Annotated in this window: 49 protein-coding genes, 1 tRNA gene and 4 pseudogenes (1 of these 54 running past the window's edge); 37 read left to right on the top strand and 17 right to left on the bottom strand. The window is 69.6% G+C overall.

Annotated features, from left to right (window positions below; all coding sequences use genetic code 11):
- The 8 genes from coaD to lpdA all read left to right on the top strand — a co-directional run.
- On the top strand, positions 1–166 hold the 3' end of the coding sequence (coaD, locus tag AC1HC7_RS09925; RefSeq protein WP_479497610.1) for a pantetheine-phosphate adenylyltransferase. Its footprint begins 329 nt before the window's first position; only the last 166 of its 495 coding nucleotides appear in the window; its start codon lies off the left edge, out of view; the stop codon is at positions 164–166.
- A 168-nt stretch (positions 167–334) separates the two neighbouring features.
- Positions 335–925: a peptidylprolyl isomerase gene (locus AC1HC7_RS09920; RefSeq protein ID WP_479497609.1), complete on the top strand. Its 591-nt coding sequence runs from the start codon at positions 335–337 to the stop codon at positions 923–925.
- A gap of 39 nt (positions 926–964) precedes the next feature.
- The gene (locus AC1HC7_RS09915; RefSeq protein ID WP_479497608.1) at positions 965–1,483 is read left to right on the top strand and encodes a peptidylprolyl isomerase; all 519 of its coding nucleotides are present in this window, start codon (positions 965–967) and stop codon (positions 1,481–1,483) included.
- 227 nt (positions 1,484–1,710) lie between these two features.
- Positions 1,711–2,724, top strand: coding sequence for a DUF3179 domain-containing protein (locus tag AC1HC7_RS09910; RefSeq protein ID WP_479497607.1), 1,014 nt, complete (start codon positions 1,711–1,713; stop codon positions 2,722–2,724).
- A gap of 101 nt (positions 2,725–2,825) precedes the next feature.
- Positions 2,826–3,881, top strand: coding sequence for a tRNA preQ1(34) S-adenosylmethionine ribosyltransferase-isomerase QueA (queA, locus tag AC1HC7_RS09905; RefSeq protein ID WP_479497606.1), 1,056 nt, complete (start codon positions 2,826–2,828; stop codon positions 3,879–3,881).
- Positions 3,882–3,999: 118 nt separating this feature from the next.
- Entirely contained in the window at positions 4,000–5,298 is a 1,299-nt protein-coding gene (locus tag AC1HC7_RS09900) for an MFS transporter (RefSeq protein ID WP_479498979.1), read from the top strand.
- 347 nt (positions 5,299–5,645) lie between these two features.
- The gene (locus tag AC1HC7_RS09895; protein ID WP_479497604.1) at positions 5,646–6,221 is read left to right on the top strand and encodes a DUF924 family protein; all 576 of its coding nucleotides are present in this window, start codon (positions 5,646–5,648) and stop codon (positions 6,219–6,221) included.
- Between the two features lie 191 nt (positions 6,222–6,412).
- Positions 6,413–7,816 (top strand): dihydrolipoyl dehydrogenase, encoded by a 1,404-nt coding sequence (lpdA, locus tag AC1HC7_RS09890; protein ID WP_479497769.1) that lies wholly within the window; start codon positions 6,413–6,415, stop codon positions 7,814–7,816.
- Between the two features lie 40 nt (positions 7,817–7,856).
- Here the strand turns inward: lpdA and AC1HC7_RS09885 are convergent, their stop codons facing one another.
- The 4 genes from AC1HC7_RS09885 to AC1HC7_RS09870 form a co-directional block, all read right to left on the bottom strand.
- Positions 7,857–8,816 carry a hypothetical protein gene (locus AC1HC7_RS09885; RefSeq protein ID WP_479497603.1) on the bottom strand — a complete coding sequence of 320 codons (960 nt, stop codon included), beginning with the start codon at positions 8,814–8,816 and terminating at the stop codon, positions 7,857–7,859.
- Positions 8,817–9,002: 186 nt separating this feature from the next.
- Positions 9,003–9,743: a VIT1/CCC1 transporter family protein gene (locus AC1HC7_RS09880; RefSeq protein WP_479497602.1), complete on the bottom strand. Its 741-nt coding sequence runs from the start codon at positions 9,741–9,743 to the stop codon at positions 9,003–9,005.
- Between the two features lie 49 nt (positions 9,744–9,792).
- Positions 9,793–10,608, bottom strand: a complete 816-nt coding sequence (locus AC1HC7_RS09875) for a crotonase/enoyl-CoA hydratase family protein (protein WP_479497601.1) — start codon at positions 10,606–10,608, stop codon at positions 9,793–9,795.
- A gap of 208 nt (positions 10,609–10,816) precedes the next feature.
- Positions 10,817–12,262: a catalase gene (locus tag AC1HC7_RS09870; RefSeq protein WP_479497600.1), complete on the bottom strand. Its 1,446-nt coding sequence runs from the start codon at positions 12,260–12,262 to the stop codon at positions 10,817–10,819.
- Positions 12,263–12,360: 98 nt separating this feature from the next.
- Here AC1HC7_RS09870 and AC1HC7_RS09865 point away from each other — a divergent pair, with 98 nt between their 5' ends.
- A complete protein-coding gene (locus tag AC1HC7_RS09865; RefSeq protein WP_479497599.1) occupies positions 12,361–13,287 on the top strand; it encodes a LysR substrate-binding domain-containing protein in 927 nt (308 codons plus the stop codon).
- 85 nt (positions 13,288–13,372) lie between these two features.
- On the opposite strand, the gene hpt is transcribed toward AC1HC7_RS09865, so the two are convergent.
- Positions 13,373–13,942, bottom strand: coding sequence for a hypoxanthine phosphoribosyltransferase (hpt, locus tag AC1HC7_RS09860; RefSeq protein ID WP_479497598.1), 570 nt, complete (start codon positions 13,940–13,942; stop codon positions 13,373–13,375).
- 199 nt (positions 13,943–14,141) lie between these two features.
- Between hpt and AC1HC7_RS09855 the strand changes: the two genes are divergently transcribed.
- The gene (locus AC1HC7_RS09855; RefSeq protein WP_479497597.1) at positions 14,142–14,603 is read left to right on the top strand and encodes a type II toxin-antitoxin system RatA family toxin; all 462 of its coding nucleotides are present in this window, start codon (positions 14,142–14,144) and stop codon (positions 14,601–14,603) included.
- A 9-nt stretch (positions 14,604–14,612) separates the two neighbouring features.
- Here the strand turns inward: AC1HC7_RS09855 and AC1HC7_RS09850 are convergent, their stop codons facing one another.
- The 4 genes from AC1HC7_RS09850 to AC1HC7_RS09835 form a co-directional block, all read right to left on the bottom strand.
- Positions 14,613–15,776 (bottom strand): ammonium transporter, encoded by a 1,164-nt coding sequence (locus AC1HC7_RS09850; protein ID WP_479497596.1) that lies wholly within the window; start codon positions 15,774–15,776, stop codon positions 14,613–14,615.
- A 213-nt stretch (positions 15,777–15,989) separates the two neighbouring features.
- On the bottom strand, positions 15,990–16,466 hold the full coding sequence (locus AC1HC7_RS09845) for a CinA family protein (RefSeq protein ID WP_479497768.1): 477 nt from the start codon (positions 16,464–16,466) through the stop codon (positions 15,990–15,992).
- A 5-nt stretch (positions 16,467–16,471) separates the two neighbouring features.
- Positions 16,472–16,960 carry a phosphatidylglycerophosphatase A family protein gene (locus AC1HC7_RS09840; RefSeq protein WP_479498978.1) on the bottom strand — a complete coding sequence of 163 codons (489 nt, stop codon included), beginning with the start codon at positions 16,958–16,960 and terminating at the stop codon, positions 16,472–16,474.
- Positions 16,957–18,117 carry a bifunctional 2-C-methyl-D-erythritol 4-phosphate cytidylyltransferase/2-C-methyl-D-erythritol 2,4-cyclodiphosphate synthase gene (locus tag AC1HC7_RS09835; protein ID WP_479497594.1) on the bottom strand — a complete coding sequence of 387 codons (1,161 nt, stop codon included), beginning with the start codon at positions 18,115–18,117 and terminating at the stop codon, positions 16,957–16,959. The genes AC1HC7_RS09840 and AC1HC7_RS09835 overlap by 4 nt, the downstream gene beginning before the upstream one ends.
- A 119-nt stretch (positions 18,118–18,236) precedes the next feature.
- On the opposite strand from AC1HC7_RS09835, the gene dusB reads away from it, so the two are divergent.
- The 13 genes and pseudogenes from dusB (at position 18,237) to AC1HC7_RS09770 (ending at position 30,717) form a co-directional block, all read left to right on the top strand.
- Positions 18,237–19,253: a tRNA dihydrouridine synthase DusB gene (dusB, locus tag AC1HC7_RS09830; RefSeq protein ID WP_479497593.1), complete on the top strand. Its 1,017-nt coding sequence runs from the start codon at positions 18,237–18,239 to the stop codon at positions 19,251–19,253.
- Positions 19,250–20,368: a two-component system sensor histidine kinase NtrB gene (locus AC1HC7_RS09825; RefSeq protein ID WP_479498977.1), complete on the top strand. Its 1,119-nt coding sequence runs from the start codon at positions 19,250–19,252 to the stop codon at positions 20,366–20,368. The genes dusB and AC1HC7_RS09825 overlap by 4 nt, the downstream gene beginning before the upstream one ends.
- Positions 20,365–21,816 carry a nitrogen regulation protein NR(I) gene (gene ntrC / locus AC1HC7_RS09820; RefSeq protein ID WP_479497591.1) on the top strand — a complete coding sequence of 484 codons (1,452 nt, stop codon included), beginning with the start codon at positions 20,365–20,367 and terminating at the stop codon, positions 21,814–21,816. Before AC1HC7_RS09825 ends, ntrC begins: the two co-directional genes overlap by 4 nt.
- A gap of 165 nt (positions 21,817–21,981) precedes the next feature.
- A complete protein-coding gene (locus AC1HC7_RS09815) occupies positions 21,982–24,357 on the top strand; it encodes a sensor histidine kinase NtrY-like (RefSeq protein ID WP_479497590.1) in 2,376 nt (791 codons plus the stop codon).
- Complete coding sequence (gene ntrX / locus AC1HC7_RS09810) at positions 24,350–25,759, top strand: nitrogen assimilation response regulator NtrX (RefSeq protein ID WP_479497589.1); 1,410 nt, start codon at positions 24,350–24,352, stop codon at positions 25,757–25,759. Before AC1HC7_RS09815 ends, ntrX begins: the two co-directional genes overlap by 8 nt.
- A 53-nt stretch (positions 25,760–25,812) precedes the next feature.
- On the top strand, positions 25,813–26,391 hold the full coding sequence (locus AC1HC7_RS09805; protein ID WP_479497588.1) for a hypothetical protein: 579 nt from the start codon (positions 25,813–25,815) through the stop codon (positions 26,389–26,391).
- Between the two features lie 268 nt (positions 26,392–26,659).
- The gene (locus tag AC1HC7_RS09800) at positions 26,660–27,562 is read left to right on the top strand and encodes a branched-chain amino acid ABC transporter permease (protein ID WP_479498976.1); all 903 of its coding nucleotides are present in this window, start codon (positions 26,660–26,662) and stop codon (positions 27,560–27,562) included.
- A pseudogene (locus AC1HC7_RS09795) lies at positions 27,555–27,716 on the top strand (ATP-binding cassette domain-containing protein); the annotation flags it as partial. The gene AC1HC7_RS09800 and the pseudogene AC1HC7_RS09795, both read left to right, overlap by 8 nt.
- 91 nt (positions 27,717–27,807) lie before the next feature.
- Positions 27,808–28,083, top strand: coding sequence for an isocitrate lyase/phosphoenolpyruvate mutase family protein (locus AC1HC7_RS09790; RefSeq protein ID WP_479497586.1), 276 nt, complete (start codon positions 27,808–27,810; stop codon positions 28,081–28,083).
- Between the two features lie 14 nt (positions 28,084–28,097).
- Positions 28,098–28,325, top strand: a pseudogene (locus AC1HC7_RS09785) (isocitrate lyase/phosphoenolpyruvate mutase family protein); the annotation flags it as partial.
- A 198-nt stretch (positions 28,326–28,523) separates the two neighbouring features.
- Positions 28,524–29,170: pseudogene (locus tag AC1HC7_RS09780) on the top strand (hydantoinase B/oxoprolinase family protein); the annotation flags it as partial.
- A 101-nt stretch (positions 29,171–29,271) separates the two neighbouring features.
- A pseudogene (locus AC1HC7_RS09775) lies at positions 29,272–29,842 on the top strand (hydantoinase/oxoprolinase family protein); the annotation flags it as partial.
- 251 nt (positions 29,843–30,093) lie between these two features.
- Positions 30,094–30,717, top strand: a complete 624-nt coding sequence (locus AC1HC7_RS09770; protein ID WP_479497584.1) for a class I SAM-dependent methyltransferase — start codon at positions 30,094–30,096, stop codon at positions 30,715–30,717.
- A gap of 420 nt (positions 30,718–31,137) precedes the next feature.
- Here the strand turns inward: AC1HC7_RS09770 and AC1HC7_RS09765 are convergent.
- The 3 genes from AC1HC7_RS09765 to AC1HC7_RS09755 all read right to left on the bottom strand — a co-directional run bounded on the left by AC1HC7_RS09765 (position 31,138) and on the right by AC1HC7_RS09755 (position 34,498).
- Positions 31,138–31,213, bottom strand: a tRNA-Ile gene (locus tag AC1HC7_RS09765).
- A gap of 51 nt (positions 31,214–31,264) precedes the next feature.
- The gene (locus tag AC1HC7_RS09760; protein ID WP_479497583.1) at positions 31,265–33,034 is read right to left on the bottom strand and encodes a sigma 54-interacting transcriptional regulator; all 1,770 of its coding nucleotides are present in this window, start codon (positions 33,032–33,034) and stop codon (positions 31,265–31,267) included.
- A gap of 57 nt (positions 33,035–33,091) precedes the next feature.
- Positions 33,092–34,498 (bottom strand): helix-turn-helix domain-containing protein, encoded by a 1,407-nt coding sequence (locus AC1HC7_RS09755; protein ID WP_479498975.1) that lies wholly within the window; start codon positions 34,496–34,498, stop codon positions 33,092–33,094.
- A 158-nt stretch (positions 34,499–34,656) separates the two neighbouring features.
- Here AC1HC7_RS09755 and AC1HC7_RS09750 point away from each other — a divergent pair, with 158 nt between their 5' ends.
- From AC1HC7_RS09750 to AC1HC7_RS09735, 4 genes are all read left to right on the top strand, one after another.
- On the top strand, positions 34,657–36,189 hold the full coding sequence (locus AC1HC7_RS09750; RefSeq protein WP_479497581.1) for an acyl-CoA carboxylase subunit beta: 1,533 nt from the start codon (positions 34,657–34,659) through the stop codon (positions 36,187–36,189).
- 10 nt (positions 36,190–36,199) lie between these two features.
- Complete coding sequence (locus AC1HC7_RS09745; protein WP_479497580.1) at positions 36,200–36,538, top strand: hypothetical protein; 339 nt, start codon at positions 36,200–36,202, stop codon at positions 36,536–36,538.
- 78 nt (positions 36,539–36,616) lie between these two features.
- Positions 36,617–36,901 carry a hypothetical protein gene (locus AC1HC7_RS09740; protein ID WP_479497579.1) on the top strand — a complete coding sequence of 95 codons (285 nt, stop codon included), beginning with the start codon at positions 36,617–36,619 and terminating at the stop codon, positions 36,899–36,901.
- 93 nt (positions 36,902–36,994) lie between these two features.
- Positions 36,995–38,980 carry an acetyl-CoA carboxylase biotin carboxylase subunit gene (locus tag AC1HC7_RS09735; RefSeq protein ID WP_479497578.1) on the top strand — a complete coding sequence of 662 codons (1,986 nt, stop codon included), beginning with the start codon at positions 36,995–36,997 and terminating at the stop codon, positions 38,978–38,980.
- Between the two features lie 121 nt (positions 38,981–39,101).
- On the opposite strand, the gene AC1HC7_RS09730 is transcribed toward AC1HC7_RS09735, so the two are convergent.
- Entirely contained in the window at positions 39,102–39,551 is a 450-nt protein-coding gene (locus AC1HC7_RS09730) for a DUF4174 domain-containing protein (protein ID WP_479498974.1), read from the bottom strand.
- Between the two features lie 122 nt (positions 39,552–39,673).
- On the opposite strand from AC1HC7_RS09730, the gene AC1HC7_RS09725 reads away from it, so the two are divergent.
- From AC1HC7_RS09725 to AC1HC7_RS09705, 5 genes are all read left to right on the top strand, one after another.
- Positions 39,674–40,636: a hypothetical protein gene (locus tag AC1HC7_RS09725; protein ID WP_479497576.1), complete on the top strand. Its 963-nt coding sequence runs from the start codon at positions 39,674–39,676 to the stop codon at positions 40,634–40,636.
- A complete protein-coding gene (gene scpA, locus AC1HC7_RS09720) occupies positions 40,633–42,792 on the top strand; it encodes a methylmalonyl-CoA mutase (RefSeq protein ID WP_479497575.1) in 2,160 nt (719 codons plus the stop codon). Before AC1HC7_RS09725 ends, scpA begins: the two co-directional genes overlap by 4 nt.
- Complete coding sequence (locus AC1HC7_RS09715; protein WP_479498973.1) at positions 42,793–43,323, top strand: MAPEG family protein; 531 nt, start codon at positions 42,793–42,795, stop codon at positions 43,321–43,323.
- Positions 43,324–43,353: 30 nt separating this feature from the next.
- On the top strand, positions 43,354–45,645 hold the full coding sequence (locus tag AC1HC7_RS09710; RefSeq protein ID WP_479497573.1) for an NADP-dependent malic enzyme: 2,292 nt from the start codon (positions 43,354–43,356) through the stop codon (positions 45,643–45,645).
- Positions 45,646–45,739: 94 nt separating this feature from the next.
- Positions 45,740–47,632 (top strand): propionyl-CoA synthetase, encoded by a 1,893-nt coding sequence (locus AC1HC7_RS09705; protein WP_479497572.1) that lies wholly within the window; start codon positions 45,740–45,742, stop codon positions 47,630–47,632.
- A 48-nt stretch (positions 47,633–47,680) separates the two neighbouring features.
- On the opposite strand, the gene AC1HC7_RS09700 is transcribed toward AC1HC7_RS09705, so the two are convergent.
- The 4 genes from AC1HC7_RS09700 to AC1HC7_RS09685 are packed head-to-tail and all read right to left on the bottom strand — an operon-like array spanning position 47,681 to position 50,869.
- Positions 47,681–48,457, bottom strand: a complete 777-nt coding sequence (locus AC1HC7_RS09700; protein WP_479498972.1) for an SDR family NAD(P)-dependent oxidoreductase — start codon at positions 48,455–48,457, stop codon at positions 47,681–47,683.
- The gene (locus tag AC1HC7_RS09695) at positions 48,454–49,503 is read right to left on the bottom strand and encodes a phosphotransferase (RefSeq protein ID WP_479497570.1); all 1,050 of its coding nucleotides are present in this window, start codon (positions 49,501–49,503) and stop codon (positions 48,454–48,456) included. Before AC1HC7_RS09695 ends, AC1HC7_RS09700 begins: the two co-directional genes overlap by 4 nt.
- Positions 49,500–50,048 carry a MaoC family dehydratase gene (locus AC1HC7_RS09690; protein ID WP_479497569.1) on the bottom strand — a complete coding sequence of 183 codons (549 nt, stop codon included), beginning with the start codon at positions 50,046–50,048 and terminating at the stop codon, positions 49,500–49,502. Before AC1HC7_RS09690 ends, AC1HC7_RS09695 begins: the two co-directional genes overlap by 4 nt.
- Positions 50,048–50,869, bottom strand: coding sequence for an SDR family oxidoreductase (locus AC1HC7_RS09685; RefSeq protein WP_479497568.1), 822 nt, complete (start codon positions 50,867–50,869; stop codon positions 50,048–50,050). Before AC1HC7_RS09685 ends, AC1HC7_RS09690 begins: the two co-directional genes overlap by 1 nt.
- 110 nt (positions 50,870–50,979) lie before the next feature.
- Here AC1HC7_RS09685 and AC1HC7_RS09680 point away from each other — a divergent pair, with 110 nt between their 5' ends.
- The 5 genes from AC1HC7_RS09680 to AC1HC7_RS09660 all read left to right on the top strand — a co-directional run.
- Entirely contained in the window at positions 50,980–51,669 is a 690-nt protein-coding gene (locus AC1HC7_RS09680; protein ID WP_479497567.1) for a TetR/AcrR family transcriptional regulator, read from the top strand.
- Positions 51,666–52,904 carry an acyl-CoA dehydrogenase family protein gene (locus AC1HC7_RS09675; RefSeq protein WP_479497566.1) on the top strand — a complete coding sequence of 413 codons (1,239 nt, stop codon included), beginning with the start codon at positions 51,666–51,668 and terminating at the stop codon, positions 52,902–52,904. Before AC1HC7_RS09680 ends, AC1HC7_RS09675 begins: the two co-directional genes overlap by 4 nt.
- Before the next feature lie 121 nt (positions 52,905–53,025).
- The gene (locus AC1HC7_RS09670) at positions 53,026–54,057 is read left to right on the top strand and encodes an alcohol dehydrogenase catalytic domain-containing protein (RefSeq protein ID WP_479497565.1); all 1,032 of its coding nucleotides are present in this window, start codon (positions 53,026–53,028) and stop codon (positions 54,055–54,057) included.
- A 249-nt stretch (positions 54,058–54,306) separates the two neighbouring features.
- Positions 54,307–54,780, top strand: a complete 474-nt coding sequence (locus AC1HC7_RS09665; protein WP_479497564.1) for a CHAP domain-containing protein — start codon at positions 54,307–54,309, stop codon at positions 54,778–54,780.
- Between the two features lie 364 nt (positions 54,781–55,144).
- A partial coding sequence (locus AC1HC7_RS09660; RefSeq protein WP_479498971.1) for an NAD(P)H-dependent flavin oxidoreductase occupies positions 55,145–56,471 on the top strand: 1,327 nt, incomplete at its 3' end.

Genomic DNA, 56,471 nt, shown 5'->3' with positions numbered 1-56,471 from the left:
CCGCGCCCTGAACGAACATGTGGAAACCGTGTTCCTGATGGCCGACGCCCATCACCAGGCGATTTCATCCAAGCTGGTCAAGGAAATCGCGCGCCTTGCCGGCGACGTGTCGAAATTCGTCACCCCCGACGTGCAGCGCGCGCTGCTCGAACGCATCGCCGAATGAGCGGATGAATGGGGGGCTGGGCGGCGCGCCGGAAACACGCCCCGGTTTGACCGCGCGGCTCTGGCGCGCTACTCCGGCCCCCGAAACGCCGCCGCCCGCAGCCCCGCGCCGCGAAATCCTTCGCGCGCGGGGCGGGGGCTCTCGCCAACAGCATCCAGGATCCGTCGCATGACTCACCGCATATTCCATGGTCTTCGATTCGCGCTGCTGGCGCTGACCGCCGCGGCGCTGGCCGCGCCGATCGCCGCGCGCGCCCAGGCCAACGACCCCGAAAACACCCTGATCATCGAACTCGAGACCGGCAATGTGGTGATCGAGCTGCTGCCCTCGATCGCGCCGCAGCATGTCGCCCGGATCAAGAAGCTGGCCCGCGCCGGCGATTACGACGGGGTGATCTTTCACCGGGTGATCGGCGGCTTCATGGCCCAGACCGGCGACGTGAAATACGGCAACGCCCGCAAGGGCCAGAACCTGCGCCGCGCCGGAACCGGCGACAGCGAATTGCCCGACCTGAAGGCCGAATTCACCAATCTGGCGTCGTTCGAGCGCGGCGCCGTGGGCATGGCGCGCGGTCCCGGGCGCAATTCCGCCAACAGCCAGTTCTTCATCATGCTGGCCCCGGCGCCGCATCTGAACGGCCAATACACCATCTGGGGCCGGGTGGTCGAAGGCATGGCGAATGTCGACGCCATCCCCAGGGGCGAGCCCCCGGCGAACCCGGCCCGGATGATCCGCGTCTATGTGGAGGGCGACGAGTAGCCGCCCCGCCTCACGATGCGCCGACCCGACGCAAGAAACATGAAACGACGAACGGAGGCCTCCGCTGTGGAGATCAAGGACCCCGAAAACACCCTCATCATCAAGCTCAAGGACGGCGACGTGGTGATCCAGATGCTGCCCGACGCGGCGCCCGCGCATGTGGAGCAGATCAAGGCGCTGGCCCGCGAGGGTTTCTATGACGGCATCGTCTTTCACCGGGTGATCGACGGCTTCATGGCCCAGACCGGCTGCCCCACCGGCACCGGCACCGGCAGTTCGGACCGCCCCAACGTGGCGGCGGAGTTCTCCAAGATCCCGTTCGAACGCGGAACGGTGGGCATGGCCCGCTCGCAGAACCCGGATTCGGGCAATTCGCAATTCTTCATCATGCTTGAGCCGGGGCATTTCCTGAACGGCCAGTACACGGTCTGGGGACAGGTGCTTTCGGGCATGGAGCATGTGGATTCCATCGCCAGGGGCGAGCCGCCGGCGAACCCCGACAAGATGATCTCGGTGAAGGTCGCGGCGGATTCCGACGCGTCCGGCGACGCGCCCTGAGACCCGCCGGGCGGCGCCGCTGCGCCGCCCGATCTGAGACCCTGCAACGCCCGGCGCCGCAATGCGCCGGGCGTTTCGCATGCGCGGGCCGGGGGCTCGCGGCGCTGTCAAAACCCCGTGAAGCCCAGGTTTTGCAACGGTTTGGATGGCTGGACGCCGCCGGCGCCGCGGCGCGATACTGTCCCTGACGCCGCGCGCGATACGCATCGCCGGCGCGCGAATGGAGGATGGTTTCGATGACAGGCCAGCGGATGACCACGGTTGCGGCGCTGATTTGCGCGGCGCTGCTTGCGGCGGCGGCGATGGCGACGGCGCCTGCGGCGCGGGCGCAGGACGTGCCGCGCGGCTGGATCCGGGAATGGCCGGACACGGATTTTTCGCGCATGTCCGTGGGGGTGGACGAAATCCTGTCGGGCGGGCCGCCCAAGGACGGAATCCCGGCGATCGACGGCCCCGAGATGCGCCCGGTCGCCAAGGAGACCGGGCTTGGCGGGCGCGAACCGGTGATGGTGCTGGAACTGCCCGGCCAGACCCCGCGCGCCTATCCGATCCGCTATCTGATCTGGCACGAGATCGTCAATGACCGCGTCGACGGGCGGGCGGTGACCGTCACCTTCTGTCCGCTGTGCAATTCGGCGGTGGCGTTCGCGGGGAAGCTGGACGGGCGGGAACTGGATTTCGGGGTCACCGGCAAGCTGCGCAATTCCGACATGATCATGTATGACCGCCAGACCGAAAGCTGGTGGCAGCAGTTTCAGGGCGAGGCCATTGTCGGCGCGATGCTGGGCGCGAAGCTGGAGGCCCTGCCAAGCTGGACCGAAAGCTGGGACGCCTTCCGCGCGCGGGTTCCCGACGGGCTGGTGATGGCCGAACCGACCCGCTACGCGCGGGCCTACGGCATGAACCCCTATGGCGGCTATGACAGCGGGGCGCCGTTCCTGTATCGGGGCGACCCGCCGCCGGGCATCGATCCGGTGGCCCGCGTGGTGCGCATCGGCGACCGGGCCTGGCCGCTGGCGCGGCTGGCGGCGGCGGGGGAGATCGAAGAGGAGGGGGTGCGGCTGGTGTGGCGCGCCGGGCAGGCCTCGGCGCTGGATGCGCGCCGCATCAACGAAGGGCGCGACGTGGGCGGCGTGCGCGCCTATGACGCCGCGACGGGCGATCCGCTGATCGCCGACGTGATCTTCGCCTTCGTGTTTCAGGCCTTCGAGCCGGACGGGCGCTGGATGAACGGCGATTAGGGGCGCAAGACGGGGCTTTACAGGGCCCGGCGGCGCGGATACCGAGCGGCCTCTGATCCGCGCGGGATTCGCCGCGCGCCGCTGCTGTGCAGGCCCCGCCCATGCGCCTTGACGATTTCGACTTCGATCTGCCCGAGGCGTTGATCGCGCTGCGCCCCGCCGCGCCGCGCAGCGCCGCGCGTCTGCTGCTGGCCGCGGGCGGCGCGATCGCCGACCGGCGGGTGGGCGATCTGGCGGCGATTCTGCGCCCTGACGACATTCTTGTATTGAACGACACCCGGGTGATTCCGGCGCGGCTGTTCGGGACCCGGATTCGCGATTCCGGCGATGGCGGCGGCGCGGCGCGCATCGAGGCGACCCTGCTCACGCGTGAGCGCTCTGCGCGCTGGCGCGCGCTGGCGCGCCCGGGCAAACGGCTAAAGGTCGGGGATCGGATCGTTTTTTCGAACGAACTTGGCGCCGAGCTGTCGGAGAAGGGCGCCGGCGGCGAGGTGTCGTTGACTTTTGATTGCGCCGGGGCGGCGCTTGACGCGGCCATCGCGCGCGCCGGGGTGATGCCGCTGCCGCCCTATATCGCGGCGCGGCGTCCGGCGGATGCGCGCGATGCCGAGGATTACCAGACGGTGTTCGCGGCGCGCCCCGGCGCGGTGGCGGCGCCCACGGCCTCGCTGCATTTCGACGAGGCGCTGCTGGGCGCGCTGGGCGCGCGCGGGGTGCGGTTTGCGACGCTGACCCTGCATGTGGGCGCGGGCACCTTCCTGCCGGTGAAGGTCGAAAACATCGCCGATCACCGGATGCATCCCGAATGGGGCGAGATCGGCGCCGACGCGGTCGCCGCCATCGAGGCGGCGCGCGCGGCCGGCGGGCGGGTGATCCCGGTGGGCACCACGGCGCTGCGCCTGCTGGAAAGCGCGGCGCGCGCGACCGGGACCCTCGCGCCCTGGCGCGGCGAAACCGACATTTTCATCACCCCGGGGTTCGATTTCCGGGTCGCGGACGGGCTGATGACCAATTTTCATCTGCCGCGATCGACCCTGATGATGCTGGTGAGCGCGGTGATGGGGGTCGATCGCATCCGCGCGATCTACGCCCACGCCATCGCCCGAAAATACCGGTTCTATTCCTACGGCGATTCATCGCTGCTGCTGCCGGGCTGACCCCCCGCCGGCCTCTCGATCCGAAATTCCAAACCCGACCCCCGCATGTCGCCCGTGACGCAGCGTCGCAGGCGCGATCCTTTACCTTCGTCACCTGACGCAATCGGGATTTCCGGCCATGATCCTCATCATTCGCAACGCCTGGGCGCTGCTGTTCGGCATGTTCCTGCTGATGGTGGGCAACGGCATGCAAGGCACGCTGCTGGGTCTGCGCGGCGCCATAGAGGGCTTTGACGCCAGCGAGATGGCCTATGTGATGTCGGCGTATTTCGTCGGCTTTCTCGGCGGCTCGCGCCTGACGCCGCGCATGATCCGCCGGGTCGGGCATGTGCGGGTGTTCGCGGCCATGGCCTCGGTGATCTCGGCGATGTTCATCCTTTACGCCGCCGCGCCCAACGTGATCGCCTGGGGGGTGATGCGGCTGGTGGTGGGGTTCTGCTTTTCCGCCGTCTACGTGGTGGCGGAAAGCTGGCTCAACGACAGCGCCACCAACGAGACGCGGGGGCAGCTGCTGTCGGTGTATCTGATCGTGCAGATGCTGGGCATCGTGATTGCGCAACTGTCGCTGAACTTCGCCGATCCCGGGGGCTACCTGCTGTTCGTGGCGATTTCGGTGCTGGTGTCGCTGTCCTTCATGCCGATCCTGCTGTCGGTCAGTCCGGCGCCGGTGTTCGAGACCGCCAAGCCCATGACCTTCCGGCGGCTTTACGAGACCTCGCCGCTGGGATTCGTCGGCATCTTTTTCCTTGGCGCGGTGTTCGCGGCGCTGTTCGGCATGGCGGCGGTCTACGGCACGGAGCGGGGGCTGTCGCTGGGCGAGATCTCGATCTTCGTGGCCTCGATCTATGTGGGCGGGCTGCTGCTGCAATACCCCATCGGCTGGCTGTCGGACCGCGTGGATCGCCGGCTGCTGATCCTCGCGGTGACCGGGCTTGGCGCGGCGGCGTCGCTGGCGGCGATCTTCGGCGAAAGCAGCCGCACGCTGCTGATCGCCGCCGCCTTTCTGATCGGCGGGCTGGCCAATCCGCTGTATTCGCTGCTGATCGCCCACAGCAACGATTTTCTGGAGGCCGAGGACATGGCCGCGGCGTCGAGCGGGCTGATCTTCATCAACGGGCTCGGGGCCATCGGCGGGCCGCTGATCGTCGGCTATGCGATGACCGCCATCGGCCCCTGGGCGTTCTTCGCCTTTGTCGGGCTGATGATGGGCGCGATCAGCCTTTACGCCGCGTATCGCATGACCGTGCGCCCGGCGGTGGCGGTGGAGGACACCGCCACCTACGCCGCGGTGTTGGCGCAATCCTCGCCGGTGGCGGTGGAGGTGGCGCAGGAATACGCCATCGAGCAGATCGAGGCCGGGGAAGAGGACGAGGACGGGGGCTCGGATCATGGCGAAAACGCGGCGAAGCCCGGGTGATCCCCGGGCGATCTCCGGGCGATCCCCGGGCGACCCATGTCCAATGCGCGACTGCGTCGCCTAAATATCAGCCAAGTCGTTTTTGTGGGTTGACATGGAGCCGACTTCGTATTGCCCTGAAATCAGAGGTTGCGGAGAAGGACTCTCGCCAATTGCAGCCTTGATCGCCCGGTAAAAACGCCGAATCCGGCGCGGGATATTGCGCGCCTCAGGCATGCGCGCGCGGTGAACGGGCAGGCGCCGGCGACAAGACCGGCGCCGCCGCATGAGGCAGACGAGCGGAAAACGCCTTGAGCGCGCGCCGGGGGGGCGGCGGTCCTGGCCGGCACAATGGGGGAGAGCGCGCCATGCAGGCCGCACCGCAGAGGATACTGGATTTCTGGCTCGACGAGATCGGGCCCGAAGGGTGGTACAAGTCGGACGACGCGATCGACGAGACCATCCGCAAGCGATTCCTGAACGATTGGCGCGCCGCGCGGCTCGGGGCCTATGACGGCTGGCTGTCGGACCCGGAGGGCGCGCTGGCGCTGCTGCTGCTGCTGGATCAGTTCCCGCGCAACATGTTTCGCGGCGAGGGCGACTGTTTCGCCACCGACGAGCGGGCGCTGCGGATGGCCAAGCTGGCGATCGCGCGCGGCCATGACAAACGCATCGCCGAACCGGCGCGGCAGTTCTTCTACCTGCCGCTGATGCATTCGGAGAACATCGCCGATCAGGACCGCAGCGTGCGGCTGTTTTCCTGCCGCATGCCGCAGAGCCGGGCCAACAGCCTGCCCCACGCCTGCGCCCATCGCGCGGTGATCCGCCAGTTCGGGCGGTTTCCCTATCGCAACGAGGCGCTGGGGCGCGACAGCACCGAGGCCGAGCGCGCCTATCTCGACGCCGGCGGCTACGCGCACACCATGAAATCCATCGCCGCCTGACCGGGGTCTGACCGGGGTCTGACCGGGGCCTGATCGGGGTCTGATTGGGGCCCGACCGCCGCTTGACCCGGGCTTGATCGCCGCTTGATCGCCGTTTGATAGGGGCGCGGCTTTCGCGCTTGGGCGTTGCCTTTTGCCGCCGTCCGGGGTTGGGTTGACCCCCGAACAGGCAGCGAAGCGGATCAGTGACCATGGGCGACCCGGCGAAAGACCAATTCGACCTCATCGTGATCGGCGCCGGTCCCGGCGGCTATGTGGCCGCGATCCGGGCGGCGCAGCTGGGGCTGCGCGTCGCGGTGGTCGAACGCGAGCATCTGGGCGGCATCTGCCTCAACTGGGGCTGCATTCCCACCAAGGCGCTGCTGCGCTCGGCCGAGGTGTTTCACCTGATGGGCCGGGCGGGGGAATTCGGGCTCGGCGCCGGGGCGATCTCGTTTGACATCAAGGCGGTGATCGCGCGGTCGCGCAAGGTGGCGGGGCAGCTGTCGGGCGGCGTCGCCTATCTGCTGAAGAAGCACCGCGTCGAGGTGGTCATGGGGGTCGCGACCCTGTCCGCGCCCGGGGAAGTGGCGGTGCGCGGCGACGCAGGCGCGCGGCGGCTGCGCGCGCCCGGCGTGATCCTCGCCACCGGCGCGCGGGCGCGGGAACTGCCGGGGCTGGAGGGCGACGGCGATCTGGTCTGGACCTATCGCGACGCGCTGAACCCGCCGCGGATGCCCCGAAAGCTGCTGGTCATCGGATCGGGCGCCATCGGCATCGAATTCGCCAGTTTCTACAACACGCTGGGGGCGGAAACCACGGTGGTGGAGGTGCTGGAGCGCATCCTGCCGGCCGAGGATGCGGAGATCGCGGCGCTGGCGAAGAAACAGTTTGAAAAGCAGGGCATGACCATTCTGGAAAACGCCAGGGTGGCGCGGCTCGATCGCGGCGCGGGGCGGGTGACGGCGCATGTGGAGCAGGGCGGCAAGACCGTGGCCCGGGAATTCGACGCGGTGATTTCGGCGGTCGGCATCGTCGGCAATGTCGAAGACCTGGGGCTGGAGGCGCTGGGCGTGAAGGTCGATCGCAGCCATGTGGCGGTGGATGAATTCTGCCGCACCGGGGTCGAGGGGCTTTACGCCATCGGCGATCTGGCGGCGCCGCCATGGCTCGCGCACAAGGCCAGCCATGAAGGGGTGATGGTGGCGGAGATGATCGCCGGGCGCCCGGCGCATCCGGTGCGCCCCGAAAGCATCGCCGGCTGCACCTATTGCCACCCGCAGATCGCCTCGGTGGGCATGACCGAGGCAGAGGCGAAGGCGACGGGGCGAAAGATCCGCGTCGGGCGGTTCCCGTTCATCGGCAACGGCAAGGCGATCGCGCTGGGCGAGCCCGAGGGGCTGGTCAAGACCGTGTTCGACGCCGGGACCGGCGAATTGCTGGGCGCGCACATGATCGGCGCCGAGGTCACCGAGCTGATCCAGGGATTCGTCATCGGCCGCCAGCTGGAGACCACCGAGGCGGAGCTGATGCAGGCGGTGTTCCCGCATCCGACGCTGAGCGAGATGATGCATGAATCGGTGCTCGACGCCTATGGCCGGGTGATCCACGCCTAGGGCGGTTTTCGTGGATGGGGCGTCGGGCGCTCGCCGCGACCTAGAAACTGGCGGCGAGGCCGATGGAAAACCCCTCAAGCCGTTCGCCCTTGGCGTAGCGGATCATGATCCGCCCCCGGGTCATCAGCGGCACGGAGGTGGCGGTGAAGTCGATTTCCAGCCCGAGGCCCGCCTGCACCAGCCATTGCGTGCCCAGCGCCGCGCCCTGATCGCCGGGCAGCAGCGAGGCCGAGACCTCGCCCACCGCGCGCAGCGGCCGCCCCAGCACGCTCAGCCCGGTGGGCACGCGCAGCCGGTTCCAGATCCCCAGCGTCGAGGCGTCGGCGGTGGCGCGCGACCCGGCGGAGGTCTTTTCGAAGCTGGACAGGCGAATGAAGGTGTAGCGCAGTTCGGAATCTATCTCGTAGGCCTCGCGGACCAGCGCGTAATCCAGCATCAGCGAGGCGCCGTAGCCATAGGCGTTGAGCCGGTCCGCGTCGAGGAAACCCAGATCCAGATCGAACTTGTTCTCGATGAACCGCCCCAGCAGCGACAGGTCGCTTTCCACATGCCCCAGCGAGATGTTGAGCATGGGCCGCAGCACCAGGTCGTCGGTGAGGCTGAAATCCCAGCCGACGCCGCCGGTGGCCGAAAAGCTGGTCCATTTCGAGGGCAGCAGGGATCGCTGGTCGCCTTCGCTGAACACGAAGGTGGGATCGTAGCGCGAGGCGCCGAGGAAGCCTTCCAGATACAGCGGAAAATCGTCGCTGAAGGTGAAGGCGCCGCCGAACTGCGTGGCCTGGAAATCATAGCCGCTGTCGCCGCCGCCGTCGAAGGTCAGGGTGCTGGCGGTCTCGCTGGGCACCACCGAGACGCCGAGCACCGCCAGCGCGTTGTCGGCCTGGTTGCGCACGGTCTTGTTGAGCAGATCCTCGAGCGCGCCGGCCCGCGCGCCGGGGGCGGCGGGGGCGGCGCTCAGCAGCGCGGCGAGGCATAAGGCGTATCGCGGCGAGGTGGGCAAGGGCGGGGCTCCGTCATCCAGCGTGCCGCCGTTGGTTACGGCATTGGCGTGGCGCGCGAAAGAATAAAACCGCGCCGGGCCGGGCGCGCGGCCCGGCTGCGGGGCGGGCGTGGCCCGGCGGCGACAGGTTCCCGGGCGATCCGCGGCGATCCGCGGCGATGGCCGAGCGGGTCGGGCTTGGCGGGCTCAGCGAAAAGCGAAACCGACGGCGAAGGCGACCAGCGCGCAGATGCCGCCCACCAGCACGGTTTCGCCGACGCAGCGCGACAGGGTCTCGTTGGTCACCCGCCAGCGCAGGGTCCCCAGCGCCACCAGCGCCAGCAGGGTGGCGAACAGCGACATGTAGAAAGTGCGCTGGGTCGGATCGAACAGGAAATACGGCACCAGCGGCGTGGCCCCGAAGGCGATGAAGGCAAGGAACGTCGCCAGCCCCTTCATCGCCGGGCTGTCGCCGTCGGGATCGGCGAGCCCGACCTCGTATTGCATCATGAAATCGGCCATGAATTCCGGGTTGCGCTGCAGGATGTCGGTGAATTCGACGGCGTCGGCCCTGGTCAGGCCCTTTTCGTCGAGGATCTCCAGGGTCTCCATGCGTTCGAATTCCGGGTTCTCTTCGATCTCGCGGCGTTCGCGGGCGCGGGTGGCGCGGTAGACATCCTGTTCGGAGCGGCTGGACAGGAACGCCCCGAGCCCCATGGCGGTGGCGTCGGCGAACAGGTTGGCGAGCCCGAACAGCAGCACCGCGACGCCCCCGACCAGCCCGGCGCCCTCGGCCCCGGCGCCGGCGAAGCCGGCGACGATGGCGAAGGTGGTGACGATGCCGTCATTGCCGCCATAGACGATTTCCTTGAGGAACTCCTCGATCTTGCCAATGCGGTGTTCGCGGTGCAGATGGGCCTCGAAGGCGGGGCTGTAGCGGGCCGTCATGGCGTGCTCCTGAATGTGGTTGGCGCGATCCTCATGGCGAAAGGCGCGCTCAGATGTCGGTGAAATCGCCGCCGCGGCCCTTGCCGGCGCGAAATCGGGCGGCGCCGTCGCGGCCCTCGGCGTCGAGCGCCGCGATCGAGCGCCATTCGCGGGCGTGGGCGGCGGTCATGGGCAGGGCCCATTGGTCAAGCGCCAGCGCCCGGTCGGCGCGCAGGCAGACCTGCGGAAAGCGGGCGATGTCATGGGCGAGCGCGCGCGCGGCGTCGAGCCCGCCGCCATGGGGCGCGATCCGGTCGGCGAGCCCCATGGCCAGCGCCTCGTCGGCATCCACCCGCCGCCCGGTGAGGATCAGGTCCAGCGCCCGCCCCTGGCCGACGATGCGCGGCAGGCGGATGGCGCCGCCGTCGATCAGCGGCGCCCCCCAGCGGCGGCAAAAGACCCCCATGAAGGCGGTGGCCTCCATCACCCGCAGGTCGCACCACAGCGCCAGTTCCATGCCGCCGGCGACCGCCGGGCCGGCGATGGCCGCGATCACCGGTTTCGACAGGCGCAGGCGGGTCGGGCCCATGGGCGCGGGGCGGGGGGCGGCGTCGAGGTCGGCGGCGTCGCCTATCGCCATGCGTCGCCGCCAGGCGGCGTCATAGCCGCCCCCCGCGGCGCGGGCGAGGTCGGCCCCGGCGCAGAACGCGCCGCCGGTCCCGGTGAGGATCGCCGCCGCGACGTCGGGGTCGGAGTCGAAATCGCGAAAGGCGTCGTAGAGCGCGGCGGCGGTTTCCGGGTCCACGGCGTTGCGTTTTTGCGGGCGGTCGATGGCGATGACGCGCAGGGGGCCGTCGGTTTCGATGCGCAGCGCGGGGGTGGGCATGGGCGGTCTCCTCGGGCATGGGCGGCGAGGATCGCAGAGCCGGCGCGGCGAGACAACCGTGGCGGGCGTCCATGCGCCAATGGCGGATCGGGATCCGCCCTGCGCTGAGCGGCGGGGGCGGCGCGCGGTTTTCGGAGATGGCGCCGGTCGCGGGGCTGCGGGCGCGGGGCGACGTTGGCGGCCGCCCCGCGCCGGATTGGCGCGCCGGTCAGCCGGCGGCGATGGCGTCGCGCACGCCCTTGCCGTAATCCGGGTGCACCTGGTCGAGCAGCTTGCACCAGCGTTCCTGGATTTCCGCCGGGGCCCCGTTCATGGCCGCCGCGTAATTGGCGTAGAGCCGGGATTTCTGGCCGTCGTCGAACAGGTTGAACAGCGCCCGCGGCTGGGAGAAATCGTCATTGCCGTCCCGGTGGCTGTAGCGGTCGGCGTCGCCGGAGATGCGCAGCGGCGGTTCCTTGACGCTCGGATCTTCCTGCGGGCCGCCCATGGTGTTGGGTTCGTAAAAGGCGTCCGGGTTGCCGAAATCGGGGGTCTGGAAGCGCATCGCCCCGTCCTTGTGGTAGTGGTTGATCGGGCATTTCGGGGCGTTGACGGGCAGCGCCTCGTAATGGGTGCCAAGCCGGTAGCGATGGGCGTCGGCATAGGAGAACACCCGCGCCTGCAGCATCTTGTCGGGCGAAAAGCCGATCCCCGGCACGATGTTGGAGGGCGAATAGGCGGCGTTCTCGACCTCGGCGAAATAATTGTCGGGGTTGCGGTTCAGCTCCATCTCGCCAACCTCGATCAGCGGGTGGTCGCCATGGGGCCAGACTTTCGTCAGGTCGAAGGGGTTGAACGGCATGTTTTCCGCATCCGCCTCGTCGATGATCTGCACATACATGGTCCATTTGGGGAAGTCGCCGGATTCGATCTTGCCGAACAGCGCCTCCTGATAGCTTTCGCGGGTCTGGCCGATCAGCGCCTCGGCCTCGGCGTTGGTGTAATGGGCGTGGCCCTGCTGGGTCTTGAAGTGGAATTTCACCCAGTAGCGCTCGCCCGCGTCGTTCCAGAAGGAATAGGTGTGCGAGCCGTAGCCGTTCATGCGCGTCGGGTCGGTGGGGATGCCGCGATCCGACATCAGGATGGTCACCTGATGCAGCGATTCCGGGGACAGCGACCAGAAATCGAACATCGCCGCCGCCGAGCGCAGGTTGGTGCGGGGGTGGCGTTTCTGGGTGTGGATGAAATCCGGGAACTTGTAGGCGTCGCGGATGAAGAACACCGGGGTGTTGTTGCCCACCAGATCCCAGTTGCCCTCCTCGGTGTAGAATTTCAGCGCAAAGCCGCGCACGTCGCGTTCGGCGTCCGCGGCGCCGGCCTCGCCCGCCACGGTGGAGAAGCGGCAGATCATGTCGGTTTTCTTGCCGACTTCGGAGAAGATCTTCGCGCGGGTGTATTTGCTGATGTCATGGGTGACGGTGAGCGTGCCGCGCGCCCCCCAGCCCTTGGCGTGCACCACCCGTTCGGGGATGCGCTCGCGGTTCTGGTGGGCGAGCTTTTCCAGCAGCTGGTAATCCTGCATCAGCACCGGACCGCGCGGGCCGGCGGTGATGGAATTCTGGTTGTCGGGGACCGGCGCGCCGGCGGTGGTGGTGAGGCGGGGGGTGTCGGACATTCGGGGGCTCCCTTGGCGTTCTTGAATGATTCTAAACTTGGTGGATTTCAGTGATAATGTAAAATTGCTTTTTTGTTTTTTGGTGATAGGTTTTGATTATGGATGTCACACTCAAGCAGCTGCGCTATTTCCTCGCGCTGGCCGAGCACCGGCATTTCGGGCGGGCGGCGGCGGCGTGCCATGTGTCCCAGCCGGCGCTGAGCGTGCAGGTGCGCGACCTGGAGGTCACGCTGGGGGTGACGCTGGCCGAGCGCCGCGCCCGCGAGGTGACGTTGACCCCCACGGGGCAGGAGATCGCCCGCCGCGCCCGCCGGGTGCTGGACGAGGTGCGCGAGATCGGGCAGTCGGCGCGCTGGTCGCGGGGGCTGGGCGGGCGGCTGTCGCTGGGGGTGATCCCGACGGTGGCGCCCTATCTGCTGCCCGCGGCGCTGCCGCTGCTGAAGGCGAAGAATCTGGGGCTGGATCTGGGGGTGCGCGAGGCGATGACCGGGCGGCTGCTGGACGACGTGCGCGACGGGCGGCTCGACGCGGCGGTGGTGGCGCTGCCCACCGGCGATCCGGCGCTGGCGGAGACGCCGCTGTTCGAGGACCGGTTCCTGCTCGCCGCGTCGAAGGACCGGGCGCGGGACCTGAAGCGCGAACATGGGCGCGGCGCGGCGCGGCTGCGCCCCGAAGGCATCCGCGCCGAGCAGCTGCTGCTGCTGGACGAGGGCCATTGCCTGGCCGATCAGGCGCTGGAGGTCTGCGCGCTGGACCGCTCCGGCACGGTGGATCTGGGGGCGTCGAGCCTGGCCACGCTGGCGCGGCTGGCGGCGCATGGATTCGGGCTGACGCTGCTGCCGGAAATCGCCGCGCTGCCCGAACAGGCGGCGGCGCCGGGGCTGGCGGTGATGCGGTTTTCCGACCCCGAGCCGCGGCGGGTGATCGGGCTGGCGCGGCGGCGGATCTCGGTCGATGACGGCTGGTTTTCGGAACTGGCGGCGGTGCTGCGCGAGGCCGGCGAAGCCTTGCCCCGCCCGGCCTGATCTTTCGCGCTGGGGGATGATCTTGCGCGTCGCGTCTGACGTTTCAGGTTGGGTCTGTGGCGCAAGTCCGTAAAAAAGCGAAGAATCAGCTTTTGGATGCGTCTGAATCCGCGTCTTCATCCAGAAACCGCACCTTGCCGATATGGCTGAGATTGCGGTTGCGCTGGGCGTAGTCGATGCCGTAGCCGACGACGAATTCGTCGGGGATCTCGAAGCCGATGAAACGCACGTCCACCTTGGCCTCGCGCCGCGCCGGCTTGTCGAGCAGGGCGCAGACCTCGAGCCGCCGGGGGTGGCGCGCGCGCAGCAGGTGCAGCACGTGATGCAGGGTGAAGCCGGTGTCCACGATGTCCTCGACCACCAGCACGTCGCGGCCCTCGATCTCGCCGCGCAGATCCTTGAGGATGCGCACCTCGCGGCTGGATTCGGTGGCGTTGCCGTAGGAGGAGGCCTCGATGAAATCGATCTCCACCGGCAGGCTCAGTTCGCGCGTCAGGTCGGCGATGAACACGAAGCTGCCGCGCAGCAAGCCGATGACGATCAGCTTGTCGGTGCCCTCGAAATAGTCATGGATCTCGGCGGCGAGCCCTTCGACCCGCGCCGCGATCTCCTTCGCCGAGATCATCTGGTCGATTGCATACGGCCTGTTGGTCATTCGTCGAATCCTTCGTTCACCCACCGTGCGCCGCATGAAAGGTCATGACCTTCGGCGTCCGTTGTCTTGTTGCCTCATGCGCGCCCGCGATGAAAGGGGGGCTTGATGAAAACCGGCGCCTGGCTTAACGCTGCGCGGCGGCGGGCGATGGGGCGCGCCGGGCGTGAAGGCGCCGCAGCGGGACGCGAAGAACAGCACGATGCCGACACACGCGGAAAAGCGCCGGATGCCCTATTCGGCCAGCGAGATGTACGCGCTGATCGCGGATGTGAAGTCCTATCCCGAATTCCTGCCCTGGTGTCAGGCGGCGCGAATCCGCTCGCGCAAGCCGGGCGCCGACGGCGCCGAAGTGATCGAGGCGGATCTGGTGATCTCGTTCAAGCTGTTCCGCGAGACCTTCGCCAGCCGCGTGACCCTGCATCCCGACGACATGGTGATCGACGTCGCCTATCTGGACGGACCGTTCAGATACCTCGCCAATCACTGGCGATTCATCGAGATCGAGCCGGGCAGCTGCGAGGTGGATTTCTTCGTCGATTTCGAATTCCGCTCGGCGATCCTGCAGGCGGTGATCGGGGTGGTGTTCGGCGAGGCCATGCAGCGCATCGTGCGCGCCTTCGAGGACCGCGCGGCGGCGCTTTACGGCCCCCGCGCGCTGTAGGGGGCGGAATCAGGAAATGATGTCGTAGGCGCGTTCGCCATGGGTGGCGTAGTCGAGCCCGTCGACCTCGTCCTCGTGGCTGACGCGCATGGGGGTGACCAGCGCCGCGATCTTCACCAGCGCCACGGTGACGACCAGCGTGAAGACCCCCACCGCCGCCAGCGCGGTGAACTGCGCGACGAAGGATCCATGGCCGAACGCCGCGATCATGATCGTGCCGAAGATGCCGCCGACGCCATGCACCGCGAACACGTCCAGCGTGTCGTCGATCTTCAGCTTCTGGCGGATGCCGACGACGCAGAGCTGGCACAGCACCCCGGCGACGCCGCCGATGACCATCGCCTCGATCGGCCCCACGAAGCCCGAGGCCGGGGTGATCGAGGCCAGCCCGGCGATGGTCCCGGTCACCAGCCCGATCAGCGAGGATTTGCCGTAGCGGATCTTTTCGTAGAGCGCCCAGGTCAGCGAGGCGCTCGCCGCCGAGATATGGGTCGTCACCAGCGCCATGGCCGCGCCGCCGTCGGCGGCCAGCTGCGAGCCGGCGTTGAAGCCGAACCAGCCGACCCAGAGCATCGAGGCGCCGATCATCACCATCCCCGGCGCGTGCGGCGGCTTGGAATGGTCCCGGCGCGGCCCCAGCATCACCGCCAGCACCAGCGCCGCCAGCCCGGCGGTTTCATGCACCACTATGCCGCCGGCGAAATCCCTGGCCCCGAGGACCGCAAGCCAGCCGCCGCCCCAGATCCAATGCGCCACCGGCGCGTAGCAGACCAGCATCCACAGCCCCGAGAACAGCATGGCGAAGCCGAAGCCGATGCGTTCCACATAGCTGCCGATGATCAGCGCCGGGGTGATGATGGCGAAGGTCATCTGGAAGGCGAAGAACAGGATTTCGGGGATCGTGCCGGTCAGCGCGTCAGGGCCGACGCCGAGCAGGAAGACCTTGTCGAACCCGCCCCACCAGCCGGTCGCGCCGGGGCCGAAGGCGATGCTGTAGCCCGCGACCAGCCAGAGCAGCGACATCAGGCAGGCGATGGCCATGCATTGCATCAGCACCGACAGGAAATTGCGCGAACGCACCAGCCCGCCATAGAACAGCGCCAGCCCGGGCAGGGTCATGAACAGCACGAGCGTCGTGGCAACGAGAATCCATGCGGTGTCTGCGCCATTCATTTTCCGGAAAATCCCCTGATGCGGGCCCCGGTCGCGCCGGGGCGGGTGAACATGGGGGAGGTCTAGAAAATCGGCTTTTGCGCGGCAAATCCCTTGGCGCTGAAATGGGAAAAAAAACGGCGCCAATCGACGCGGCGCCCCCAATTTCGGCAATTGCCCCGGGTTGTGCCTGTTTTCACGGCAGACGTTGACGCGGGCCGCCTGCCGGCCCGGTCAGTCGCCCGCCGCGCTGCGCAGCATGTCGAGCGCGTGGGCGACGCTGGCGCGGCGCACGGCGCGCCGGCCCGCGGCCCCGAATTCGATGGTCTCGACCCGGGTTTCGCGCCCGGCGCGGGCCAGCGCGAAACACACCCGGCCCTCGGGCTTGCTGTCCGATCCGCCGGGCCCGGCGACGCCGGTGATCGCCACCGCCAGATGCGCCTGGGATCGCGCCAGCGCCCCCTCGGCCATGGCCACGGCCACCGGTTCGGAGACCGCGCCATGGGCGGCGATCAGGGTTTTCGCCACGCCCAGCATCTCGGTCTTGGCGGCGTTGGAATAGGTGACGAAGCCGCGCTCCACCACCGCCGAGGCGCCGGGGATTTCGGTCAGCGCGCCCAGCGCCAGCCCGCCGGTGCAGCTTTCGGCGGCGGCGATCATCAGCCCGGCGGCGGCGAGCGCGTCAATGGCGTCCGCGGCGAGGCTTTGCAGTTCGTTCACGACAGGGCTCCATGAAAGATCGCGGCGGCCAGGGTCACGATCGCCGCGGCGATTGCCCCGGCGACCAGGTCGTCGAGCATCACGCCGGCGGCGCCCGGCGCGCGCTCGGCCCAGCTGACCGGCGGCGGTTTGAGGATGTCGAACAGGCGGAACGTCAGGAAGGCGCCGACCCAGCCGGGCCAGGGGAACACCTGCGGCGCGACGCCCTGCATCCACAGCCCCAGCGACAGCGGCGCCAAGGCGATCAGCTGGCCGGCCACCTCGTCGATGATCACCTCCGACGGATCCTGCGAGGCGCTGGTTTCAAGATAGCGCGCGGCGGCGATCCAGCCGAGGACGATGACGGCCAGCGTCGCCAGCGCAAAGAGCGGGAAGCCGCCGAGGTAATGCAGCGCGTAGCCCAGCGGCAGCGCCGCCAGCGAGCCCAGCGTGCCGGGCGCCGGGCGCAGATGGCCCAGTCCGAACAGGGTGGCGAGGGATTTCATGGCGATTCCAATATGATGGCGGCGGCGGCCTGCGCGGCGATTCCTTCGCCGCGCCCGGCAAAGCCGAGGCGCTCGGTGGTGGTGGCCTTCACCGACACGCGGCCGATGTCGATTTGCAGGATGCGGGCCAGTTCGGCGCGCATGGCCGGGACATGGGGGCCGATTTTCGGCTGTTCGCAGATCAGCGTGCAGTCGACATTGGCGATGCGCCCGCCGCGCGCCGCCACCCGTTCGGCGGCCTTGGCGAGAAACAGTTCCGACGCGGCGCCTTTCCATTGCGGGTCCGAGGGCGGGAACCACTGGCCGATATCGCCCTCGGCCAGCGCCCCGAAGATCGCGTCGGTGATCGCGTGCATGCCCACATCGGCGTCGGAATGCCCCGCAAGCCCGCGATCGAAGGGCAGGGCGACGCCGCAGAGCGTCAGGTGATCCCCGGGTCCGAAGGCGTGCACGTCAAACCCAGTGCCGGTGCGTATGTCCATCTGGTCATTGGTCCTTCTTGCGGCGGCGGCGGCGCGCGAGAAATCCTCGGGCGTGGTGAGTTTCACGTTGGCCTCCTCGCCCGGGGTGAGGGTCACCGCGATCCCCGCCGCCTGCGCCACCGCCACGTCGTCGGTGAGCGCGCGCCCCGCTGCGGCGCGATGCGCCGCCAGGATCGGGGCGAGGCGAAACCCCTGCGGGGTCTGGGCGCGGGCGAGCGCGGCGCGTTCGAGGGTGGCCCCGGCAAACCCGTTTTCTGCGCGGCGGATGGTGTCGGCCACGGGCAGGACGGGGCAGGCGCCCTGGGCCCGGTCCAGCGCGGCGATCACCCCGTCGATGACCGCCCCGGACACGAAGGCGCGCGCGGCGTCATGGATCAGCACCAGATCGTCGGGCGCGGCGTCGAGCGATTCCAGCCCCAGCCGCACGCTGTCCTGACGCGTGGCCCCGCCGATCACCGGCGCCGCCAGCGACAGCCCGGCGGTCGCCGCGGCGTAGGCGGCGCGGTCGTCGCCGTGGATCACCACCCGCACCCGGTCGACGCGGGGCGCGCGCAGGAACGCGTCCAGCGTGGCGCGCAGCACCGTGCGCCCGCCCAGATCGCGGTATTGCTTGGGACCGCCCGGCCCGGCGCGCGCGCCGCGCCCCGCCGCCACGATCAGCGCATGAATGGTCAAGCCGCCCGCCTCTGCATCCGCGTTCCCTTCGACGATTGCCTGGGGATCAGGTAGCCTCGGGCCTTGCGCATCTCAAGCGTCTTGGCTACTTCGGGGCGAAATGCACAAGGATTAAGCAGATGTCGCTGCGCATTGGCGCTCATGTCCTGAATTCGCCGGTGCTGCTGGCGCCCATGGCCGGAATCACCGACCTGCCGTTTCGCCGCGTCGCGGCGCGGTTCGGCGTCGGGCTGGCGGTGTCCGAGATGGTGGCGAGCCGGGAAATGGCGACGGGGCGGGCCTCGACGCTGCTGCGCGCCGAACTGTCCGGGGACGAATTGTCCGGGGGAACGGGGCTGACATCGGTGCAGATCGCCGGGCGCGAGGCGCGCGACATGGCCGAATGCGCCCGCCGCTGCGTGGGGCGCGGCGCGCGGATCATCGACATCAACATGGGCTGCCCGGCCAAGAAGGTGACGCAGGGGGCTTCGGGGGCGGCGCTGATGCGCGACCCGGATCACGCGCTGGGGCTGATCGAGGCGGTGGTCGCGGCGGCGGACGCGCCGGTGACGCTGAAGATGCGGCTGGGCTGGGACCGCGCGACCATGACCGCGCCGCAGATCGCGCGCCGGGCCGAGGCCGCCGGGGTGGCGATGATCGTGGTGCATGGCCGCACCCGCCAGCAGTTCTATCGCGGCGCGGCGGATTGGGACGCGGTGCGCGCGGTGCGCGCGGCGGTGACCGTTCCGCTGGTGGTGAACGGCGACGTGGTGGATGCGGCGAGCGCCCGCGACGCCCTGCGCCGGTCGGGCGCCGACGGGGTGATGATCGGGCGCGGGGCGCGGGGCAGGCCCTGGCTGCCGGCGCAGATCGCCGCGGCGCTGGCCGGGCGGCCGGGCCCGGCGACGCCGACGGGCGCGGCCCGCGCGGCGCTGCTGATCGGGCAATGCGAGGACATGCTGGACCTGTATGGCCGCGACCTGGGCCTGCGCTGCGCGCGCAAGCATCTGAGCTGGCATCTGGAGCATGTGCCCGGCGCCGCGGGCCTGCGCGCGCGGCTGATGCGCATGGACGACCCGGCGCGGGTGGCGGCGACGCTGGCGGCGGAGCTGCCCGACATCGACGCCGCGGCGCAGGCGCTGGAGGCGGCGGCGTGAGCGCGCCGGTCGTCCAGCCCGCCGCCGCGCCGGCGGCGCTGAATTACGAGACCGTGTGGAACACCCTGCCCGCCGCGGCGCTGGCGCTGGGCGCGGGGGATCGCATTCTCGACGCCAACAGCGCCGCCGAGACGTTTTTCGGGCTCAGCGCCCGGGCGCTGCGCAGCCGCGCGCTGGCGGATCTGTTCGGCGCGTCGAGCCGGATCATCGACCTGGTGGGCCAGCTGCGCCGCGGCGCGGTGTCGCTGGGCGAGCACGGGCTGGAATTGACCCTGCCGGACCGGGCGCCGCGCATGGTGGACCTGCAGGCGGCGGCGATGGCGGATCGCTCCGGCGACATCCTGCTGCTGATCCGCCCGCAGTCGATCGCCGAAAAGATGGACCGCAGCCTGTCGCATCGCGCCGCGGCGCGCAGCGTCACCGGCATGTCGGCGATGCTGGCGCATGAGATCAAGAATCCCCTGGCGGGGATATCCGGCGCGGCGCAGCTGCTGAGCATGAATCTGGGGGCCGAGGACCGCGAGCTGACCGACCTGATCCGCGAGGAGGCCCAGCGCATCGTCACCCTGCTGGAGCGCGTCGACCAGTTCGGCGACACCCGCCCGGTTTCGCGCGCGCCGGTGAACATCCATGACGTGCTTGACCGGGCGCGGCGCGCCGCCGAGGCCGGGTTTGCCGGCCATGTGCGCATCAGCGCCGAATACGATCCCTCGCTGCCGCCCACCGCCGGCGACGCGGATCGGCTGATGCAGGTGTTTCTCAACCTGCTGAAGAACGCCGCCGAGGCGCTGCCGGCGCGCGGCGGGCGCATCGCGCTCAGCACCTCGTTCCGTCCGGGGATGCGCCTTGCCTCGCCTTCGGGGGCGCGCGAAAGCCTGCCCTTGCAGATCGTGATCAGCGACAACGGCCCCGGCGTGCCCGACGCCCTTCGGCGCGACATCTTCGAACCCTTCGTCACCTCCAAGGCGGCGGGGGGCGGGCTGGGGCTGGCGCTGGTGTCCAAGATCGTCGCCAGCCATGGCGGCGTGGTCGAATGCGTCGCGGGGGGCGAGGGGGCGCGGTTTCGCCTGCTGCTGCCGGTCTGGTCCGAAAAGACCGAAGGCGCGGCGTCATGAGCGGCGAAACCGTGCTGGTCGCCGATGACGACCGGTCCATCCGCACGGTGCTGGGGCAGGCGCTGACCCGGGCCGGGTTCCGGGTGCGCTCCACCGGGTCGGCCAGCACGCTGTGGCGCTGGATCGAGGCGGGGGAGGGCGACGCGGTGGTGTCCGACGTGATGATGCCCGACGGCGACGCGCTTGACCTGCTGCCGGCGATCCGCCGCAAGCGCCCGGCGCTGCCGGTGATCGTGATGAGCGCCCAGAACACGGTGATGACCGCGATCCGCGCCGCCGAGGCCGGGGCCTATGAATACCTGCCCAAGCCCTTCGACCTGCGCGAGGTCATCGACACGGTGCGCAAGTCGCTGGAGGGCGCGCGCAAATCCCCGGCCCAGCCCGAGGAGCCGTCGCGCGACGAGGGGCTGCCGATCATCGGGCGGTCGCCGGCGATGCAGGAGGTGTATCGCATCCTCGCGCGGCTGATGAACACCGATCTGACGGTGATGATCGACGGCGAAAGCGGCACCGGCAAGGAACTGGTGGCCCGCGCCCTGCATGATTTCGGCTGGCGCAAGGCCGGGCCGTTCGTGGCGGTGAACATGGCGGCGATCCCGCGCGACCTGATCGAAAGCGAATTGTTCGGGCATGAAAAGGGCGCCTTCACCGGGGCCGGCGAAAGCGTCGCGGGCCGCTTCGAGATGGCCGCCGGCGGCACGCTGTTTCTCGACGAGATCGGCGACATGCCCCCCGACGCCCAGACCCGCCTGCTGCGGGTGCTGCAGGAGGGCGAATTCACCCGCATCGGCGGGCGCCAGCCGATCAAGGCCGACGTGCGGGTGGTGGCCGCGACCCATCAGGACCTGCGCGGGCTGATCAACGAGGGCGGGTTTCGCGAGGATCTGTTCTACCGGCTCAACGTGGTGCCGATCCGCCTGCCGCCGCTGCGCGAGCGGCTGGAGGACCTGCCGGATCTGGCGCGCGCCTTCCTGCGTCGGGCGGTGGCCGAGGGATTGCCGCGCAAGAGCGTGTCGCCCGAGGCGCTCGAGGCGCTGAAGAAACAGCGCTGGCCGGGCAATGTGCGCGAACTTGAAAACCTGATGAAGCGGCTCTGCGCGCTGTGCGCCGACGACGTGATCGGGGCGGAGATGGTGGCGCGCGAGATCGCGGTGCGCCCCAGTTCCGCCGCGCCGGGTCCGGGGGCGGACATGGGCGGGTCGCTCGGGGCCGCGGTGGAGCATCATCTGAAGACGTATTTTCAACGCCATGGCGACGCGCTGCCGCCCGCCGGCCTGTATGACCGGATCCTCAAGGAGATCGAGCTGCCGCTGATCGCGCTGACGCTTTCGGCGACCCGGGGCAACCAGTTGCGGGCGGCGGATCTGCTGGGAATCAACCGCAACACCCTGCGCAAGAAAATCCGCGAGCTTGACATTCAGGTCACGCGCGGCAAGAAACTGATGTAGAGACGCAACAGTTTTGTCGCAACGGTTTTGTCTCGGGCCGGTCGCCGGATCCGGCTGCGGCCCGAGTGAAACGCCCAGAAGAAGCGCGGCCATGAATCGCCAGCCCCGGCCTGTCACACGCACCGCCCGCCCGGCCGATCGGGGCGCGGCCCCGGCGCGTCGGGCATGAGGGGCGACGCGCTGTTGGCGCTGCCCGGCGCGCTGATGCGCGGCCGCTGGTCGCGGCGCACGCGATCCGGCCTGACCATCGCGCTGGTGGCGCTGGGGCCGGTGCTGGCGATCCTCACCGCGATCACGCTCAGCCGCAACGAGACCGACCTTGCGGCGCCGCAATACCTGCGCGGGGTGTTTCTGGCCGATCTGGTCTACATCATCACCGTCGCCGGGCTGGTGGTCTGGCGCATGGCGGCGCTGGTCTCGGCGCGGCGGGCGGAATCGGCGGGGTCGCGGCTGCATCTGCGGCTGACCGGGGTGTTCACCGCGGTGGCGCTGGCGCCGACGATCCTGGTGGCGGTGTTCGCCACGCTGACGGTCAGCTACGGCATCGAGGGCTGGTTTTCCACCCAGGTGGGCAGCGTGGTGCGCAATTCGCTGGCCACGGCGCAGGCCTATGAAAACGAACACCGCCGCAAGATCAAGCGCGACATCCAGGCCATGGCGCGCGACCTCAACCGGGCCGGCGCGCGCGGGGTCAACGATTCGGCGCTGGGCGAATTGCTGCGCGCCCAGGCGCGGGTGCGCACGATCCCCAAGGCCTATGTGTTCGACGGCGCCATGGAACTGCGCGCGCGCGGCGAATTCAGCTACCTGTTCGGCTTCGACCCGCCCAGCGAGGACCAGATCGCGCGGGCGCGCAACGGCGAAACGGTGATCATCGTCGACAAGCTCAACAACGAGATCCGCGCGCTGGTCTATCTGGCGAATTTCTTCGACTACTATCTTTACGTGTCGCGGCAGGTGGACGGCAACGTGCTGTCGCTGCTGGACGAAACCCGCGAGACCGTGCAGCTTTACGAGACCCTGGAGGCGAGCCGCGACGGGGTGCTGCTGAAATTCGCGGTGCTGTATCTGGGCTTCGCCATGCTGGTGATCCTGGCCTCGATCTGGCTGGGGCTGTGGTTCGCGGAACGCCTGGCGCGCCCCATCGGGCGGCTGGCGGGGGCGGCGCAGCGGGTCGGCGGCGGCGACCTGACGGTGCGGGTGGTCGAGGAACGCGGCGACGACGAACTGGCGGTGCTGGGCCGCATGTTCAACCACATGATCGAGCGGGTGGAGGCGCAGCGCGACGCGCTGGTCGCGGTCAACGCCGAGACCGAGCGCCGCCGCCGGTTCATCGAGACCGTGCTGGCGGCGGTCAGCGCCGGGGTGATCCGGCTGAGCCCGCGCGGGCGGGTGGAATTGATGAACGAGGCGGCGGCGACGATGCTGGGGGCGACCGGGGACGCGGCGGGGCGCGACCTGGGCGACGTGGCGCCGCTGTTCGCGCCGCTGCTGGCGCAGGCGCGGGACCGGCGCGGCGGCAAGGCCCACGCCCGGGTGCACGGGGTGATCGAGGGGCGCGACCGGGATTTCCTGGCCCGGGTGTCGCGGACCGGGCAGAAGGACGAGGCCGCGGGCTACGTGCTGACCTTCGATGATCTGACCGAGCTGGTCTCGGCCCAGCGCATGGCCGCCTGGGGCGACATCGCGCGGCGCATCGCCCATGAGATCAAGAACCCGCTGACCCCGATCCAGCTGTCCGCCGAACGCCTGAAGCGCAAGTTCGGGGCCCGGTTCGAGGGCGCCGACCGCAAGCGGTTCGACCAGTATTCCGACATGATCGTGCGCCAGGCCGGAACCATCCGCCGCATGGTCGACGAATTCAGCCAGTTCGCGCGGATGCCGGCGCCGGAGCTTGGCGATCACGATCTGGGGCGCATTCTGGAGGAGGCGACGCTGCTGCAGAACGCCGGCGACGGGCCGGTGCGGTTCTCGGCCAGGGTGGTCGGCCCGGCGCGCCCGACGCGCTGCGACGCCGACCTGATGACCCAGGCGATCACCAACCTGCTGAAGAACGCCGGCGAGGCGGTGGAGGCGCGGCTGGAGGCGCAGTCGGGGCCGCAGCCAGGACCGCCGGGCGAGGTGCGCGCGGAATTGATCCATGAGGACGAATGGGACGTGATCCGGGTGACCGACAACGGCGTCGGTCTGCCCGAGGTCAACCGCGCCCGGCTGACCGAACCCTACGTGACCACGCGGGCGAAGGGCACCGGGCTCGGCCTCGCTATCGTCAAGAAGATCACCGAAGAACATGGCGGCGAGTTCGAGATCGACGACTCGCCGGACGGGCAGGGGGCGATGGCGGTGATCCGCCTGCCGATCTCGGGCCCGGCGAAGGACGTCCGGGCGCAGGGCGGACGGGCGGACCGGGCGGCGGAGCATCCCGGCGCGCCGCGGGGCGATCGGGCCTCGGGGGAGACGCCCGGCAGCGAAACCGGCCGCGAGACGCCCGGCAACGAAACGGGCCGCGAGACGCCCGGCAAGAGGACAGAGCATGGCTGACATTCTAGTGGTGGACGACGAGGCGGACATCCGCGACCTGGTCACCGACATTCTGGAGGACGAGGGCCACGGCACCCGCGAGGCCAGCGACGCCGACGGCGCGCTGGCGGCGGTGGACGCCTCGCCGCCGGACCTGATCATCCTCGACATCTGGCTGCAGGGCAGCCGCATGGACGGGATCGAGGTGCTCAAGACCGTGAAGCGCAATTCGCCCGACATCCCGGTGGTGATCATCTCGGGCCACGGCAATATCGAGATCGCGGTCGCGGCGGTGAAGCAGGGGGCGTATGATTTCATCGAAAAGCCCTTCACCATCGACCAGTTGATGATGGTGGTGACGCGGGCGCTGGAGGCCTCGCGGCTGCGCCGCGAGAACGCCGGGCTGCGCCGGCAGGACGCGCAGGCGGCCGAGATCATCGGCGTGTCGGCGGCCGTCGTCGCGCTGCGCGGCAAGCTCGACCGGGTGGCGCGCACCGGCAGCCGGGTGCTGCTGTCGGGCCCGCCGGGATCGGGCAAGGAGGTCGCCGCGCGCTACATCCACGCCAATTCCGACCGCGCCGACAAGGATTTCGTCATCGCCAACGCCGCCACCATCGAACCCGACATGATGGAGGAGATGCTGTTCGGCAAGATCCGCGACGACGGCAGCGTCGAGCCGGGGCTGTTCGAGAAGGCCCATGGCGGCACCCTGTTCATCGACGAGGTGGCGGACATGCCCATCGGCACCCAGTCCAAGATCCTGCGGGTGCTGGTGGATCAGAGCTTTGCGCGCAAGGGCGATTCCAACACCGTGCGCGTCGACGTGCGGGTGATCTCGGCGACCAATCGCGACCTGAAGCCGCTGATCGCCGCAGGAAAATTCCGCGAGGACCTGTTTCACCGGCTCGGCGTGGTGCCGCTGGAGACCCCGCCGCTGGCTGCGCGGCGCGAGGACATCCCGCTGCTCGCCGATCATTTCCTGGCCCGCCTGTCCCAGACCGAGGGCCTGCCGCTGCGGGTGCTCGGGGCCGATGCGGCGGCCTTGCTGCAGACCCAGAACTGGCCCGGCAACGTGCGCCAGCTGCGCAACATGATGGAGCAGGTGCTGATTCTCGGCGGCGCGGAGCACGAGGTGGAGCCCGACGAGCTGCCGCTTGGCGGCGGCGGCGGCGACGGCGATGGCGGCGGGCTGAACGCGGTGATGGCGACGCTGCCCCTGCGCGAGGCGCGCGAATTGTTCGAGCGCGACTACCTGATCGCCCAGATCAACCGTTTCGGCGGCAATATTTCGCGCACCGCGACCTTTGTCGGCATGGAGCGCTCCGCCCTGCACCGCAAGCTGAAATCGCTGGGCGTGGTCACCACCACGCGCGGCGGCGCGCGGGTGGCGGTGGTCAGCGAGGGCGAGCCGGCCGCGGACTGACCGGCGGGACCCGGCTTGGCGCGCCGGGCGGGCCGCTCGACGCGCAGTCGGGCGTGCCGCCTTGCCTGCAGATCGTCACCATCCTGAAAAGCCGCATCGCCGGCGGCGCGCTGCGCCCGGGCGACATTCCGGCCTTCGAGCAGGGGCTTTGCGCGGCGTTCGATGCGTCGCCCATCACCGCGCGGCGGGCGCGCCAGCTTCGCCGAGGCGCCGGAATTCGCCAGCATGCCGGCCCCGCCGGAGATCGCCGCGGCGCTGGATCCGGCCCCGGCGCCCCGGGCGCGGCCAATCCGACCGGGCCGCGCGCGGAGCGCCTGCGCCGGCTCAACGACCAGATCATGTCCCATCTGGCGATCAACGCCCCGCATGCGGTCGATGTGGCCGTGTCCGGCAAGATCGCCAGCTTCGCGGCGGACAATCTGGACGCCATCAGCAAGGCGGCGGGCTCGCCGGCGAAGACCGCGATGATCGTGCACGAGGCATCGCTGTTGGGATCGCGCGCAGCCTGCGCCAGCGGCGGGTCGAGGCGAAGGGGCTGTCCTACGCCTGCGAGGTGTTATTCGCCTGCAACGCGGCGGCGCCGCTGGCCGACGCCATGGAGCGCGCCGGGACCGCCGACAAACCGGCGGTGAACGCGGCGCCGGCGGCCTCGACCCGGGACCGGCACGCCATGCCCTGCGGGGGGCGACGAAGACGGTCAGCGGCCCGAAGGCCGGCGCGCAGCCGGAGAACGCTCAGCTGCGCAACGGCAGGTTCGAGGTGATCCTGCCGACCGAATTCGCCTCGGACAGGCCGATCTTCCCGACCCCGCTCCGATGGGCGGTCACTGGCGCCGAACGGCCTGACCGCGGGCGCGCTCCACGCGCAGGCGGCGCCGGGGCTGACGCTGATCCGCGGGGGGTGCTGCACATCATCAATTTCGCCCATGGCGCGCTGCTGATGCCGGGGCTGTATCTGGTCCGGCGGCTCAACGCCGCATGGGGGCCGCATGGGGGCCGCATGGAGGGGCGCATGAATGGCCGCACGGGGGGCCGCACGGGGCGTGGCCCCCTACGCGGCGCTGCTGATCGCGCCCCCGGCGATGTTCGCGCTGGGCTGCGCGGGACCATCGGGCGCGCCAGCCACGGGCGCGACGAGAACATCCTGCTGGTGACGCGGGTCATCTCCCGGGATTGCCGGCTCAACCTGGCGATCACCGCGCTGTATTCGGCGCAGCCGGGGCAGGCGTGGACCATTCTTGGCGGGTTCGGCGGGCAGTTTTCATTCGGGCACGCGGCGTTTTTCGAAACCGGCGCCTATGGCGTGGCGGTGCTGCAGGTGCGGTTCGGGATCAACCCGTGGCTGGGCTTCGTCCTTGCCGGAGGCTTCGCCGCCGCGGTCGCGGCCTTCGTCGGCCTCTCGCCCTTCCGCTACGGGCTGAAGGGGTCGTCTTTCGCGCTGGTGACGCTGGCCTTCGCCGAGGTGCTGCGCATCCTGTCCAATTCCGTCGACTTCACCGGGGCCGGGGTCGGCATCCTGATCCCGCTCGACCAGCGCGCGGCGAATTTCCGGTTCGCCGGCAAGGCCGGGTTGTTCTGGGTGACCTGGGCGGTGACGGTCGCGGCGTTCCTTGCCGTGGCGTGGCTGAGGAATTCGCGCCTCGGGGCGCGGCTCATGGCGGTGCGCGACAACGAGGACGCGGCCCGCGCGCTGGGCGTCGACGCGTTCCGGGTCAAGATGGGCGCGCTGCTGGTGGCGATGGTGCTGTTCATGCCGCGCGGGCTTGCGGGACTGTCCAGCCTCCGGAGGCGGCGCGATGCTTGAGATCATCGGCATCTGCAAATCCTTCGGCGGCGTGCGGGCGGCGGATGACGTCACCTTCACCGTGCCGCAGGGAAAATTCGCCTCGCTGATCGGGCCCGACGGCGCCGGCAAGACCACGCTGTTCGCGCTGAACACCGGCTTCCTGCGCCCCGACGCCGGGCGGGCGCGGTTCTGCGGCGAGGATATTTCGGGGCTGCTCCCCGAGGCGATCACGCGGCGATCACGCGGCGATCACGCGGCGCGGCATGGTGCGCACCTTCCAGATCGTCAAGCCCTTCGCCGACACGGTCGCGACGCTGCGCGAGCGCATCGACCTGCCGATCATCGTCGATGCCGACAACGGCTTTGGCAACGCGCTCAACGTCCAGCGCAGGATGCGGGGTTTCGAACGCGCCGGGGCCGGGGCGATCCAGATCGAGGACCAGACCCTGCCCAAGCGCTGCGGGCATCTCGACGGCAAGACGCTGATCCCGGCCGCCGGGATGCGCGGCAAGATCCGCGCCGCCTGCGATGCGCGCTAAACGCCGAAACGCTGGTGATCGCGCGCACCGACGCCCTCGCGGTGGAGGGTTTTGACGCGGCGCTCGATCGCGCCGAGGGCTACGCCGAGGCCGGCGCCGACATGCTGTTCGCGGAGGCGCCGCAATCGCTGGATCAGATGCGGCGCATCATGGCGCGGCAGGGGCCGCGCGCGCCGCTGATGGCCAACATGGTCGAGGGCGGCCGCACGCCGATGCTCGACGCCGCGGCGCTGGGCGCGCCTGGCTTCCGGCTGGTGATCTTTCCCGGCGGCGTGGTGCGCGCCATCGCCGCGACCGCCGCGGATTGCTGCTGCATTCTCGTCGACACCGGCAGCGAAGAGGGCTTTCGCGCCCGCATGTTCGATTTTCAGGGGCTGAACGCGGCGCTCGGGATCGACGCGCTGCTGGAACACGCGGAAAAATTTGGACGGAGACGCGCAATGAGCATCGACCCGGTGACCCTGGCGATCCTCAAGGGGCGCTTCGAACAGATCGCCGACGAGATGGACGCGACGCTGTTCCGGTCCGCCTTCAACCCGATCATCGCCGAGGCCCATGACGCCTCGCACGGCGTCTACGCCGCCGAGACCGGCGAAACGCCGGCGCGGGGAAAGTCCGGGCTGCCGATCTTCGTCGGGGTGATGGCGTTTGCGGTGAAGGCGGCGATCGACAAGGCGGCGACGCGCGACGGGGCGCATGACGGCGGTGTCTGGATCTTCAACGCCCCCTATGGCGGCGGCACGCATCTGTCGGAATTCCGCCTCGTCAAGCCGGTGTTGCGCGACGGGCGCTGTTCTGCTTTCTCGCCTCGGTGGGGCATTGGCTCGACATGGGCGGCGCGGCGCCGGGCCATTCCAACCCGGCGGCCCCCGAATGCTCTGCCCCCGAATGCTCTGCCCCCGAATGCTTTGCCCCCGAATGCTTTCAGGAAGGCATGCTGATTCCGCCGGTCAAGCTGCATGATCGCGGGGCGTTCCGCCAGGACGTGGTGGATATCCCGTCGGCCAATTCGCGCCGGCCGCTATCGCTCTGCGGCGATCTCAACGGCCAGATCAACGCGCTGTCGCTGGCCGGGCATCGCGCCGACGGGCGGCGACATGAAAGACAACGCATTGCTCATCGGCGTCGATGTGGGCGGCGCCTCCACCGATGTTTTCGCGCTGCGCGCGCGCGGGAACGGTGAGCGCCGCCAATGAACGGGTGGCGGTCGCGGCGGTGCGCAGCGTCTGGCCCAACGCCCATGTCACCGCCGCCATCGAGATCCTGCCCGAGATCCGCGAATTCGAACGCCTGTCCACCGCGGCCCTGAACGTCGATCTGCAGCCGGTGGCGTCGTCCTGTCCGGACCGGCTGGAGCGGGGGCTGGCGGCGGGCGGCTTTGGCGGCGCTGGCGCCTCGGAGCGCGATCGATTTCGGCATGGTGGTGCGCATCCCGATGATCGAGATCACCACCATCGGCGCCGGGGGCGGCTCCATCGCCTGGGTGGATCGCAGCGGCTTGCCGCAGGTGGGGCCGGAAAGCGCCGGCGCCGAGCCCGGCCCGGTCTGCCGCGGGCTGGAGCGGCTGGGGCGGCTGGACGCGGCGGCGTCCCGCGCCGCGATCCGCGCCCATGTGGGCGGGCCGCCGGGGCTTGGCGACGCCGAGGCGGCCGAGGCGATCCTGAAGCTGGCCACCGCGAAGATGGCCGGGGCGATCCGGCTGGTGTCGATCGAGAAGGGGCACGACCCGTCGCAATTCGCCGCCATGCCGTTGGGCGGCGACATGCGCGCGCTCGGCCCGGCGATGACCTGCGCTCAGGCGCGGGCCGCGATCGCCCCTGGCTGAGCCGCGCCGGCCGCCATCGGCGGGGCGGCATTTGCAATCCGCGCCGATCGGGCCCAAATGTCACCGCATGGGGCGGCGCGCGCTGGCGGCCGCGCCCATGGGTCGCGCGTTGCATTCGCCTGTCGGCGACAACCTGTGATAGCATGGCCATGGCGCGGGCAGACGAAGAAGCGGGAGATAGCGGGTTGCGATCAGGGGCGCGTCACAAGCTGGCCGACAGGCTGGAAATGAATCTCGAATTCTACAAGGGGTGGTTGGGCCGCTCCAGGACCATCGGCGCCATCGCGCCCACCAGCCGCACCATGGCGCGGATCATGGCGCGCGAGGTCCAACCCGACAGCGACCTGCCGGCGCTGGAATTCGGCCCCGGCGCGGGGGCGATCACGCGGGCGATCCTCGAAACCGGGCTGGCGCCTGAAAAGCTGGTGTCGGTGGAGTATTGCGCGCATTTTCTGCCCGGGCTGCGGCGGCGCCATCCCGGGGTGAATTTCGTCCATGGCGACGCGTTCGACATCGCCGCCATCGCGCGGGATCTGGGCATCGGGCAATTCAGCGTGATCCTCTCGGCGCTGCCGCTGCTGACATTTCCGCTGATCCAGCGGGTGCGCTTCGTGGACCGGGCGCTCGACCTGCTGGCGCCGGGGCGGCCGCTGGTGCAGTTTTCCTACGGGCTGCGCCCGCCGGCGCCCACCCGCGCCAGCCGCTACGAGGTCAGCCACATGGACACGGTGCTGCGCAACCTGCCCCCGGCGCGGATCTGGACCTATCGCCGCGCGCCGGCCTGCGAGATGGCCGCCAACCGGGCCTGAACGCCGGGCGGGTCAGCCCGCCGCGGCCCCGGGCGATCCGCCGCGCCGGGAACGGGGATTCGGGGCCGAGCGCGGCTGATGACGGCGCGGCGGCGGGATCAATCGCCTTGTCGCGCTGGCCAGGAGCGGGTTTTTCGAACCCCGCGCGCCTTCTTGACGCCGCGCGCGGGTGGTTTGGAGCCGGATCGGTTCGCGCTCGATCGCGGCTGCCGGAGCATGGCGCAGGCGGGCATGGGGTCCTCGCCGCGGCGATCGGAAAAATGCATTGGCGGCGATTGATGGGCGCCGTCCCGCCATCGCCCCGTCCCGGGTCGCGGATTCTGCGCCGAACCGGGGCCTCGCGCCATCGGGGCGGGCGCGAACGCCGACCGGGAAATTCCGACCGGCGAATCCCCAGATCCTTGAGCCAAAGCAAAAAAATGGTAGGCCCGGCAGGATTCGAACCTGCAACCAAACCGTTATGAGCGGTCTGCTCTGACCGTTGAGCTACGGGCCCGCCGCGCTGTCTTAGCGTTGCGGGCTTTGGCGGGTCAATGCGCATTGGCGCTCAGCGCCAGCTGTCGCGTTTGCGATAGAGGGTCGAGGGGCTGACCCGCAGCAGCCGCGCCGCCGAGGGCAGGCTGCCGCCGCAGGCGTCTATGGCGGCCTCGATGATCAGGCGTTCCGCCTGCAGCAGGGTCAGGCCCACCAGCTTGTCGGCGGCGGCGCGACGCGCGCGCAATTCGTTCTGCGCCGAGAGCTGGCGCTGCGCCTCGTCATCGGCCTCGTTTTCGCCAGCGCGGATCGCGGCGGGCGGCGCGCCCAGCAATCCGGGATCGAGGGCGTTGGAGGCGTCGCGGGCGTCGCGGGCGCGCGCGACCTGCGACGCGCCGCGCGGCAAGCCGGCATCGGGCGTCGCGGGCCGGGGCTGCGCGTCATGCGGCGTCGGGTCAGGATCATGCGCGCCCGAAGCCGGTGCGCTGCGCGGCGCGTCGGGGCGCGCCGACGCGCCATCGCGCGCGGCGGTCCGCGCGCCGGTCCCGTAGACGCCGCCATGGCCCATGTCGCCAGCGCCCAGGGGGCGGGCGGGCGGCGGTTCGGGGGGCGGCAGCAGCGCCATGTCGGGCAGCAGGTCGACCCCCGCCAGCCCGCCTTGCCCGAACACCGCCACATGGCGCACCGCGTTGATCAGTTCGCGCACGTTTCCCGGCCAGCGCGCGCAGGAAATGCGGGCCAGCGCCTCGGGGGCGAAGCCTGTGAAGCTCTTGCCTTCCTCCTCGCCGAAGCGGCGCAGGAACAATTCGGCCAGCAGCGCCGCGTCATTGCCGCGCGCGCGCAGCGGCGGGGCTTCGAGGGGCAGCACGTAGAGCCGGTAGAACAGATCGCGGCGCAGGCGGCCCTCGGCCATTTCCTCCTGCGGGTCGCGATTGCTGGCGCAGACGATGCGCACATCGACGGGGCGCGCGCGCGCCGCGCCCACCGGGGTGACCGCGCCGGATTCGAGAAACCGCAGCATTTTCACCTGCAGTTCCGGGGCCATTTCGCACAGTTCGTCAAGAAACAGCGTGCCGCCCTGCGCCGCGCGCACCGCGCCGACGGCGTCCGCATGGGCCCCGGTGAAGGCGCCCTTCACATGGCCGAACATCACCGATTCCAGCAGCTCGCCGGGGATCGCCCCGCAATTGATGGCGTTGAACGGACCGTCGCGCCGGGCGCTGGCGGCGTGGATCGCCTCGGCGCAGAGTTCCTTGCCGACGCCGCTTTCGCCGGTGATGAACACCGGGGCGTTGGACTGGGCCAGCTGGGTGACGCGGCGCCTGAGATTGCGCATCGCCGTGCTGGCGCCGATCAGCCGCGCGGTGGCGGGATGGGCGCCGGGTTCGGCGCCCGGGGCGTCGGGGCCGCTGCGCGCGCGCAGCGCCGCGGCGGCGGCGGCGAGCAGGCGGGTCTCGTCGATCGGGCGCACCAGAAAGTCGAATGCCCCGCGCCGGGTGGCCTCGACCGCGAGATCGATGGCGTCGGGCGCGGCCATTGCGATCCACGGCGTGCCGCCGGGGTTGTCGCGCGAGGCCAGCAGCGCCCCGAGCCCGCCTTCGCCCGGCAGCCCCAGGTCGAGCAGCAGCAGGTCGCCGCCGGTCGCGCCGCCGCCCAGCAGCGTCGCGGCCTCGGCCGGACCCTGCACCACGCGCGGCGCGTAGCCGGCGCGGGTCAGGAAGCCGGCGCACTGGCTGGCGTCGCGGCGCGAGGCGTCGGCCACGAGCACCACCGGCGCCCGTTCCGCGGGGGCGGTTCGCGGCGTCGCGCTTTTCGGCGATGCGTCCTCGGGCGTCTGTCTCACGCGGCGTCTCCAGGCCAATTCAGGCTCGGAGGCTAGGCCGACAGAACAAAAAAATGCTTAACCGCCGCCCAGACGATACGGCAGCACGTCGCGGGTGTCGTGGTCCACCACCAGATCCGCCTTCACCGGGGGCACCGCGCGCTGGTGGCAGTCGGCGCGTTCGCAGATGCGGCAGCTGATGCCGATGGGCGCATAGGCCGCCGGGTTGCCGTGGTCCAGGTCGTCGGCGTAGACCAGCTGATCGGCATAGCGGGTTTCGCAGCCCAGCCCGATGGCGTAGCGCCGCGTCGGGCGGCGAAATCCGCCGCCGGGCTTGGTCACGTCGCGCGCAAGGCAGATGTAGCGCACCCCGTCCGGGGTCTCGGCCAGCTGGCGCAGGATGGCGCCCGGGGTCTCGAAGGCCTGATGCACGTTCCACAGCGGGCAGGCGCCGCCGAAGCGGGCGAATTGCAGCCGCGTGGCCGAGTGGCGCTTGGTGATGGTCCCGGCGCGATCGACGCGCACGAAGAAGAACGGCACGCCCTTGGCGCCCGGGCGCTGCAGGGTCGAGAGCCGATGCGCCACCTGTTCCAGCGAGGCCCCGAAGCGGTCGGCGAGCATCTCGATGTCGTGGCGGGTTTCGCGCGCCGCGGCGAGGAAATCCGCGTAGGGCAGCAGCGCCGCCCCGGCGAAATAATTGGCCAGCCCGATCTTGCAGATCTCGCGCGCCTGCGCGGTCTGGAATCCGGCGAGGTCAAGCGAGGCCTCGATCAGGTCGCCATGGGCGATCAGCGCCGCCTGATGCGCCAGTTGAAACGCCTGCGAGGGCGGCGCGGCGCGCGCCGACAGGGTCAGCGTATCGCCGTCGAACCGGCGCAGCGGCGCGTCATCGGCAAAGGCGAGGCGCACGCCGTGCCTGTTCGCGAGCCAGGCCGCGCCGCTGGCGAGCTTCTCGCGCCCGGACATGCCGGCGCGGCGCGAAAAATTCTCGGCCGCGCGGTCCACCGCGTCGATGTAGTTGTTGCAATAGTGGAAGAAATCGCGGACCTCCTCCCAGGGCTGGGGGGCGAGGCCGGATTCGGCGCGCCCCAGCGCGTCGTCGAGACTGGCGAGGCGCTCGTTGGACTGGCGATAGGCGCGGTGCAGGGCGAGGAAGGCGCGGGCCAGCGCCGGGGCGTTGGTGGCGGTGAGCCTGAGATCCGCCAGCGGCGGGGCGGCGCCGGCAAACACCGGATCGGCCAGCGCCTCGCGCATGTCCACGACCATGCGCTCGGACTCCCCCACCGAAAGCCGCGACAGATCGAAGTCGAAATGTTCGGCCAGCGCCAGCACCACGGCGGCGGATACCGGGCGGTGGTTGTTTTCCATCTGGTTGAGGTAGCTCAGCGATATCCCCAGCCGCGCGGCGAAGCCGGCCTGGGTCAGGCCGTTGGCGCGGCGGGTCTCGCGCAGTTCGACCCCGGCGTAGAGTTTCTGGTTGCGCATGGGCGGTCCCGGGGCTCTTCGCAGTTTCGCAATTCGCATGGCGGAATATGCATAAGCTACGCAGCTCCGCGGATCAAGCGTTTCGCCGCGTCGGGCGGCGCTGTATGGTGCGGCGCAAACCAGACATCCGCGCCAGGAAAACCAGCCGGGAGGCCGCCATGAAAGACATTCTCGCCGAGCTAGAGACCCGCCGCGACACCGCGCGGCTTGGCGGCGGCCAGCGGCGCATCGACGCCCAGCACGCCAAGGGCAAGCTGACCGCGCGCGAACGCATCGAACTGCTGCTCGATGAGGAGTCCTTCGAGGAATACGACATGTTCGTCGCCCATCGCTGCACCGATTTCGGCATGGAGGCGACGAAGATCCCCGGCGACGGCGTGGTCACCGGCTGGGGCACGGTGAACGGGCGCCAGGTCTATGTGTTCAGCCAGGATTTCACCGTGTTCGGCGGATCCCTGTCGGAAACCCATGCGCAGAAGATCTGCAAGATCATGGACATGGCCATGAAGAACGGCGCGCCGGTGATCGGGTTGAACGATTCCGGCGGCGCGCGGATTCAGGAAGGCGTGGCCTCGCTCGGCGGCTATGCGGACGTGTTCCAGCGCAACATCATGGCCTCGGGCGTGGTGCCCCAGATTTCGGTGATCATGGGACCCTGCGCGGGCGGCGCGGTGTATTCCCCGGCGATGACCGATTTCATCTTCATGGTGCGCGATTCCTCCTACATGTTCGTCACCGGGCCGGATGTGGTGAAAACCGTGACCAACGAGGTGGTGACGGCCGAGGAACTGGGCGGCGCGCGCACCCACACCACGAAATCCTCGGTCGCCGACGGCAGTTTCGAAGATGACGTGGAGGCGCTGAGCGAGATTCGCCGGCTGATCGATTTCCTGCCCGCCTCGAACCGGGAAAAACCGCCGGTGCGGCCGTTTTTCGATGATCCGGCGCGCCTCGAGCCCTCGCTCGACAGCCTGATCCCGGACAATCCCAACACCCCCTATGACATGAAGGAATTGATCCGCAAGACCGCCGACGAGGCCGATTTCTACGAGATCCAGGCGGATTTCGCCCGGAACATCCTCACCGGGTTCATCCGGCTGGAGGGCCAGACCGTGGGCGTGGTCGCCAACCAGCCGATGGTGCTGGCCGGGTGCCTCGACATCGATTCATCGCGCAAGGCGGCGCGGTTCGTGCGGTTCTGCGACTGCTTTTCGATCCCGATCCTGACCTTCGTCGACGTGCCCGGTTTCCTGCCCGGCGTCACGCAGGAATACGGCGGGGTGATCAAGCATGGCGCCAAGCTGCTGTTCGCCTATGGCGAGGCCACGGCGCCGAAAGTCACGGTGATCACCCGAAAAGCCTATGGCGGCGCCTATGACGTGATGGCCTCGAAGCATCTTCGCGGCGACATCAACTACGCCTGGCCCACGGCGGAGATCGCGGTGATGGGCGCCAGGGGCGCGACCGAAATCCTGTATCGTTCGGAACTGGGCGATCCGGACAGGATCGCCGCGCGCGCGGCGGATTACGAGGACCGGTTCGCCAACCCGTTCGTGGCCGCGGAAAAGGGCTTCATCGACGAGGTGATCATGCCGCATTCGACGCGGCGGCGGGTGGCGCGGGCGTTTGCTGCCTTGAGGAACAAGAAACTCGAAAACCCGTGGAAGAAACACGACAACATTCCGCTTTGAGGGGCGCGTCATGCTAAAACACCGAGGCTTTCCCAGCCGCGCGCCCGGCACCGATTTCCAGTTCACCATCCGCCGCGCGCAGGACAGGCCGACGCCGCTGAAGGCGCGGGAACGCTATGCCGATCGCCGCCCGGCGGATCGCAAGGCCGACGCGTTGTTTCTGGCGGCGCTGATCGCGCAGTTCGGCGAGGACCCTTTCGAGCGCGGCAATCTTGACGCCGGGCGGCTCAACTGGCTGCTGGGGCGCGAGGTGGCGGCGGTGGAGCCGTTCGATCCGGCCTCCTATGAACAATTGCTGCGGCTGGACATGGACGAGGTGCGCCGGAATTTCCCGAAGGTGGCGTCATGACGCGGCGCGGGCGGTTGGAACGCGGCGCGGGGGGCGCTATTTACCGGTCATGCCGCGATGGGGCGGCGGAGGCCGAAGATGGCGCGCGATCGAAAACCCGCCGGCGGACAGGGCAGGGACAAGGATCCCTACCGGCTGTTGCGCTATGTGCTGCGCCACGCGCTGACCGGGGTTATGGCGGGCTGGACGGTGCTGCTGGCGCTGCTGTGGCTCGACATCGGCGGGCTTGGGACGCGGGTGGAAGCCTCGCCCGACGGCTGGATCGTGGTGCTGATGCTGGCCGGAGCCTTTGGCGTCACCTTCTCCATGGTCGGCATCCTGTGGGGCGTGATGGTGATCCTGCCCGACGACCCGGACGCCTGACGCGCGCTGCCTCGCCGAGGCCCAGTTCCAAGAATCCGAAAACCGGCGCGCGGGCCCGTCCCGCCGTTCTTTCCGCATGTCCGGGAGCCTGAGATGTTCAAGAAAATCCTGATCGCCAATCGCGGCGAGATCGCCTGCCGGATCATCAAGACCGCCAGGAAGATGGGCGTCGCCACGGTCGCGGTGCATTCGGACGCGGATCGCGACGCGCTGCATGTGCGCATGGCCGACGAGGCGGTGCATATCGGCCCGCCGCCGGCCGCCGAATCCTACATCGTCATCGACAGGATCATGGACGCGATCCGCCAGACCGGCGCCGAGGCGGTGCATCCGGGCTACGGGTTCCTGTCCGAGCGCGCCGATTTCGCCCGGGCGCTCGAATCGGCGGGGATCGCCTTCATCGGCCCGCCGGCCAGCGCCATCGACGCCATGGGCGACAAGATCGCCTCGAAGAAGCTCGCCGCCGCGGCGGGGGTGTCGACGGTGCCCGGCCATATGGGGCTGATCGAGGATGCCGGGGAGGCGGTGAAGATCGCCCGGAAGATCGGCTATCCGGTGATGATCAAGGCCAGCGCCGGGGGCGGCGGCAAGGGCATGCGCATCGCCTGGAACGACGACGAGGCGCGCGAAGGGTTTCAGTTGTCGCGCAGCGAGGCGAAGTCGTCCTTTGGCGACGATCGCATCTTCATCGAAAAATTCATCACCCAGCCGCGGCATATCGAGATCCAGGTGCTTGGCGACACGCACGGGACGTGCCTGTGGCTCAATGAACGCGAATGCACCATCCAGCGGCGCAACCAGAAAGTCATCGAGGAGGCCCCGAGCCCGTTTCTCGACGCCGCGACCCGCAAGGCCATGGGCGAGCAGTCGGTGGCGCTGGCCAGGGCGGTCGACTACTGTTCGGCCGGGACGGTGGAGTTCATCGTCGACGGCGATCGCAATTTCTATTTCCTCGAAATGAACACGCGGCTGCAGGTCGAACACCCGGTGACCGAACTGATCACCGGCATCGATCTGGTGGAGCAGATGATCCGGGTGGCGGCGGGCGAGACGCTGGCGCTGACGCAAGGCGACATCGGCATCAACGGCTGGGCCGTCGAAAGCCGGCTCTACGCCGAGGACCCCTATCGCAATTTCCTGCCCTCGATCGGACGGCTGAGCCGCTATCGGCCGCCCGCGGAGATCGCGGAGGCGGAGCGCGCCGTGCGCAACGACACCGGGGTGTTCGAGGGCGGCGAGATTTCCATGTTCTACGACCCGATGATCGCCAAGCTGTGTTCCTGGGGGCCGGATCGCGACGCGGCGCTGGAGGTGATGCGCGAGGCGCTGGACGGGTTCGAGGTCGAGGGCATCGGCCATAACCTGCCCTTCTGCGCGGCGGTGATGGATCATCCCAAGTTCATCGCCGGGGACGTCACCACCGCCTTCATCGCCGAAGAGTTCCCCGACGGGTTCGCGGGCGTGGAGCTGTCGCGCGAGGTGTTGACGAGGCTTGCCGCCGTGGCGGCGCAGATGAAGATGCGGATCGAGGAGCGCGCGGCGCGGATTTCCGGCGCCATGCGCAACCATCGCCGCCGGGTGGATCCCCATTGGGTGGTGCTGCTGGGGCGCGATCGGTTCGACGTGGAGATCGGGGACGGCGAGACCCGAATCGGCGACGCGGCGTTCAGGGTCGAGACCGACTGGACCCCCGGCCAGACCCTGTGCCGCGCGACGGTCAACGGCAAGCCGATGACGCTGAAGGTGGATGCGGTCGCCGGCGGCGGGCGGCTGCGCTATCGCGGCGCCGATCTGAAGGTGCGGGTGATGCCGCCGCGCGCCGCCGAGCTGGCGGCGCTGATGCCGGAAAAATCACCCCCCGACACCTCCAGGCTGCTGCTGTGTCCGATGCCGGGGCTGATCGTGTCGCTGGCGGTCGCGGAAGGGCAGGAGGTGGCCGAGGGGCAGGCGCTGTGCACCGTCGAGGCCATGAAGATGGAGAACGTGCTGCGCGCCGAGCGCCAGGGCGTGATTTCGAAGATCAACGCCGCGGCGGGCGACAGCCTTGCGGTCGACGACGTGATCATGGAGTTCGCGTGAGATGACGCGCGCCCCGCATCCCGGGCGGCCGCGTCCGCCTGCCGGCGTCGCGGCCGCCCGGGATGCGGGGCGCGCGTCCGGGCTCCGCCCGGGCGCCGGCTGGCGCGGCGGGGCGCCGGGGTCAGCGGCGGCCCAGTTCCTGCTGACGCAGCGGGGTGCGGTCGATCATGCGCATCACGTCATAGGCGGTGACCACCACCGGGCGGCGCATCTTCACCGCGCCGTCCTTGTCCACCAGCAGCACGTTGAAGCCCTGGGGGCGGAATTTCCTGCGCAGCGCCGTGGTGTCGAATCGCGAGGGGCCGGGTTCGGAATCGACGATCACCACCACGTCGCGGGCGTCGAGCTCCTCGGGTTCGCGGTCGAGTTCCTTGAGCTGGCGCGCCAGGCGCGGGTCGCGCGGGGAATCGGCGAAGATCAGCACCAGGCGCTTTTCCCAGAGATATTCGGCGATCGGGTCCTTGTCCTGCGCCGCGAGCGGCGCGGCGCAGGCCAGGACGAGGGGCGCGGCCAGCAGGCAGAAGGCGCGGCGCGTGACGGATCCGGGCGGGGGCGTGTGGGTGATCTTCATGGGATGCAATCTAACGCCTGTCGCGCCGGGTGCGAGCGCAAACTGCCGCGATCGCGCCGGCGCGGCGCGGCGGCCATGATCGCGGCGGCGCGGACGGGGGCGGCGCGGACGGGGGCGGCGTCGTGAGGATCGTGCTGCATCTGGGGGCGCATCGCACCGGCACATCGGCCTTGCAGCGCGCCATGGCGCTGGGCGGCGCGGCGCTTGAGCGGCGCGGCGTCGCGGCGCCGCCGACGCCCGATCTGCGGCGCAGAATATGCGGGGCGCTGGACATGGCGGCGGGGGCGCGGTTTTTCGCCGGCGCGCGTCGGGCTTGGGCCGCGGCGCGCATTCGCGACATGGCGGCGCGCGCGGCGCGCGACGGGGCGACGCGCCTGGTGCTGTCGGACGAACAGATGCTGGGGCGGCTCGACGCCATGTTCGCGCCGTGCGGACTTTATCACGACGCCGAGGCGCGGCTGGAGCTGCTGGCTGAGGCGCTGGCCCCCTGGCCCACGCGCGCGGCGATCTGCCTGCGCGATCCCGGCGATTGGATCGCCTCCTGCTACGCCTATGCCGCAGAGCGCCGCGCGCAGCCGGATTTCGAGGATCTGCGCCCGCGGATGCTGGAGGTTCCGGCGCGGTTTTGCGCGGTGCTGGGCGCGGCGCGGGCGGCGTTTCCGCGCTCGGTGATCTGGCGGCACGACCTGGCGCTGGCGCGGCCGCGCCGGGTGCTGCGCGCGCTGGTGGGCGCCGCCGCCGATGATCTGGATCCCGTGCGGCGCGACCAGAACCGGGCGTTGTCCGGTCCTGCGATCGCTGAAATCATCCGCCTTCGCGCCGCGGGCCGCCGGGTGAGTCCCAAGACCCGCGCGGCGCTGGCGCAGCGCTGGCCCCTGGCCGCGCATGGTCCCTTCGCGCCCTGGAGCGCCGGCGAGCGCGCCGCGCTGGCCGCCGGGCTGGCCGATGAGCTGGCGCGGCTCGGCGCGGCGGGCATTCGCCGCGTCGACGCCGACGACCCCGCACCGAATGCGCGCCGCGCGCAAGACGCCGCGCGCAATCCGCAATTCCAGCGCGCCGACGCGCGGCAAGGAGGTCTCAGATGACAGAGTCCCGCACCCCCGACCTGAACGATTGGCGCCGCCTGGCCGAGAAGGAGCTGAAGGGCGGCGATCCCGACGATCTGGTCTGGAACACCCCCGAGGGCATCCCGGTGAAGCCGCTCTACACCGCGGCGGATCTGGAGGGCGCCGACACGCTGGGCGGGATGCCCGGGATCGCGCCCTATCTGCGCGGGCCGCGCGCGACGATGTATGCCGGGCGGCCCTGGACCATCCGCCAGTATGCGGGGTTTTCGACGGCCGAGGAGTCAAACGCCTTTTACCGGCGCAACCTCGCCGCCGGGCAGAAGGGGCTGTCGGTGGCGTTCGACCTGGCCACCCATCGCGGCTATGACAGCGACCATCCGCGCGTCGAGGGCGATGTGGGCAAGGCCGGGGTGGCCATCGACAGCGTCGAGGACATGAAGATCCTGTTCGACGGCATCCCGCTCGATCGTATGTCGGTGTCCATGACCATGAACGGCGCGGTGATCCCGATTCTGGCCAGTTTCATCGTCGCCGGGCAGGAGCAGGGCTGCGCGACCGCCGATCTGTCGGGGACCATCCAGAACGACGTGCTGAAGGAATTCATGGTCCGCAACACCTATATCTACCCGCCGGAGCCGTCGATGCGCATCGTCGCGGACATCATCGAATACACCGCCAGTGAAATGCCGCGGTTCAATTCGATCTCGATCTCCGGCTATCACATGCAGGAGGCGGGGGCGAACCTGGTGCAGGAACTGGCCTTCACGCTGGCCGACGGCAAGGAATACGTGAAGGCGGCGATCGCCAAGGGCATGGACGTGGACCGCTTCGCCGGGCGGTTGAGCTTTTTCTTCTGCATCGGCATGAATTTCTTCATGGAGGCCGCCAAGTTGCGCGCCGCGCGGCTGCTGTGGTCGCGGATCATGCAGGAATTCGACCCCCAGAAACCGCAAAGCCTGATGCTGCGCACCCATTGCCAGACCTCGGGCGTGTCGCTGCAGGAACAGGACCCCTACAACAACATCATCCGCACCGCCTACGAGGCGATGTCGGCGGCGCTGGGCGGCACCCAGTCGCTGCACACCAATGCGCTGGACGAGGCCATCGCCCTGCCGACGGATTTCTCGGCCCGGATAGCGCGCAACACGCAGCTGATCCTTCAGGAGGAAACCGGGATCTGCAACGTCATCGACCCGCTGGCGGGGTCGTATTACGTGGAAAGCCTGACCACGCAGCTCGCCGACGAGGCCTGGAAGCTGATCGAGGAGGTGGACGCGATGGGCGGCATGACCAAGGCCGTCGCCTCGGGCATGCCCAAGCTGAGGATCGAGGAAAGCGCCGCGCGCCGGCAGGCGGCGGTGGACCGGGGCGACGAGGTGATCGTCGGGGTCAACAAGTACACGCTCGACAGGCAGGACCCCATCGACATTCTCGACGTGGACAACGTGGCGGTGCGCGACAGCCAGATCGCGCGGCTGCAAAAGATCCGCGCGACCCGCGATCAGGGCGCCTGCGACGCGGCGCTGGCGGCGCTGGAGCGGGTGGCCAGGTCCGGCGAGGGCAATCTGCTGGAAGCGGCGGTGGAGGCGGCGCGGGCGCGGGCCACGGTGGGGGAGATTTCAGACGCCATGGAAAAGTCGTTCGGGCGCCATCGCGCCGAGGTGAAGACGCTGGCCGGGGTCTACGGCGCCGCCTATGAGGGCGACGCCGCCTTCGCCGCCATCCAGCGCGACGTTGAAAAATTCGCCGAGGAGGAGGGCCGCCGCCCGCGCATGCTGGTGGTGAAGATGGGGCAGGACGGCCATGACCGCGGGGCCAAGGTGATCGCCACCGCCTTTGCCGATATCGGCTTTGACGTGGATGTGGGGCCGCTGTTCCAGACCCCGGCCGAGGCGGCGCAGGACGCGGTGGACAACGACGTGCACGTGATCGGGGTGTCGAGCCAGGCGGCGGGGCACAAGACCCTGGCGCCCAAGCTGATCGCGGCGCTGAAGGACGCGGGCGCGGACGACGTGATCGTGATCTGCGGCGGGGTGATCCCGCAGCAGGATTATGATTTTCTGCATGACGCCGGGGTGAAGGCGATCTTCGGGCCCGGCACCAACATTCCGGACGCGGCGCGCAACATTCTCGGGTTGATCCGGGATTCGCGGCCGCGCGCGGCGGCGCAGTAGATGGCGGGCGGGCAGGGCGTGGCGGGGGGTGCGGGCGGCAAACGCGGGCGCATCGCGCTGGGCATGGCGGCGGGGGGGCTGTGGGCCGCGGCGCTGCTGATTGGCGGCGCGGCGCTGTGGCCGGTGGCGGGCGATCCGCTGGCGCTGCTCGCATGGTGGATGCTGGCCCCCGGGCTGACCCTGCTGGTCATGATCGGCAACATGGCGCGCACGCGGTTTTTCGATGACGCGATCATCGACGGCGAGGCGCCGGCGGCGGGCTCGGGCGCGGAAATCAACCTGCGCGTATTGACCAACACCGCGGAACAGGCGTTGTTGGCGGTGATGATCTGGTCGGCGCTGGCCATGCGGTTGCCCGAGGATCGGCTTGGCGCGATCCCGGCGCTGGCCTGCGGGTTCGTGATCGCCCGCGCGGCGTTCTGGATCGGCTATCACGTTTCGCCGACCGCGCGCGCCTTCGGCTTCGCGGCGAGCTTCTACCCGACGGTTCTGGCGGCGCTCTGGGCGCTGTGGCTGACATTCGCGCCGTAAAGGCGAAGACTCCAAGGCAAGGACATTCAGATGCCCGACGACAACGCAGACAAGAAACAGGACGCGGCGCGTCAGGCGGCGCTCGATTATCACGAATTCCCCACGCCCGGAAAACTGGAGATCCGCGCCACCAAGCCGCTCGCCAACCAGCGGGACCTGTCGCGGGCCTATTCGCCGGGGGTGGCCGAGGCCTGCCTGGAAATCCAGAAGGACCCCGCCACCGCGGCGCGCTACACCGCGCGGGGCAACATGGTCGGCGTGGTCACCAACGGCACCGCGGTGCTGGGGCTGGGCAATATCGGGGCCGAGGCCGCCAAGCCGGTGATGGAGGGCAAGGCGGTCCTGTTCAAGAAATTCGCCGATATCGACTGCTTTGACATCGAGGTGGACGAGACCGACCCGGAAAAGCTCGCCGACATCGTGATCGCGCTGGCGCCGACCTTCGGGGCCATCAACCTCGAGGACATCAAGGCCCCCGACTGCTTCATCGTCGAGGCCAGGTGCCGCGCCAACATGAACATTCCGGTGTTCCATGACGATCAGCACGGCACCGCCATCGTCGTCGGCGCGGCGGCGTGGAACGCGCTGCGCGTGGCCGGCAAGTCCATCGACGAGGCGAAGATCGTGTCCACCGGCGGCGGCGCGGCGGGGATCGCCTGCCTCAACCTGCTGGTGAGCCTCGGGGCCAGGCGCGAAAACATCTGGCTATGCGACATCCACGGGCTGGTGCATGAGGGTCGCGAGATCGACATGAACCCGCATAAGTCCGCCTTCGCCCAGCCCGGCGGGCCGAAACCGCTGGGCGATCTGCTGGAGGGCGCGGACATGTTCCTCGGCCTGTCCGCGGCGGGGGTGCTGAAGGCGGACATGGTGGCGCGGATGGCCGACAAGCCCATCGTCTTCGCGCTGGCCAATCCCAACCCGGAGATCAACCCCGAGGACGCCAAGGCGGTGCGCCCGGATGCGATCATCGCCACGGGCCGATCCGATTATCCCAATCAGGTCAACAACGTGCTGTGCTTTCCCTTCATCTTCCGCGGCGCGCTCGATGTGGGCGCCACGGTGATCAACGAGGACATGAAGCTGGCCTGCGTGAAGGCGATCGCCGATCTGGCCATGGCGGCGAGTTCGGCCGAGGCGGCGGCCGCCTATCGCGGCGAGCGCATGGTGTTCGGCCCCGAATACCTGATCCCCAAGCCTTTCGATCCGCGCCTGCGCGCGGCGGTGGCCGGCGCGGTGGCCGAGGCCGCCATGGCCGCGGGCGTCGCCACCCGCCCGGTGGCCGACATGAAGGCCTATCGCGCGGGGCTGGAGGGCTCGGTGTTCCGCTCGGCGCTGATCATGCGCCCGGTCTTCGACGCCGCGCGCATGTCCGAACGGCGCATCATCTTCGCCGAGGGCGAGGACGAACGGGTGCTGCGCGCCGCCCATGCGATGCTCGAGGAAACCGTGGACAAGCCGATCCTGATCGGCCGCCCCGAGGTGGTGGCGGGGCGGCTCGAACGTTTCGGCCTGCCGATCAGGCCGGGCGTCGATTTCGAGATCGTCAATCCCGAGAGCGATTCGCGCTATCGCGACTACTGGGGCGCCTATCACGACCTGATGGAGCGGCGCGGCGTGACCCCGGATCTGGCGCGCGCGATCATGCGCACCAACACCACCGCCATCGCCGCGGTGGCGGTGCATCGCGGCGACGCGGATTCGATGATCTGCGGCGCCTTCGGGCAGTATCTGTGGCATCTGAACTACGTGACCCAGGTGCTGGGGCGCGCCGGGCTGCGCCCGGCGGGGGCGCTGTCGCTGATGCTGCTGGAAAAGGATCTGGTGTTCATCGCCGACACCCAGGTGCATCCGGATCCGGCGCCCGAGGAGATCGCCCATATCGCCACCGCCGCCGCGCGCCACGCGCGCCGTTTCGGGCTGGAGCCGCGGGTGGCGCTGCTGAGCCATTCGCAATTCGGGTCGCTGGACACCGAATCCGGGCGCAAGATGCGCGCGGCCATGACCCTGCTGCAGCGTCAGGAGCCGGATTTCCAGTTCGAGGGCGAGATGCACGCCGACGCGGCGCTCGACCCGGAGATGCGCCAGCGGCTGTTCCCGCATTCGCGGCTGGAGGGCAAGGCCAACATCCTGATTCTGCCCAACACCGACGCCGCCTCGGGGATGCGCAACATCCTCAAGCTTATGGCCGGGGCGCTGGAGGTGGGGCCGATCCTGATGGGCATGGGCAACAAGGCGCATATCGTGACGCCCTCGATCACCGCGCGGGGGCTGCTCAACATCTCGGCGCTGGCGGGCACGCCGGTGCGCGCCTACGCCTGAGTCAATTTGGTGACTGGGGGGCGCCGTTGCGGCGCTCGGGGACAATTCGACAAGAATCCGGTCGGGGACGCGGCCGGGCAGGAGGAGACGCGCCATGGGATATCAAGAGGTCTACGACGCCTGGAAGGCGGACCCGGAAAAATTCTGGCTGCAGGCGGCCGAGACCATCGACTGGATCGAGGCCCCGACGCGGGCGCTCGACGACAGCGCCGCGCCGATCTATCGCTGGTTTCCCGACGCGGTGTGCAACACCTGCCACAACGCCGTCGACCGGCATGTGGAGGCGGGCCACGGCGCCCGTCCGGCGATCATCCATGACAGCCCGATCACCGGGTCCAAGCATGTGATCACCTATGGCGAGCTGAAGGACCGGGTGTCGAGCCTCGCCGGCGCGCTGAAGGCCAGGGGCGTGGAGAAGGGCGACCGGGTGGTGATCTACATGCCCATGGTCCCCGAGGCGCTGGAGGCGATGCTGGCCTGCGCGCGCATCGGCGCGGTGCATTCGGTGGTGTTCGGCGGCTTCGCGGCGGCGGAACTGGCGGTGCGCATCGACGACGCCAGGCCCAAGGCGATCATCGCCGCGTCCTGCGGGCTGGAGCCGGGGCGGGTGATCCACTACAAGCCGCTGCTCGACGGCGCCATCGAGCTCGCCGCCCACAAGCCGGATTTCTGCGTGATCTTTCAGCGCGAACAGGAAGTCGCGTCGATGATCGAGGGCCGCGATTTCGACTGGCACGGCTTCCAGGCCGGGGTCGCGCCGGCGGATTGCGTGCCGGTGAAGGGGACCGATCCGCTCTATATCCTTTACACCTCGGGCACCACGGGCCAGCCCAAGGGGGTGATCCGCGACAATGCCGGGCATATGGTGGCGCTGAGCTGGACCATGAAGAACATCTACGACGTGGCCCCGGGGGACGCGTTCTGGGCGGCCTCGGACGTGGGCTGGGTGGTGGGGCATTCCTATATCTGCTACGGCCCGCTGATCGAGGGCTGCACCACCATCGTCTACGAGGGCAAGCCGGTGGGCACCCCGGATCCCGGCGCTTTCTGGCGGGTGATCGCCGAGCACCGGGTGCGCAGCTTCTTCACCGCGCCGACCGCGATCCGGGCGGTGAAGCGCGAGGATCCGCGGGGCGAATACGCGGAAAAATACGATCTGAGCTGCCTCAACACCCTGTATCTGGCGGGCGAGCGCGCCGATCCGGACACCATCGAATGGGCCCAGGACCTGCTCGACATCCCGGTGATCGACCACTGGTGGCAGACCGAGACCGGCTATGCCATCGCCGCCAATCCCATGGGCATCGAGAAGCTGCCGGTGAAGCTGGGGTCGCCGACGGTGGCGATGCCGGGCTATGACGTGCAGATCCTCGACGAGGGCGGGCATCCGCTGGGGCCGGACCAGCTTGGGGCGATCGCCATCAAGCTGCCGCTGCCGCCGGGCACGCTGCCGGGGCTGTGGCATGCCGAGGCGCGGTTCCGATCGTCCTATCTCGACCATTTCCCGGGCTATTACGAGACCGGCGACGCGGGCATGATCGACGGCGACGGCTATCTTTACATCATGGCGCGCACCGATGACGTGATCAACGTCGCCGGGCATCGCCTGTCCACCGGCGCGATGGAGGAGGTCCTCGCCGCGCATCCGGATGTGGCCGAATGCGCGGTGATCGGGGTGGCCGACAAGCTGAAGGGGCAATTGCCGCTGGGCTTCCTGTGCCTCAACGCCGGCTGCAACCGGCCCCATGGAGAGATCGTCGCGGAGTGCGTGAAGCTGGTGCGCGACAAGATCGGCCCGGTGGCGGCGTTCAAGCTGGCCTGCGTGGTGGATCGTCTGCCAAAGACCCGCTCGGGCAAGATCCTGCGCGGCGCCATGGCCAGGATCGCCGACAGCGAGCCCTTCAAGGCCCCGGCGACCATCGACGATCCGGCGGTGCTGGACGAGATCGCGGCGGCGCTGCGCGATCTCGGTTACGCCTCCGACTAGGGGCGCCTTCGGGCCAATGGCGGATCCCGGTCCGCCATTGGCGGCGGTTCAGACCGCGGTGATGCCGCCGTCCACCGCGATCGCCTGCCCGGTCATGAAGCTGTTGGCCGGGTCGGCGGCGAACAGGATGGCGGTGATGATCTCGCGCGGCTCGGCGATGCGGCGCATGGGCACGCCGCGCACCAGCTGGCGTTCGGCCTCGGCCGGGTCGTCGTCTGCGAGCAGCCCCTGTTCGACCATCGCGGTGCGCGCGAAGGCCGGGCAGACGGCGTTCACCCGCACGCCGCGGCGCGCGTATTCCGCCGCGGCGCTGCGGGTCAGTCCGACCACGCCGTGCTTGGCCGCCGCATAGACGGAAATCGTCGGCGCCCCGGCCAGCCCCGCCACCGAGGCGATGTTGACGATGGCGCCGCCCCTGCCGCCCTGCGCCGCCTGCGCCGCCATCGCGACGAGCTGCGGCTTCATGGCGAAGAACACGCCCAGCAGATCCACCTCGATCACCCGGCGCGCCGCGTCATTGTCGATATCGGGCAGGCGGCCCATGGGGTGGGCGATGCCGGCGTTGTTGATCGCCACGTCGAGCCGGCCGAATTTTTCCCGCGCCAGCGCCACCAGCCTTTCATGCAGGTCGGGGTCGGCGACGTCGCCCGCCAGCGCCGCGACCGGCGTGTCAAAGTCGGCGCAAAACGACTCCAGCGGGGCCGAGGGATGATCGGACAGCACCAGCGAGGCGCCCTCGGCGGCGAAGGCGGCCGCGGCTTCGCGCCCGAACCCGCCGGCGGCCCCGGTGATCAGCACGCTTGCGCCCTCGAAACGTCGGGTCATTGGCTTTCCTTCAGCGTTGACATGGCGAGCGCGGCCAGCAGCGGCACGGAGCGCCCGTAGGTGCGCGCCTTTTCCGGGTTCGAGGCGTTGCCGTCCAGCGAGCGCCGATAGACCCCCTGCAGGATCGCCCCGAGCCGGAAGAAGCAGAACGCCAGGTAGAACGGCCAGTCCGGGATCCCCGGCACGCCGCGCCGCCGGCAGTAATCGGCGATATAGCTCTCTTCGGTGGGCAGCCCGGTTTCGGGACCGCGGGCCACGCCCTCCAGCCCGCGAAACCCGCCGGCATGGGGCAGGCGCCACTGCATGCATTGATAGGCGAGGTCGGCGAGCGGGTGGCCGATGGTGGACAATTCCCAGTCCAGCACCGCCAGCACGCGGGGCGCGCCGCCATCGTCGGGCGCGAACATGATGTTGTCGATGCGGTAATCGCCATGCACCAGCGACACCTGCCCGTCGTCTTCGGGCAGATGCGCCTCCAGCCAGGCGATGAGCGCGTCCATGTCGGCGTTGGGTTCGACTTCGGAGGCGCGATACTGCTTGGTCCAACGCCCGAGCTGGCGGGCGAAATAGCTGCCGGGGCGACCGAAATCGCCGAGCCCGACCGCATCCGGGTCCACGGAATGCAGCGCCGCCAGCGTCGCGTTCATGGCGTCGTAGATGGCGGCGCGGTCCTGCGGGGTCTGCTCGGGCAGGGCGGGATCCCAGAACACCCGGCCCGTCAGATGCTCCATCACGTAGAACATGCGCCCCGTGGGGTTGGACTCATCCGCCAGGTGCAGCATCTTCGGGACCGGCACGGCGGTGGCGGCCAGCGCCGACATCACCCGGAATTCGCGATCCACCTGATGCGCGGATTTCAGCAGCTTGCCCGGCGGCTTGGCGCGCAGCACATAGGCGCCGCCGTCGGCCTCGACGCGATAGGTGGGGTTGGACTGCCCGTTCTTGAATTTATGCAATGCGCGCAGGCCGTGAAAGCCCGGCACGTTCGCCTCCAGATAAGGGCCGAGCGTCGCGAGGTCGAATGCCGGATCGGGCGCGCCGGTCATGTCGCGCCCGCCAGCGTCGCGTGGGTCAGCCAGCGCGCGATCAGCGCCGGGCGGCCGCCCTGCGCGACCTCGGCGCCCTCGATCTCGACCACCACGTCATAGGCGATGATCAGCGCGCCGGGCTTGCGTTCGGCATCCGCCAGCGTCAGGCGCCCGCGCACCCGCGCGCCCACCGGCACCGGCGAGATGAAGCGCGCCTTGTCGATGCCGTAATTCAGCCCCAGCGTCGCGCCCTCGACCAGCGGCATCGCCTCGTAGCCCATGCTCGAGAGCAGCGACAGGGTCAGGAAGCCATGCGCGATCGTGCCGCGCAGCCCGACCTCGCGCCGCGTGCGTTCGGGGTTCACATGGACGAAATTGCAATCGTCGGTGGCCAGCGCGAAGCGGTCCACCATGGCCTGCGTCACCGGGCGCCAGCTTGTGACGCCCACCTGCTCGCCGATGCGCGACAGGAAATCCTCGACCGTCCAGAGCGGGACCGGGCGGTCCCGCGGGTCCATCTCCACGATCTCGCCCAGATCGGGGCGGCTGGCGTCGTCCTGCATCATTCCCTCCCGAACAGATCGCCGCCGGTCATCACCCCGAGCCCGCCGTCGAGCGGCAGGATGCAGCCGGTGACATAGGCCCCGGCCCTGGAGCACAGGAACAGCGAGGCCCCGGCCACGTCGCTGGGCATGCCGATGCGCCCCAGCGGCACGCCCTTGCCGACCTGCGCCGCCTTTTCGTCGGAGCCGGTGGCGAAGGCGGTCATCTTCGACTGGAAGGGGCCGGGCGCGAAGGCGTTGAAGGTCATGCGCTTATGCGCCAGCTCCTTGGCAAGGATCCGCGTCAGGTGATGCACCGCGGCCTTGGAGGCGGAATAGGAATAGGCCCCGTCGCCCAGCGGCCAATGGCCCATGACGGAGCCCAGATTGATCACCCGCGCCGGATCCTCGTCGGAGGCGGCGGCCTCCAGCAGCGGCAGCAGCGACTGGGTGAGCTGGAACAGCCCGGCGACATTCACGTCCATCACCTTGGCCCAGGCGCGATGCGGGAACGCGCCCAGGGGTTCGCCCCAGGTGGTCCCGGCGTTGTTGACCAGGATGTGCAGCCTGTCGGTGCGCGCGGCGACTTCGCCGGCCAGCGCCGCGACGCCTTCCTCGGTCCCCACGTCGCCGCCGAAGCCCTCGACCGTGCCGGGACCGTCGAGGCCGGCGTTGATTTCCTCTGCCACGCGGGCGCAATCCGCGCCCTTGCGCGAGGCGATCAGCACCCGCGCGCCGCCCCGCGCCAGCGCCTCGGCGATCATGCGGCCGATGCCGGTGGCGCCGCCGGTGACCAGCGCGGTCTTGCCGGTGACGCCGAAAAGATCGTCGAGATAGCTCATCGCACCCTCCCTGAAACCCGGTTTCCGTTATCGGGTCTGGACAACATACCGGGTAGTATGTAGCGTGATCGCGACAAACGCAACAGTCCTGATCCCTGATTTGAGGCGCCATGCCGAGGCCGACCGCAGCCATTGCCGATACGCAGCGCGACCGCGCGCGGCATGGGGCCGGAAGCCGCGCCGCGCCGCGCGAGGAGATCCTCGACGCGGCGGCGCATTGCTTCATGGAGAAGGGGTTTTCGGCCGCCTCGATCGACGACGTGGCCCGGCGCATGGGGGCGACCAAGGGGCGGGTCTATCACTATTACCGCTCCAAGCTGGATCTGTTCGTGGATGTGGTGCGCTATTCGCTGGACCTGATCCATGACGAGGTGACCGCGGCGCTCGAGGCCGGGCCCGACGATCCCCCGACAGGAAAAATGAAAAGAATGCTGCGCGCGCATCTGGTCTCGATCCTGCGCGACCAGCCTTATCACCGGGTGGCGCTGCAGGGCGTCGACATGCATCTGCGCGCCGCCACCACGCCGGAGCAGCGCGCCGCGCTCAACGGGCTGATCGCCCAGCGCGACCGCCACCAGCGGCTGTTCGAGCGGGCCATCGCGGCCGGCGTCGAGACCGGCGATTTCGCGCCCTGCGACGTGGCGCTTTTTGCGCGCACGCTGCTCGCCGCCGCCAATGGCGCGGTGTTCTGGTATCGCGCGCGCGACGGCGAAACCGACCGCGACCGCAACGATCTGATCGACAAAATCGCCGCCTATTGCCTTCACGGGCTGGCGGCCGGACAGGGAGAGACCGCATGAGCATGGCACTGGGGATGACCGACCGGCTGAAGCCGATCCGCGAAAAGGTGGCGCAGATCATGCGCGACGACGTGGCGCCGGCCTCGGAGGAGTTTCTGAGCCTCGTGGGCGCCGGCGGCGACCGCTGGCAGTACACGCCGCGCATGACCGAGCTGCTGGAGGGGCTGAAAAGCAAGGCCAGGGCCGAGGGGCTGTGGAATTTCTGGCTGACCGATTCGACCCGGGGCTACGGGCTGTCCACCGTCGAATACGCCTATCTGGCCGAGGAGATGGGCAAGGCGCATCTGGGGGCGGAGACCTTCAACTGCTCGGCGCCCGACACCGGCAACATGGAGGTGCTGGAACGCTACGGAACCGAGGCCCACAAGGAAGAATGGCTGAAGCCGCTGCTGAATGGCGAGATCCGCTCGGCCTATCTGATGACCGAGCCCGACGTGGCCTCGTCCGACGCCACCAACATGCGCATGTCCTGCGTGCGCGACGGCGACGAATACGTGCTCAACGGCGAGAAATGGTGGTCCTCGGGCGCCGGCGATCCGCGCTGCAAGATCTACATCGCCATGGTGCACACCCCCGACGAAAGCCGGCGGCGGCATCAGCAGCATTCGATGATCCTGGTGCCCGCCGACACGCCCGGCGTCATCAAGCTGCGCGCCATGGAGGTCTATGGCCATGACGACGCGCCCCATGGGCATCTGCATATCCGCTTCGAGGATGTGCGCGTGCCGGTGGAAAACCTGCTGCTGGGCGAGGGCCGGGGGTTTGAAATCTCCCAGGGGCGGCTTGGCCCGGGGCGCATCCACCACTGCATGCGCGCCGTGGGGCAGGCCGAGGCGGCGCTGGAGCTGATGATCCGCCGTTCGCTCAGCCGCGAGGCGTTCGGGCGGAAGCTCGCGCATCTGGGGCAGAATTACGACATCATCGCCGAGAGCCGCATGGAGATCGAGATGGCGCGGCTGCTGTGCCTGAAGGCGGCGTGGATGATGGATCAGGGCGATGCGCGCGCCGCGGCGCCGTATATCTCGCAGATCAAGGTGGTCGCCCCGCGCGTGGCGCTGAAGGTCACCGACGAGGCGGTGCAGATGTTCGGCGGCGCCGGGGTCAGCCAGGACACGCCGCTGGCGCGCAACTGGACCCATCTGCGCACCCTGCGCCACGCAGACGGGCCGGATGCGGTGCATCGCCGCCAGGTGGCCCGGGTGGAGCTGAAGAAATACACGCAGGAGAAGGTCTGAGCGGGCCTGAATTTCACTTGACGCGACCAGCGCCGCCACCTGCCTTCGGCAGGGGCGGCGTTCGGCGGCGCCTGAGAATTCATCGCAGAAACGCTTTGCAGGCGCTTGAAAAGGAAAGAAAATGACAATTCCTGCGACCATGCAGGCGCTGGTGCAGCGCCATGACGGCTATTCGGGCACGGCCACGGGGCCGAGTCTGGACTCGGTCGCGCCCTGGCTGGAGCTGAAGGAGATCCCGGTTCCGGCGCCCGCCGAGGGGCAGGTGCTGATCCGGGTGAAACTGGCCTCGGTGAACCCGTCCGACATCCATTTCATCAAGGGCGAATACGGTCAGCCGCGGGTGAAGGGACTGCCCGCCGGGTTCGAGGCCTGCGGCGAGGTGGTCGCGGGAGAGGGCGATCACGCGCGGGCGCTGGTCGGCCAGCGGGTGGCGTTCTACGCCAGCCATTCCGGGGCCTGGGCGGAATACGCGCTCACCGACGCCGCCGCCTGCATCCCGCTGCGCCCGGATCTGCGCGACGAGGACGCGGCCGGGCAGATCGTCAATCCGCTGACCGCCATGGCCATGTTCGACATCGTGCGCAAGGATGGCGCGGACAGCTTCGTTTTCACCGCGGCCGCCAGCCAGCTGGGAAAGCTGATCATCGGGCTGGGGCGCGATCACGGCGTGGCGCCCATCGTCACCGTGCGCCGCGACAGCCAGATCGCCATGTTGGAGGAGATGGGCGCGGCCCATGCGCTGAACGCGGTGGACGGCGATTTTCCGGCGCGCTTCGCCAAAATCGCGGCGGCGTTGAAGCCGCGGGTGATGCTCGACGCGGTGGGCGACCAGATCGCCGCCGACATGTTCTTCGCCATGCCGCGCGGCGCCCGCTGGATCAGCTACGGCAAGCTCAGTTCCGAACCGCCGGTGCTGCGCGAGATGGGGCAGTTCATCTTCATGCAAAAGCGCATCGAGGGGTTCTGGCTGACGCAATGGATGCGCGCCACGCCGCGCCCCGAGCAGATCAAGGCGATCCAGGAGGTGCAGGAACGGTTCGTCACCGGCAAGTGGCGCACCGACGTGACCGGCGTGTTGTCGCTGGCCGATGTGACGGATCGCCTGCCCGAGGAACTCGCCAAGCCCAATGGCAAGGTGCTGATCGCGCCCTGAGCGGCGCGATAGGCTTTGGCGTTCCAGCGCCGCCGCGCCGCTTCGCGGCGGGCGGCGATTTCGACTCCGGCGCATGTGGTCGCCCGATCCCGCGGCGCGCCCCGGATCGGGCGCGCATTTCTTCGTTCAGGCGATTTGGTGTATGCTGAAGGCGCCGCGCGCGGCGTTTTGCCGACCGCGCCGGGGCCGCTTGCCGCCCTGGCGCCTGCGCGGGCCGATTGACGCCATGCAATTGCGAGGGGAGGATCCATGACCATCAACGCTCAGGTGCTGCGTTTCTGCGAACGCAACATGGGCTCGCGCGTGGGGCGCGGCGAATGCTACGACCTTGCGGATCAGGCGCTGCGCGGCGCCGGGGCCAAATCCGCGCCCGATTACGGCGAGATCTCCGCCAACGCCGATTACGTCTGGGGCGAGAGCGTGGCGCTGGCCCAGGCCCGCCCCGGCGACATCGTGCAGTTCCGCAATTTCCGGGTGCGCGTGGAGAACGCCGACGGCTGGCGCGAGGAGACCCGCGGCGCCCCCAACCACACTGCGATCATCAAGGAGATCCACGCCAACGGCCGCGTGACCTTCTATGAGCAGAATGTCGGGACCGGCGCCGCGGCGCGGCGGGTGCAGGCCAACACGCTCAACCTCGTGGGCGGCCAGCATGACGGCGACACGGTGGTCGTGCATGGCGGATTCCACGTTTATCGCCCCGAACGCGCCGCCGCGCCGTGACGCGTGGCCGCTCGCGCGGCCCGGCGCCGCCTTGCGCCGGATCGGGGCCCGGGCCCGCGTCGCCGGGATCGGGATTGCGGCGGGGGCGTTGAATGGGGGCGCTGATCGGGGGCGTTGATCGGGGGCGCTGATTAGGGGCGTTGATCGGGGGCGCTGATCGGGGGCGTTGATCGGGGGCGCTGATCGAGGGCGGCTGAGCGCGCGGAATCGCCTTCGCGCCCTGTGTCCGGGAAGGCCGCGACCCGCGCGGACCCCATGGCATGACCGGGTTTCCCCGGCGCGGCGATCGTGACGCAACGTCCCGATTGCCCGGGCCGGCGCGCGGTCCTAGCTTGGGCGCGCAACAATCGAGGAGCCGCCGCCCATGTCCCTGCCACCGATCCTGCAGACCCTCCGCGTGCCGGTGGTCGGTTCGCCGCTGTTCATCATCTCCAACCCGGATCTGGTCATCGCCCAGTGCAAGGCGGGGATCGTCGGGTCGTTCCCGGCGCTGAACGCGCGCCCCGGGCCGGTGCTGCATGAGTGGCTGGAGCGGATCACCACCGAGCTTGCGGCGTGGGACGCGGCCAACCCGGACCGCCCCGCCGCGCCCTTCGCGGTGAACCAGATCGTGCATCGCTCCAACGACCGGCTGATGCATGACGTGGAGGCCTGCGTGAAATGGAAGGTTCCGATCGTCATCACCTCGCTGGGCGCGCGCGAGGAGGTGTTCGAGGCGGTGCATTCCTATGGCGGCGTCGCGCTGCATGACGTGATCAACGACAAGTTCGCCCGCAAGGCCGTCGCCAAGGGCGCCGACGGGCTGATCGCCGTGGCCTGGGGCGCCGGCGGGCATGCGGGCACGCTGTCGCCTTTCGCGCTGATCGCGGAAATCCGCGCATGGTTCGACGGGCCGCTGCTGCTGTCGGGGTCGATCGGCACCGGCGACGCGGTGCTGGCGGCGCAGGCCATGGGCGCGGATCTGGCCTATGTGGGCTCGCCCTTCATCGCCACCGAGGAGGCGGCGGCGAGCGACGCCTACAAGCAGGAGATCGTCGACAGCGCGGGCGAGGACATCGTCTACACCAACCTGTTCACCGGCATCCACGGCAATTACCTGCGCGGATCGATCGAGAGCGCCGGGCTCGACCCCGACGACCTGCCGCAAAGCGATCCGTCAAAGATGAATTTCGGCTCCGGCGGCGGCTCCAAGGCCAAGGCGTGGAAGGATATCTGGGGCTGCGGGCAGGGCATCGCCGCCGTGCATGAGGTGCTGCCCGCCGCCGGGCTGGTGGCGCGGCTGGCGCGCGAATACGCGGCGGCGCGCGACAGGGTTTGCCTTGGCGCGGCGGCGACGGGCAAGCGCCCCTTGGCGTTTCGTTCAGGTCGTCGCGGCTGCGGCTCAGCCGATCTGCACCGTCATGCAGCCCATGACGATGGCGTTGGGCGGGCCCAGCGGCTCGATCACCTTGTCGCCCTGCCGGCAGGCGGGCAGGCAGTTTATCTGCACGGTCTGGCTGGCCTGAAGCACCACGCCGGGGCCGTGGGGCACCGGGGTCGGCGCCGCCGGCATGGAGCATATATGCATGTCGGGCGGTCCCATGGGGCCGGCAGCCGCGGCGAAAGCCGCGCCGAGCGCCGACACCGCCGCGGTCTTGGCAGCCGCCTCGGCCGCCAGCGCCGCCGGGGCGCCGGGGGTGCCCGAGGCCGCG

Source organism: Oceanicella sp. (genome assembly GCF_056449545.1).
The sequence above is the reverse complement of the archived record's forward strand: the minus strand, read 5'-3'. Positions and strand labels throughout refer to the sequence as shown.

Bases quoted from the DNA above. Each gene is read 5' to 3' on its own strand.
- AC1HC7_RS09920 (WP_479497609.1), top strand. From the start codon at position 335: ATGACTCACCGCATATTCCATGGTCTTCGATTCGCGCTGCTGGCGCTG.
- AC1HC7_RS09915 (WP_479497608.1), top strand. From the start codon at position 965: ATGAAACGACGAACGGAGGCCTCCGCTGTGGAGATCAAGGACCCCGAA.
- AC1HC7_RS09910 (WP_479497607.1), top strand. From the start codon at position 1,711: ATGGTTTCGATGACAGGCCAGCGGATGACCACGGTTGCGGCGCTGATT.
- queA (WP_479497606.1), top strand. From the start codon at position 2,826: ATGCGCCTTGACGATTTCGACTTCGATCTGCCCGAGGCGTTGATCGCG.
- AC1HC7_RS09900 (WP_479498979.1), top strand. From the start codon at position 4,000: ATGATCCTCATCATTCGCAACGCCTGGGCGCTGCTGTTCGGCATGTTC.
- AC1HC7_RS09895 (WP_479497604.1), top strand. From the start codon at position 5,646: ATGCAGGCCGCACCGCAGAGGATACTGGATTTCTGGCTCGACGAGATC.
- lpdA (WP_479497769.1), top strand. From the start codon at position 6,413: ATGGGCGACCCGGCGAAAGACCAATTCGACCTCATCGTGATCGGCGCC.
- AC1HC7_RS09880 (WP_479497602.1), bottom strand. From the start codon at position 9,743: ATGACGGCCCGCTACAGCCCCGCCTTCGAGGCCCATCTGCACCGCGAA.
- AC1HC7_RS09875 (WP_479497601.1), bottom strand. From the start codon at position 10,608: ATGCCCACCCCCGCGCTGCGCATCGAAACCGACGGCCCCCTGCGCGTC.
- AC1HC7_RS09870 (WP_479497600.1), bottom strand. From the start codon at position 12,262: ATGTCCGACACCCCCCGCCTCACCACCACCGCCGGCGCGCCGGTCCCC.
- AC1HC7_RS09865 (WP_479497599.1), top strand. From the start codon at position 12,361: ATGGATGTCACACTCAAGCAGCTGCGCTATTTCCTCGCGCTGGCCGAG.
- hpt (WP_479497598.1), bottom strand. From the start codon at position 13,942: ATGACCAACAGGCCGTATGCAATCGACCAGATGATCTCGGCGAAGGAG.
- AC1HC7_RS09855 (WP_479497597.1), top strand. From the start codon at position 14,142: ATGCCGACACACGCGGAAAAGCGCCGGATGCCCTATTCGGCCAGCGAG.
- AC1HC7_RS09850 (WP_479497596.1), bottom strand. From the start codon at position 15,776: ATGAATGGCGCAGACACCGCATGGATTCTCGTTGCCACGACGCTCGTG.
- AC1HC7_RS09840 (WP_479498978.1), bottom strand. From the start codon at position 16,960: ATGAAATCCCTCGCCACCCTGTTCGGACTGGGCCATCTGCGCCCGGCG.
- dusB (WP_479497593.1), top strand. From the start codon at position 18,237: ATGTCGCTGCGCATTGGCGCTCATGTCCTGAATTCGCCGGTGCTGCTG.
- ntrC (WP_479497591.1), top strand. From the start codon at position 20,365: ATGAGCGGCGAAACCGTGCTGGTCGCCGATGACGACCGGTCCATCCGC.
- AC1HC7_RS09815 (WP_479497590.1), top strand. From the start codon at position 21,982: ATGAGGGGCGACGCGCTGTTGGCGCTGCCCGGCGCGCTGATGCGCGGC.
- ntrX (WP_479497589.1), top strand. From the start codon at position 24,350: ATGGCTGACATTCTAGTGGTGGACGACGAGGCGGACATCCGCGACCTG.
- AC1HC7_RS09790 (WP_479497586.1), top strand. From the start codon at position 27,808: ATGGTGCGCACCTTCCAGATCGTCAAGCCCTTCGCCGACACGGTCGCG.
- AC1HC7_RS09755 (WP_479498975.1), bottom strand. From the start codon at position 34,498: ATGCGCAACCAGAAACTCTACGCCGGGGTCGAACTGCGCGAGACCCGC.
- AC1HC7_RS09750 (WP_479497581.1), top strand. From the start codon at position 34,657: ATGAAAGACATTCTCGCCGAGCTAGAGACCCGCCGCGACACCGCGCGG.
- AC1HC7_RS09745 (WP_479497580.1), top strand. From the start codon at position 36,200: ATGCTAAAACACCGAGGCTTTCCCAGCCGCGCGCCCGGCACCGATTTC.
- AC1HC7_RS09740 (WP_479497579.1), top strand. From the start codon at position 36,617: ATGGCGCGCGATCGAAAACCCGCCGGCGGACAGGGCAGGGACAAGGAT.
- AC1HC7_RS09735 (WP_479497578.1), top strand. From the start codon at position 36,995: ATGTTCAAGAAAATCCTGATCGCCAATCGCGGCGAGATCGCCTGCCGG.
- AC1HC7_RS09730 (WP_479498974.1), bottom strand. From the start codon at position 39,551: ATGAAGATCACCCACACGCCCCCGCCCGGATCCGTCACGCGCCGCGCC.
- scpA (WP_479497575.1), top strand. From the start codon at position 40,633: ATGACAGAGTCCCGCACCCCCGACCTGAACGATTGGCGCCGCCTGGCC.
- AC1HC7_RS09715 (WP_479498973.1), top strand. From the start codon at position 42,793: ATGGCGGGCGGGCAGGGCGTGGCGGGGGGTGCGGGCGGCAAACGCGGG.
- AC1HC7_RS09710 (WP_479497573.1), top strand. From the start codon at position 43,354: ATGCCCGACGACAACGCAGACAAGAAACAGGACGCGGCGCGTCAGGCG.
- AC1HC7_RS09705 (WP_479497572.1), top strand. From the start codon at position 45,740: ATGGGATATCAAGAGGTCTACGACGCCTGGAAGGCGGACCCGGAAAAA.
- AC1HC7_RS09700 (WP_479498972.1), bottom strand. From the start codon at position 48,457: ATGACCCGACGTTTCGAGGGCGCAAGCGTGCTGATCACCGGGGCCGCC.
- AC1HC7_RS09695 (WP_479497570.1), bottom strand. From the start codon at position 49,503: ATGACCGGCGCGCCCGATCCGGCATTCGACCTCGCGACGCTCGGCCCT.
- AC1HC7_RS09690 (WP_479497569.1), bottom strand. From the start codon at position 50,048: ATGCAGGACGACGCCAGCCGCCCCGATCTGGGCGAGATCGTGGAGATG.
- AC1HC7_RS09685 (WP_479497568.1), bottom strand. From the start codon at position 50,869: ATGAGCTATCTCGACGATCTTTTCGGCGTCACCGGCAAGACCGCGCTG.
- AC1HC7_RS09680 (WP_479497567.1), top strand. From the start codon at position 50,980: ATGCCGAGGCCGACCGCAGCCATTGCCGATACGCAGCGCGACCGCGCG.
- AC1HC7_RS09675 (WP_479497566.1), top strand. From the start codon at position 51,666: ATGAGCATGGCACTGGGGATGACCGACCGGCTGAAGCCGATCCGCGAA.
- AC1HC7_RS09670 (WP_479497565.1), top strand. From the start codon at position 53,026: ATGACAATTCCTGCGACCATGCAGGCGCTGGTGCAGCGCCATGACGGC.
- AC1HC7_RS09665 (WP_479497564.1), top strand. From the start codon at position 54,307: ATGACCATCAACGCTCAGGTGCTGCGTTTCTGCGAACGCAACATGGGC.